Annotated in this window: 56 protein-coding genes and 1 tRNA gene (1 of these 57 cut by a window edge); 49 read left to right on the forward strand and 8 right to left on the reverse strand. The window is 36.5% G+C overall.

Translation table 11 applies throughout. The features are described from left to right. The 4 genes in view from cydD to ACI6MV_RS09155 are tightly spaced (at most 50 nt apart) and all read left to right on the forward strand, a layout consistent with a single transcriptional unit that may run on beyond the window. Positions 1–618: the final stretch of a thiol reductant ABC exporter subunit CydD gene (gene cydD, locus ACI6MV_RS09140; protein ID WP_407269980.1), read on the forward strand. It extends 1116 nt beyond the left edge of the window; only the last 618 of its 1734 coding nucleotides appear in the window; its start codon lies beyond the left edge, outside the window; its stop codon occupies positions 616–618. Further along, complete coding sequence (cydC, locus tag ACI6MV_RS09145) at positions 615–2330, forward strand: thiol reductant ABC exporter subunit CydC (protein WP_407269981.1); 1716 nt, start codon at positions 615–617, stop codon at positions 2328–2330. The genes cydD and cydC overlap by 4 nt, the downstream gene beginning before the upstream one ends. Then, entirely contained in the window at positions 2303–2482 is a 180-nt protein-coding gene (locus tag ACI6MV_RS09150) for a hypothetical protein (protein ID WP_407269982.1), read from the forward strand. Before cydC ends, ACI6MV_RS09150 begins: the two co-directional genes overlap by 28 nt. A gap of 50 nt (positions 2483–2532) precedes the next feature. Then, positions 2533–3528 carry an aldo/keto reductase gene (locus ACI6MV_RS09155; RefSeq protein WP_407269983.1) on the forward strand — a complete coding sequence of 332 codons (996 nt, stop codon included), beginning with the start codon at positions 2533–2535 and terminating at the stop codon, positions 3526–3528. Between the two features lie 254 nt (positions 3529–3782). On the opposite strand, the gene ACI6MV_RS09160 is transcribed toward ACI6MV_RS09155, so the two are convergent. Together ACI6MV_RS09160 and ACI6MV_RS09165 are read right to left on the reverse strand one after the other, a co-directional pair. Continuing rightward, positions 3783–4667, reverse strand: coding sequence for a manganese catalase (locus ACI6MV_RS09160; RefSeq protein ID WP_407269984.1), 885 nt, complete (start codon positions 4665–4667; stop codon positions 3783–3785). 86 nt (positions 4668–4753) lie between these two features. After that, the gene (locus ACI6MV_RS09165; protein ID WP_407269985.1) at positions 4754–5287 is read right to left on the reverse strand and encodes a DUF6944 family repetitive protein; all 534 of its coding nucleotides are present in this window, start codon (positions 5285–5287) and stop codon (positions 4754–4756) included. 550 nt (positions 5288–5837) lie between these two features. Between ACI6MV_RS09165 and ACI6MV_RS09170 the strand changes: the two genes are divergently transcribed. The 3 genes from ACI6MV_RS09170 to ACI6MV_RS09180 are packed head-to-tail and all read left to right on the forward strand — an operon-like array spanning position 5838 to position 7553. Further along, the gene (locus ACI6MV_RS09170; RefSeq protein WP_407269986.1) at positions 5838–5993 is read left to right on the forward strand and encodes a hypothetical protein; all 156 of its coding nucleotides are present in this window, start codon (positions 5838–5840) and stop codon (positions 5991–5993) included. Positions 5994–6010: 17 nt separating this feature from the next. Continuing rightward, positions 6011–6664, forward strand: coding sequence for a CPBP family intramembrane glutamic endopeptidase (locus ACI6MV_RS09175; RefSeq protein ID WP_407269987.1), 654 nt, complete (start codon positions 6011–6013; stop codon positions 6662–6664). 58 nt (positions 6665–6722) lie between these two features. After that, on the forward strand, positions 6723–7553 hold the full coding sequence (locus tag ACI6MV_RS09180) for a hypothetical protein (RefSeq protein ID WP_407269988.1): 831 nt from the start codon (positions 6723–6725) through the stop codon (positions 7551–7553). 47 nt (positions 7554–7600) lie between these two features. Here the strand turns inward: ACI6MV_RS09180 and hpaB are convergent, their stop codons facing one another. Further along, a complete protein-coding gene (gene hpaB / locus ACI6MV_RS09185) occupies positions 7601–9037 on the reverse strand; it encodes a 4-hydroxyphenylacetate 3-monooxygenase, oxygenase component (RefSeq protein WP_407269989.1) in 1437 nt (478 codons plus the stop codon). 445 nt (positions 9038–9482) lie between these two features. On the opposite strand from hpaB, the gene ACI6MV_RS09190 reads away from it, so the two are divergent. Then, on the forward strand, positions 9483–9614 hold the full coding sequence (locus tag ACI6MV_RS09190; protein WP_407269990.1) for an STAS domain-containing protein: 132 nt from the start codon (positions 9483–9485) through the stop codon (positions 9612–9614). A gap of 163 nt (positions 9615–9777) precedes the next feature. On the opposite strand, the gene dat is transcribed toward ACI6MV_RS09190, so the two are convergent. Further along, entirely contained in the window at positions 9778–10650 is an 873-nt protein-coding gene (gene dat / locus ACI6MV_RS09195) for a D-amino-acid transaminase (RefSeq protein ID WP_407269991.1), read from the reverse strand. Between the two features lie 579 nt (positions 10651–11229). Between dat and ACI6MV_RS09200 the strand changes: the two genes are divergently transcribed. The 9 genes from ACI6MV_RS09200 (at position 11230) to odhB (ending at position 23474) form a co-directional block, all read left to right on the forward strand. Next, positions 11230–11303: transfer RNA gene (locus ACI6MV_RS09200), tRNA-Gly, on the forward strand. A gap of 155 nt (positions 11304–11458) precedes the next feature. Next, positions 11459–13168 carry an ABC-ATPase domain-containing protein gene (locus ACI6MV_RS09205; protein ID WP_407269992.1) on the forward strand — a complete coding sequence of 570 codons (1710 nt, stop codon included), beginning with the start codon at positions 11459–11461 and terminating at the stop codon, positions 13166–13168. Between the two features lie 33 nt (positions 13169–13201). After that, the gene (queG, locus tag ACI6MV_RS09210) at positions 13202–14341 is read left to right on the forward strand and encodes a tRNA epoxyqueuosine(34) reductase QueG (RefSeq protein ID WP_407269993.1); all 1140 of its coding nucleotides are present in this window, start codon (positions 13202–13204) and stop codon (positions 14339–14341) included. Positions 14342–14499: 158 nt separating this feature from the next. Beyond that, the gene (locus ACI6MV_RS09215; RefSeq protein ID WP_407269994.1) at positions 14500–15024 is read left to right on the forward strand and encodes a methylated-DNA--[protein]-cysteine S-methyltransferase; all 525 of its coding nucleotides are present in this window, start codon (positions 14500–14502) and stop codon (positions 15022–15024) included. 208 nt (positions 15025–15232) lie between these two features. Continuing rightward, positions 15233–16093, forward strand: a complete 861-nt coding sequence (locus ACI6MV_RS09220; RefSeq protein ID WP_407269995.1) for an amidase domain-containing protein — start codon at positions 15233–15235, stop codon at positions 16091–16093. A gap of 88 nt (positions 16094–16181) precedes the next feature. Beyond that, positions 16182–16655 (forward strand): tRNA (cytidine(34)-2'-O)-methyltransferase, encoded by a 474-nt coding sequence (locus ACI6MV_RS09225; protein WP_407269996.1) that lies wholly within the window; start codon positions 16182–16184, stop codon positions 16653–16655. A gap of 558 nt (positions 16656–17213) precedes the next feature. After that, complete coding sequence (locus tag ACI6MV_RS09230; protein ID WP_407269997.1) at positions 17214–19109, forward strand: PrkA family serine protein kinase; 1896 nt, start codon at positions 17214–17216, stop codon at positions 19107–19109. Between the two features lie 251 nt (positions 19110–19360). Next, positions 19361–22225 carry a 2-oxoglutarate dehydrogenase E1 component gene (locus ACI6MV_RS09235; RefSeq protein ID WP_407270035.1) on the forward strand — a complete coding sequence of 955 codons (2865 nt, stop codon included), beginning with the start codon at positions 19361–19363 and terminating at the stop codon, positions 22223–22225. Then, on the forward strand, positions 22212–23474 hold the full coding sequence (gene odhB, locus ACI6MV_RS09240; RefSeq protein WP_407269998.1) for a 2-oxoglutarate dehydrogenase complex dihydrolipoyllysine-residue succinyltransferase: 1263 nt from the start codon (positions 22212–22214) through the stop codon (positions 23472–23474). The genes ACI6MV_RS09235 and odhB overlap by 14 nt, the downstream gene beginning before the upstream one ends. A gap of 25 nt (positions 23475–23499) precedes the next feature. Here odhB and ACI6MV_RS09245 read toward each other — a convergent pair whose 3' ends face one another. Beyond that, positions 23500–23706 (reverse strand): hypothetical protein, encoded by a 207-nt coding sequence (locus tag ACI6MV_RS09245; protein WP_407269999.1) that lies wholly within the window; start codon positions 23704–23706, stop codon positions 23500–23502. A gap of 226 nt (positions 23707–23932) precedes the next feature. Between ACI6MV_RS09245 and yhbH the strand changes: the two genes are divergently transcribed. Further along, complete coding sequence (gene yhbH, locus ACI6MV_RS09250) at positions 23933–25024, forward strand: sporulation protein YhbH (protein ID WP_407270000.1); 1092 nt, start codon at positions 23933–23935, stop codon at positions 25022–25024. On the opposite strand, the gene ACI6MV_RS09255 is transcribed toward yhbH, so the two are convergent. Next, complete coding sequence (locus ACI6MV_RS09255; protein ID WP_407270001.1) at positions 25009–26553, reverse strand: recombinase family protein; 1545 nt, start codon at positions 26551–26553, stop codon at positions 25009–25011. The genes yhbH and ACI6MV_RS09255 overlap by 16 nt on opposite strands. A 79-nt stretch (positions 26554–26632) precedes the next feature. Continuing rightward, positions 26633–27559, reverse strand: a complete 927-nt coding sequence (locus ACI6MV_RS09260) for a helix-turn-helix domain-containing protein (RefSeq protein ID WP_407270002.1) — start codon at positions 27557–27559, stop codon at positions 26633–26635. Between the two features lie 213 nt (positions 27560–27772). Between ACI6MV_RS09260 and ACI6MV_RS09265 the strand changes: the two genes are divergently transcribed. The 26 genes from ACI6MV_RS09265 (at position 27773) to ACI6MV_RS09390 (ending at position 39327) form a co-directional block, all read left to right on the forward strand. After that, positions 27773–28057, forward strand: a complete 285-nt coding sequence (locus ACI6MV_RS09265; RefSeq protein ID WP_407270003.1) for a hypothetical protein — start codon at positions 27773–27775, stop codon at positions 28055–28057. 103 nt (positions 28058–28160) lie between these two features. Then, the gene (locus ACI6MV_RS09270) at positions 28161–28337 is read left to right on the forward strand and encodes a hypothetical protein (RefSeq protein WP_407270004.1); all 177 of its coding nucleotides are present in this window, start codon (positions 28161–28163) and stop codon (positions 28335–28337) included. Positions 28338–28366: 29 nt separating this feature from the next. Further along, positions 28367–28549 (forward strand): hypothetical protein, encoded by a 183-nt coding sequence (locus ACI6MV_RS09275; RefSeq protein ID WP_407270005.1) that lies wholly within the window; start codon positions 28367–28369, stop codon positions 28547–28549. Continuing rightward, on the forward strand, positions 28527–28922 hold the full coding sequence (locus tag ACI6MV_RS09280; protein WP_407270006.1) for a hypothetical protein: 396 nt from the start codon (positions 28527–28529) through the stop codon (positions 28920–28922). Before ACI6MV_RS09275 ends, ACI6MV_RS09280 begins: the two co-directional genes overlap by 23 nt. Positions 28923–29178: 256 nt before the next feature. Continuing rightward, the gene (locus ACI6MV_RS09285; protein WP_407270007.1) at positions 29179–29592 is read left to right on the forward strand and encodes a DUF6809 family protein; all 414 of its coding nucleotides are present in this window, start codon (positions 29179–29181) and stop codon (positions 29590–29592) included. A 175-nt stretch (positions 29593–29767) separates the two neighbouring features. Continuing rightward, a complete protein-coding gene (locus tag ACI6MV_RS09290; protein ID WP_407270008.1) occupies positions 29768–30589 on the forward strand; it encodes a DNA replication protein DnaD in 822 nt (273 codons plus the stop codon). Next, positions 30590–30868 (forward strand): replicative helicase loader/inhibitor, encoded by a 279-nt coding sequence (locus ACI6MV_RS09295; protein ID WP_407270009.1) that lies wholly within the window; start codon positions 30590–30592, stop codon positions 30866–30868. It abuts the gene before it with no gap. Next, a complete protein-coding gene (gene dnaB / locus ACI6MV_RS09300; protein ID WP_407270010.1) occupies positions 30846–32135 on the forward strand; it encodes a replicative DNA helicase in 1290 nt (429 codons plus the stop codon). The genes ACI6MV_RS09295 and dnaB overlap by 23 nt, the downstream gene beginning before the upstream one ends. Then, positions 32113–32310 carry a hypothetical protein gene (locus ACI6MV_RS09305; protein ID WP_407270011.1) on the forward strand — a complete coding sequence of 66 codons (198 nt, stop codon included), beginning with the start codon at positions 32113–32115 and terminating at the stop codon, positions 32308–32310. The genes dnaB and ACI6MV_RS09305 overlap by 23 nt, the downstream gene beginning before the upstream one ends. A 40-nt stretch (positions 32311–32350) precedes the next feature. Then, a complete protein-coding gene (locus ACI6MV_RS09310) occupies positions 32351–32512 on the forward strand; it encodes a hypothetical protein (RefSeq protein ID WP_407270012.1) in 162 nt (53 codons plus the stop codon). Between the two features lie 62 nt (positions 32513–32574). Next, complete coding sequence (locus ACI6MV_RS09315) at positions 32575–33027, forward strand: class I SAM-dependent methyltransferase (protein WP_407270013.1); 453 nt, start codon at positions 32575–32577, stop codon at positions 33025–33027. Between the two features lie 54 nt (positions 33028–33081). After that, positions 33082–33282 carry a hypothetical protein gene (locus ACI6MV_RS09320; RefSeq protein WP_407270014.1) on the forward strand — a complete coding sequence of 67 codons (201 nt, stop codon included), beginning with the start codon at positions 33082–33084 and terminating at the stop codon, positions 33280–33282. Positions 33283–33339: 57 nt separating this feature from the next. Beyond that, entirely contained in the window at positions 33340–33735 is a 396-nt protein-coding gene (locus ACI6MV_RS09325) for a hypothetical protein (protein ID WP_407270015.1), read from the forward strand. A gap of 42 nt (positions 33736–33777) precedes the next feature. Beyond that, a complete protein-coding gene (locus ACI6MV_RS09330) occupies positions 33778–33984 on the forward strand; it encodes a hypothetical protein (protein ID WP_407270016.1) in 207 nt (68 codons plus the stop codon). A 32-nt stretch (positions 33985–34016) separates the two neighbouring features. Beyond that, entirely contained in the window at positions 34017–34433 is a 417-nt protein-coding gene (locus ACI6MV_RS09335) for a hypothetical protein (RefSeq protein WP_407270017.1), read from the forward strand. Between the two features lie 54 nt (positions 34434–34487). Beyond that, positions 34488–34691 carry a hypothetical protein gene (locus ACI6MV_RS09340; RefSeq protein ID WP_407270018.1) on the forward strand — a complete coding sequence of 68 codons (204 nt, stop codon included), beginning with the start codon at positions 34488–34490 and terminating at the stop codon, positions 34689–34691. Between the two features lie 58 nt (positions 34692–34749). Then, entirely contained in the window at positions 34750–34884 is a 135-nt protein-coding gene (locus tag ACI6MV_RS09345; protein WP_407270019.1) for a hypothetical protein, read from the forward strand. A gap of 202 nt (positions 34885–35086) precedes the next feature. Further along, positions 35087–35650, forward strand: coding sequence for a site-specific integrase (locus ACI6MV_RS09350; RefSeq protein ID WP_407270020.1), 564 nt, complete (start codon positions 35087–35089; stop codon positions 35648–35650). A 161-nt stretch (positions 35651–35811) separates the two neighbouring features. Beyond that, a complete protein-coding gene (locus ACI6MV_RS09355; protein WP_407270021.1) occupies positions 35812–36246 on the forward strand; it encodes a transcriptional regulator in 435 nt (144 codons plus the stop codon). Positions 36247–36292: 46 nt separating this feature from the next. Beyond that, positions 36293–36517, forward strand: coding sequence for a hypothetical protein (locus ACI6MV_RS09360; protein WP_407270022.1), 225 nt, complete (start codon positions 36293–36295; stop codon positions 36515–36517). An 11-nt stretch (positions 36518–36528) separates the two neighbouring features. After that, on the forward strand, positions 36529–36828 hold the full coding sequence (locus tag ACI6MV_RS09365) for a hypothetical protein (protein ID WP_407270023.1): 300 nt from the start codon (positions 36529–36531) through the stop codon (positions 36826–36828). Positions 36829–36876: 48 nt separating this feature from the next. Continuing rightward, positions 36877–37077, forward strand: a complete 201-nt coding sequence (locus tag ACI6MV_RS09370) for a hypothetical protein (RefSeq protein ID WP_407270024.1) — start codon at positions 36877–36879, stop codon at positions 37075–37077. Positions 37078–37378: 301 nt separating this feature from the next. Next, entirely contained in the window at positions 37379–38071 is a 693-nt protein-coding gene (locus ACI6MV_RS09375) for a hypothetical protein (RefSeq protein WP_407270025.1), read from the forward strand. Further along, entirely contained in the window at positions 38071–38934 is an 864-nt protein-coding gene (locus ACI6MV_RS09380; RefSeq protein ID WP_407270026.1) for a sigma-70 family RNA polymerase sigma factor, read from the forward strand. The genes ACI6MV_RS09375 and ACI6MV_RS09380 overlap by 1 nt, the downstream gene beginning before the upstream one ends. A 96-nt stretch (positions 38935–39030) precedes the next feature. After that, on the forward strand, positions 39031–39162 hold the full coding sequence (locus ACI6MV_RS09385) for a hypothetical protein (protein WP_407270027.1): 132 nt from the start codon (positions 39031–39033) through the stop codon (positions 39160–39162). Continuing rightward, positions 39163–39327: a hypothetical protein gene (locus tag ACI6MV_RS09390; protein ID WP_407270028.1), complete on the forward strand. Its 165-nt coding sequence runs from the start codon at positions 39163–39165 to the stop codon at positions 39325–39327. Positions 39328–39362: 35 nt separating this feature from the next. On the opposite strand, the gene ACI6MV_RS09395 is transcribed toward ACI6MV_RS09390, so the two are convergent. Beyond that, positions 39363–40016: a hypothetical protein gene (locus tag ACI6MV_RS09395; protein WP_407270029.1), complete on the reverse strand. Its 654-nt coding sequence runs from the start codon at positions 40014–40016 to the stop codon at positions 39363–39365. Between the two features lie 143 nt (positions 40017–40159). Here ACI6MV_RS09395 and ACI6MV_RS09400 point away from each other — a divergent pair, with 143 nt between their 5' ends. From ACI6MV_RS09400 to ACI6MV_RS09420, 5 genes are all read left to right on the forward strand, one after another. After that, a complete protein-coding gene (locus ACI6MV_RS09400; protein WP_407270030.1) occupies positions 40160–40759 on the forward strand; it encodes a BA5345 family protein in 600 nt (199 codons plus the stop codon). A gap of 368 nt (positions 40760–41127) precedes the next feature. Continuing rightward, positions 41128–41991, forward strand: a complete 864-nt coding sequence (locus ACI6MV_RS09405; protein WP_407270031.1) for a hypothetical protein — start codon at positions 41128–41130, stop codon at positions 41989–41991. A gap of 31 nt (positions 41992–42022) precedes the next feature. After that, positions 42023–42670: a hypothetical protein gene (locus ACI6MV_RS09410; RefSeq protein ID WP_407270032.1), complete on the forward strand. Its 648-nt coding sequence runs from the start codon at positions 42023–42025 to the stop codon at positions 42668–42670. A gap of 41 nt (positions 42671–42711) precedes the next feature. Further along, on the forward strand, positions 42712–43056 hold the full coding sequence (locus ACI6MV_RS09415) for an HNH endonuclease (protein ID WP_407270033.1): 345 nt from the start codon (positions 42712–42714) through the stop codon (positions 43054–43056). Between the two features lie 5 nt (positions 43057–43061). Further along, positions 43062–43268, forward strand: coding sequence for a hypothetical protein (locus ACI6MV_RS09420; protein ID WP_407270034.1), 207 nt, complete (start codon positions 43062–43064; stop codon positions 43266–43268). The last annotated feature ends 43 nt before the right edge of the window (positions 43269–43311 follow it).

A 43311-nucleotide genomic window follows, 5' to 3' on the forward strand; every position in this document is an offset into this window, starting at 1 on the left:
GGAAAATCAACAATCCTCCATTTGTTAGCAGGTTTATTAACACCAACACATGGAGCAATTCTTGTAAATGGCACACGATTACCGGAGTTGAGTGAGCACGTGTGGTTAAATCAACTTTGTTACATATCACAAGATCCGTTTATTTTCTCGGGTACGATACAGGAAAATATTGCAATTGGTACAGGAGAAGTTTTTGCGGAAACGGAATTACATACTGTTGCTGAGCAAGCCGGTCTTACAGCGCTTATTGAGCAATTAGACCAAGGCTATGACACGGTAATTGGTGAAGGTGGCAGAGGTTTGTCTGCTGGTGAAAAGCAGCGAATTGCTATTGCGAGGGCTTTTTTGAAAAAGCCACAAGTTGTGTTACTTGATGAACCTACAACAGGCCTTGATCTTCGCACCGAGCAAATTTTGCAAAACTCGATCGATATGCTCGCGAAGCAAGCAACAATCATAACTGTTGCCCACCGATTGCATACGATTAAACAAGCAGACGCCATCTTGTTTATGCAAGATGGCAGGATAGTTGCGACAGGTACACATGAAAACTTGATAGAATCAGTGAGTGCCTATCGGGAGATGGTAATGGTGCAGCGAGGAGGCAACCGAGCATGAGGCAGTTAACCGTTATTATGAAATTGATGTTACGAGAGAAAAAAGACGTTGTATATTCGATTTTATTTGGCTTTGTTGGTGGTATCGCAAGTGTTGGTTTGTTTGCGGCGAGTGGTTATTTAGTCGCTAAAGCAGCATTGGCAACGCCCATCTACATGCTGATTATTTTAACGTCAACGGTCAAGCTGCTTGGATTTGTTAAAGCTATTAGCCGTTATGCAGAGAGGCTGTATTCTCATAGGGCGACTTTTACGATGTTAAGTAATGTGCGTGTTGCTTTTTTTGAAAAATTGAATCCAGTCGTACCAGGTATTTTCCAAAAATATCGTAGTGGTGATTTGTTAGCTCGCATTGTTGGAGATGTTGAGAGTTTACAAAACTTTTTCCTGCGGGTGGTATATCCACCAATTGTTCTCATATTAGTTTTCCTAGCTACGATTCTTTTTACTGCGTATTATTCGATTTACATAGCGCTCTTGCTTTTGCTTGGTTTAGTGCTGACAACATTTGTGATCCCTGCTCTGTTTTCATTGCGACAGGCAAAGCTGAATAGTAAGGTTAGAGAAAAAAGAGGACATTTATCAACCGATATCACCGAATTTTTCTATGGATATCAGGATTTAAAAATCTATCAAAAACTAGAGCAGAAGAGTGAGCGGTTATTGCAAACATCTGATGATTATATTCACGAACAAGAACGTGAAAATCGTAATATCCTTTATAGTCAATCTTGGAATTCATTTGTATCTTTCTTTGTTGCATGGTTAGTGTTAGCAGTTTCCGCATTTTTAGTTACGAGCGGACAACTAGATGGTTTATATTTGGCGATGCTATTAATGATTGCTTTAACCGTGTTTGAATCAGCTGCTCCAATGGCAGTGTTTCCAACATATATGGAAGAAACCAAACTAGCAACAAAGCGATTGTTTTCGGTGGTAGGTGAAGAAGATATAACGACTGCGCCAGCGGAAAGCTTTGTACCACTGGAACCTGGAGCGCATCACATTCGAATACAGGATGTTTCATTTTCCTATCCGGGTGATGAAAGAAGAACGATTGATACGATAGCTGCACAGTTCCCACGAGGGTCGAAAACCGCGATCGTAGGACCGAGTGGCTCTGGTAAATCAACATTATTGCAGTTAATACTCAATATCTATAAGCCGATCCACGGGGAAATCTATATCGATGATTTGCCTCTTGAAGAGATTGAGCAGAAAAGCTTGTGGGAAGAAGCAAAGGTGGTTCTGCAAGGTAGCCATTTCTTTTACGGTACGATTCGAGATAATTTATTGCTTGCAGATAGCAAACTAGAAGACCAACAAATGGAAGCGATGCTAGCAAACGTGCAGCTCTCGCACTTTTCCTTAGATGATACTGTCTATGAAAATGCTGAGAACTTATCTGGCGGGGAAAAACAGCGATTGGCAATAGCAAGAGCCATGCTAAAGCAAGGCAGGTTATGGGTGCTAGATGAACCAACATCGTCCGTTGATGCGGTTACTGAAAGTATAATTTACAAGCGCCTGTTTCAACAAGCAAAAGCGGATACGTTAATTTTAGTTAGCCACCGCTTAGCCGGTTTAGAAAACATGGACCAGATTATTGCAATGGATCAAGGAAAAGTGATTGAGTCTGGTTCGTTTGATGAATTAATGCAGAAAAAGGGTTACTTTTACGAGATGTGGCAGTTGGAAAAGAGCTTACTTTAGTAGCGGATGTTGTTGGTGGCGGGTTAGGTAACCACAGGAGCAACTATTTGTTTCAAATTCGTTTCCACAGTTATGTTAAATTACTTGTTTATCGTCTCTTGTCCCCACAAATTGGAGTAGGTTACGGGCATTCCTTTTTACAAACAGACTAGACATGTATACACTTAATAATAAGGAAAATCAAAGAAGGGGAGTGGTTAATGTGGTAGAGGCACAAACGATGATACCGTTACGAAAGCTAGGTAATTCAACTACGGAGATATCCGCTTTAGGATTAGGCTGCTGGCAGTTTAGTAAAGACAAAGGTTTGGTTGGTAGTTTTTGGGCAGCTATGAAGCAGGAAGACATCAATGAAATTGTTCGTCTTAGTTTAGAAGGCGGTATTAACTGGTTTGATACGGCTGAAGTGTATGGAAAGGGCGAATCGGAAAAGGCCTTATCGGAAGCCTTAGATCTGATTGGTCCGGTAGCAGAAGCAGCTTTTATTGCGACAAAATGGTGGCCGTTTTTAAGGACCGCCAAGTCGATTACCAAAACAATTGATACACGCATCGACGCATTGAATGGTAAGCAAATCGAACTTTACCAGATACATCAACCGTTTTCATTTTCGAGTGTGAACGATGAGATGAAGGCAATGGTGGAACTACTCAAGAATAATAAAATTAAACATGCCGGTGTAAGCAATTTTAACGCCGAAAAAATGAGACAAGCGCACGAAGTACTTAAGGCTGAAGGATATGGATTGGCATCCAATCAAGTGAAATATAACTTGCTGGATCGAAGAATAGAGAATAATGGTGTATTAGCTGCAGCGAAAGAGCTCGGCATTACGATTATTGCTTACTCCCCGCTGGAACAAGGGATTTTGTCCGGCAAATTTCACAGCAATCCAGAGTTAATCAAAAACATAAAAGGTCCAAGAAAGAATGGAAAGTTTTTTAAACCAGCAGGTATTGAAAAAACACAACCGTTAATCGACGTGTTAGCAGCAAAATCAACCAAGTATGGGGTGAGTCAAACCCAGATTGCACTCAATTGGCTAATCCACTTTCACGGAGATACCGTAGTTGCAATTCCGGGTGCTACGAAGCTTCATCACGCACAAGAAAATATCGGTACCTTACAATTCCGTTTATCTCAAGATGACATGGATGAAATTGATGCGGTTTCTAAAAAGGTTGCAAGATTCCAGTAAAACAGTGACGGCCATCTCCTATTTATATGGAGATGGCCGTTTTCTTTAAAGCTGTCTAGCTCCGAGCGCCAGAAACTAGGCGACTTCACGAATCGCCCTACGATAAGTCATCATCGGTTAAAGTTTTATGGAAGGTCGACTAAAAGCGGACTTGCCGTCCAACGTCGACATACCCCCTATGCGGGGGCATGATTCCTTTATCTCAGTCGATTCGCTCCAGTCGCTACGTTTCTAAGCGGCGCTCTACGCTTTTCTTACTGTAGTGGGTTTTGCTGGTTGAAAGTTGGTTCCATTTTGCCCATAACTTGCATCTTTCTTAATGCTTCCGGGTTTGTCCCGTGAATATAAGCAGGACCAGGTTTTAAATCAGGCTTTTGTCCCATTGGCTTAGGCTGTTGATCGTATTCAAAATTAGCTTGTCCATCTAAAGTTGGCCCACTTGCCCAGCGACCAGTACTGCTATCTTCGCCTTCAGAAAAGTTCATAAACGAATAGGATACTTCTTGTTTTTCATACTCTTGGTTAAATGTACTCGGTACGATCGCACCTTGTGTTTGTTCTAGTTCTTCAATTGCTGCCATCCACTGGTTTTGGTGCATCGTGTCACGTGCTATTAAGAAAGAAAGCATGTCTCTTACACCAGGGTCTGTCGTCATTGCATATAGTCTGCAAACTTGAAGACGTCCTTGGGACTCTGCATTAAGATTAGCGCGGAAATCAGCTAACAGATTACCACTAGAGACGGTATAGCGCGCAGTCCACGGAAAACCGACACTATCGTTTGGTTGCGCACCTAATCCATTTACAATCGCATGCTGCGGGTTCATACCACCTAATACTGCTTCAACTGCAGGGTCTTTTGCACCTGCTTCTTGATCATGTGCTGGTGCTCCGTCTAAGAGTTGAGCAATCATTGTTGCAATCATTTCAACGTGGGCGATTTCCTCTGTTGCAATATCTAAAATCATATCGCGATATTTACCTTCTGCACGACAGTTCCACCCTTGGAACAAGTATTGCATCATAACAGACATTTCCCCGTACTGTCCACCTAATATTTCTTGTAGCTTTTTCGCATAAACAGGATCTGGATGGGACGGTTTCGCGTTATATTGAAGTTCTTTTACGTGATAAAACACAGGTAGTTTCCTCCTCTTAACATATCAATCTTTACTATTGTCATGTTTGCTGGAAGAATTATACGTACTAATTATCACCAGAATATTCAAGTATTGCTTGCGGCTAGAGCGGAAATAATTGCGCCAATCGCTTGAATCCAACTTCCTAATGTATTCAGTTGACTAGCTTCTCCACCTCTCCAAGACACTCCTCCAGCAACTGCTTGCAGTGTGTTACCGATGATTTGTAAGAGGTTGCCGTAGATGGAATATAGTTGAGCCTTTGAAGGCTTTTGACCGAGACTATCTACAAACGACAAGCCACCACCAAGTGCTTGAAGCAGATTACCTTTTATATTTAATTCTTGCTTTGTTTGTTCACTAAAATCCAGTAAAATCTCACTTATAATTGTAGAATTACCAATAGCCTCGATTTGGTTACCAATTTTGTTTAAATTAATTGTTTGTACACTATCAGCTAATAAACCGCTTCCCGTGGCTTGAAGCACATTCCCAATTAAAGATAAATCCTTTTGTAGCTCGGTAGAAATGGATTTAGCGGGTGTACTGGCGATAGCGGATACTGTTGTCCCGATGGCTTCTATCCACGATCCGAATATCGATTTAAGTTGAGCGTCCATTTAAAAACTCCTAACTAAATCGTGCTAATTTAGTGTACGCAGAGTTCGTTACATTTGATTGGGAATAATACTTGAATTGCAAGAATTAAAAAGGGGATGTTTATGAAATTCTTAGAAAACGAGAGCATCATGAAGATACTTTAATTTATATAGAGGGAAGAATTTTTAGTGCGCAAAACGGGAAAAGAGACAACCTTGGATCGCACCTAGCATGGAAATGGATGAATTAGATATAGAAGTTACAGAAGAGTAAACACAAAAACGGTGATTCTACTAAAGTAACAAGCTTAATGTGACTATGATGCAGTTACAGATCCAACAGAAGATTCATAAGAGGATGTCTTTAGTAACTTTGTGAGCATACGCTTAATTTGTAAAGAATACTTTACAAAAATTCAATAGGATATTTTATACATTTGTCGAATAGGAATAATAGTGGGTAAAGTTAATTTTATTAAAAGTAGAATATATTTTGATCGGCATCCCCTCTTAGGATGTCTTTTTTGATTAGTATTCTTTTTGAATGATTAAAGTTTAGGAAGTGAAATCTGTGTTATCAATCTTGCAATTGTTGTTTTTCATATTAATCGTAGTTTTTGGGATGGGTGTACTAGTTGTTGATCGAAAAGGACGGCGCAGACAATATTTTTTTATCGTTGTCGTTTGTATAATTGCAATGGTAATTACGGTTAAGCTTAATATTTAAATGTGGGGGGAGCATATGTGTTAAAGATATTTGTTTTAGGACTGGGCCCAACACTCATGATTTTTATCGGCTTGTCTATTGGTAATAGTGTTCCATTTACCTTCCTTCTATTTTACAGTTGGCTATTGGTGATCCCTTTAATTAAGAAAACTAAGGATGGTAATTGGAATGAACTGTTTCAAAAGAACACGATAGACATAAAAACTGTAGGTATCGGTTTAATTAGCGGGTTGGTAATGATGATCATGGTCTATGGCGCGTTCACATTACTTTTTGATACTGTCATTGATGTTTCTTCATTACAGACGCTGCTAGAGAAGTGGAACTTCACGGGAATGGAGGCAATAATCTTAGTCGTTATTCTTTTGTGTATAAATCCTATATTAGAAGAATTATACTGGCGTGAATATATGTATACACGTTTAAAAACAAGAATAGGACCAACAAGAGCGATTATTCTTACTGCTTTTCTTTATAGTCTATATCATCTCTTGACGCTTATACCTATGCTACATTGGCCATTTGATGTATTGGCGGTTGCACCTGTTTTTATGGCAGGTATTTTGTGGGGGTATTTTAGAGCTAAGTTACATTCAATAATTGCACCAGTTATTAGTCACCTTCTAGCTGATGTGGGTATTATGCTCACGTACCTTATTCATATTTTGTAATATTTTAAGCCATCCTGCTCATGCTATAGATAAGATACATAAACATGAGGTAGATATGATGGCTAAAGAGAAGCATTGGAATAGATATCCATTTATTTTTATATCCGTAATTCACACATCGTTACTCATATATACATTTATAAAGTGTAAAGATCGTAAGCGATTGTTTATATTGCTGTTAACGAATACAAGTATGGCTTATCATTTTGAATACTTTGTATTAAATTTATTTCAAAGTTATCAATATAAACCAAAGTTTTTTAATAACAAGATATTTGATAATATTGCTGGTTCGATCTTATCACAAGCACTTTTGATTCCATTTACAGCGGTTTATATCACTGCTTTTCAATTGAATTGGAAAATTAAAATATTGTTTAGCATCTATTTCGGACTGATTGAGATGTTTTTTAAGAAGATAAAAATATACAAACAATATTGGTGGAAAACAACATATACGGTAATACTTTTACCAATGTATTTTATGTTTAGTGATGCTTGGTATAAACGGTTAAACACGAACAACCAGTATGTTCAATTTATTTCTCTATATCATATGATTCTTGTTATGTATGTGAATAATTTGTTTGTATTTGCCTTAACTAGAAAAATTAGATTTGGTTTTGGGAAATTGCACACTTGGACGGAACATTTTAAACTTGCTCCTTTATATGCAATTTATAAAACACTATGTTTTACATGGCTTGTTAGGAGCAAATCGAAGCGATCAAGTGTGATTGCTCTTGGTGCATCGATTTTAGCAGACTATGGATTGACGAAATTCAAGATAATAAAGGCAAATAAGTATGTGCGACCGATTTTGTTTATGAATCCAATTATCCTAGGTTTTGCATATTGGTTTAAAAAAATGGTCGGTGAAAGAAAATGATCATAAGAAAACCTTCCTCGTGTACGCTGCAGAGGAAGGTTTTTTATTTACTTTAATAGTTGATCAATCCATTTGGTATAATTTGTTTTGTCATAGCTGTGGTACAATTCACTTGATAATCGAATTGGATCTCCAAAGAAGAACCGTTCATACTGTGTTTGCCGAGTTCCAAAAGCGCTCATTGTCAAATCCCAGGCGAGTCGAAACAGCTTGACTCGATCTTTTGCTTTTCTAGTAGCAGCTTGTAAATACAGTTCTAAATCAGATTGAAGTTCAGATTCAAAATCTTCCTCTGTTGGAATCGTGATGATTCCACTTGTAGCTAGTAGCTGTACAATTTCGGTCAACCGAGGATAAACCTTTGGAAAATAAGCACTGGCAACCTGTAATGGGGTAACATTTGGTCGCATTAATCCAAATTCATCTACTTGTGCATCTGTTTCTGAAGCTGTTAATAATGCCTTCATTGTTTCAAGTGCCATAATAATCTCTGCTAGCTTTTGTTGAACATGCTGGTATTCACTGCTATTGATCGTGTCGACAATCGATTGCGTTACTCCTAGGACAAATTCGGTTTTTATAATCTGCCTGGAAACGACTTGATGCAGAGTAAATGGTAAAAAGGCGCTATGGTTTTTAAATTTGTTAGCAACTTCTATATTGTCGTAATAAAATACTCTGTCCCAAGGAACAACGACGTTATCGAAGACAACAATCGTGTCCATCTCCTCGAAGCGGGAACTTAACGGATAATTAAACTTAGAGTCTCCCGCCATAAACGATTCTCTACATATAAATTTCAAACCTTTTGTATTGCTAGGAATAGAAAAGAAAAATGCGCTAGTTGAATCAGACACTCCACCCGGAGATAACACTAGAATTTCGTCGGTTATGCCACCCTGTGTTGCAAGTAAACGAGCTCCTTTAACAACGATTCCTTCATCCGTAGTATCGACTCTTCTCGCAGCAATAGGAGGTTGATCACTATCTTCAAAGTAAAACTGAGATCGATTGATTTGAGGGTTAATAAATGTATGGGTAAAGGAAAGGTCCTCTTCCCGTGCGTGCTCATAAAATTCAATAAGATTATCTGGAAAGCAATTTTTTTTACCACGTAAAAACTCCGCTGATGAAGCGAATGCCATTAATACGGTATTCATATAATCAGGACTTCTCCCCATCATGCCGGCACTTTTCTTAGCCCAGTGCTGTATCATATTTCTGCGTTTATGTAAGTCACTTATTGTTCTCGGCTGTAGAAACGATGTACCGATCTTATCCTTGGTCGTAGGTGATACATAAGTCATCACATCCGATAATGATTGCTCATGTTGTAAATCATATAATGCAGCTTGACTAGAAATTATCCCTTTAAAAGCAGCATGTTCGGAAATTTTACCTGTAATTTTCTTGCCATCTATCCAAATTTCTGACTGCATATTGTCAATTCGATTCACATAATCTATCCCGGATTTAGCTGTCATGCAACTCACCCCTTGATCAAATATAAGAACAACTTTATAAGATTCCCTACATTACCTGACTGTACTAATTAATATTCATTTAACATTGTATGATGAATATCAAGCGATAATTATCAAAAAATTTGTAAATTAGTCAATATCATAATACGGATAGCTGTATAAGGTAATTATGAAATCGACTCAAATGATGATAGAATAAATTCAAAATAATAGGGATGCAAAAAGCTGAAAATCGAATTAGAGTATACAGGCAGAACGGTCATTAGCGCGGTTTTGTACCGTTATTTGGAAATTATTTTCAGAAGAATTGGAACAAATGCAATTTCAAGCAATTACGATGCTTGATGTAAGTTATGTATTTACTCATATTTTTGGATACAGCGTTAAGGCAAAGTACAACCTTGCAGCTTAGTTATTTACTAATTGATTTTTCTGGATGCCGATTATGGATACGAGCGAAGCGCATTACATCTATCAACTCGACTCTGCATTAAAGTTAATTGGTGTAGACGTAATCGTTACCGGAATTCGTCCTGAAATCTCTCAAACCTTAGTATCACTTGGTTATTCGATTTAAGGAAATCCATACAAGAGCCAACCTCCAGTAGGTACGCGAACAAATTGGATTTACATATAAAAAAGAAGTCAATAGTACCCGTTCATAATTTATATAACTTGAAAAATAAGCAATACATAAAAAACCTAGTATTGGTCTGCGACCATACTAGGTTTTCGACTCATCAGATTTGTGCTGTAAACAAGGAGTCTTTTATGTTGATATCACTTTCAAATGCTTTTTGCAATTGTGTCGTTATTTTTCCAGGCTCACCAGTTTCTACAGTTTTTCTATCAATCTTTACGATTGGCATGACTTCAGCTGTGCTACTAGATAAAAAGATTTCATCCGCATTATGCAATTGTTCAACAGTAAAGGCTTCCTGAATAAAGGGTATTCCTAGCTGATTGGCCAAATCTTTTAATTTTAAACGAACACAACCGTGCAAGATATGGTTCGTTTCCGGATGTGTATAAATCGCACCGTCTTTAGCCATGTATACATTCGATGCACTGCATTCGGTAACTAGTCCATCACGATGTAGAATTGCCTCAAAACAACCAAGCTCTTTAGCTTCTTGCTTTGCGAGCACATTCGGCAGGAGATTAAGGCTTTTAATGTAACAATTTTGCCATCGCACATCAGGAAGAGTAATCACGGACACACCATTCTTTAGGTTTGCGATTGGGCGAGATAATTTTTGCACATAGGTATAAAGGTTTGCATTCACCTCTGGAAACACATGGTCCCTCGCTGCTGAACCCCTCGTTACTTGCAAGTATACCTTGGCATCTTCTGAAACATCATTTACCTTCAATAAATCTAATAAGTACTCCATTGTTTGCTGTTTATCAAAAGGTAAATGTATTTTGATAGCTTCAGCCGAGCGGAATAATCGTTCAACATGTTCAAATAATAAATGGAATTCCCCTTGATACACACGAACTACTTCGTAAATTCCATCGCCAAATTGCAGCCCACGTTCTTCAAAAGGATACGTCAATGAGTCACGATCCACCAACCCATGCTGTGTCCATACTTTTGAATAGATTGACAAGCTAATCCCCCTTTATGAACTCTAATTATAGCTAAGTGAAAACTATTATATCAAAATATTCTGTGATATCCTATGTTATTGAATGGAAATTCGCGACACCTGGTTAGGTTATTTGTCACAAATGATAAATGAAGGCTGTTTTCTGAAAGGTTGTTATTACGTAAAATAACTAGTATGCGTCGTAACTTGGAGAGTGGTTAACCCGCTCCGGAAATCCACTTCGCTTTCCGCGGGGTCTCACTTATTCCACTATTCCCGCAGGAGTCGAATTGGATTTCCCCTGCTGCTAACGGGATTACTCTTTACGTTGGGTGCCTGGTGCGGAAATCACGAGCACTACGTTACGACGGATATTATTTCAAATATGAAGTGAAAAAACAACAAAATTTATGAAAAGTGCTTAAATAAACAGCAAAAAAACAAATGAATTCGCTTACTTTGAGAACTTTGACGAAAAGTGTCATTTTGCTATTGCATACGCCTATTATGCTTGTTATACTATCTAACATACTTTAATTTAAAGTTTAATAATTTTCCAATGTAGTGGATACATATTGAATGAATACCACTAATAAAAATGCGGGTGTAGTTTAGTGGTAAAACCTCAGCCTTCCAAGCTGATGTCGAGGGTTCGATTCCCTTCACCCGCTCCATACTTATGTGAGCAACGCAGTGTTTCGTTTGGAATCAACGAAGCATTGCGTTTTATTTTGTCTAATTTATTGTTGCCTTAATGCTTGCTCATGATTGATATCGATTGTATCCTAGGGACTAAGTGGGAACATAAGTAAAAAGGTGGACCAAAAATATGAAACAATTGCAGGAACGTTTACGACAAATAGATGGCAAGAGTTATAAAGCGTATAAATCAATTCAAGGTAGATATTCATATCATCGCTTTGAAATGATGATTGACTATGTCCAAGGTGACCCGTTTGCGGCCCCTTCAAAAATTAGAGTTATTATACCGAGTCAGTATCGTAATATTAGAGAAGATTGGAAAAATAGTAAGCATCGTAAAGTTTATGTGGAAGATGTAATTGCTCGTCATGTAGCAAGGGCTATAGAAAAAAATACCATTCAAGCTAAAGGATCAGGTAAAAGTGGTTTGCTTACCATTGATGCACCTGGGCAGGAAATAATCGAGAGAACTGCTGTCACCATCAACCCAAATCACTTAACCATCTGTCTTTCAGTCGGGTTGCCAGCTAATGGTCGTAGAATTAATGGGAAAGAAGCGGAAAAGCTGTTAACAAAAGCATTACCGACTGTTTTGGAGCAATCGATTTTCTCCATAACGGATGCAGAAATTGAACGAGTTGTACAATTGGCAGATCAACAGCAAGCAATACGAGAGGCAATGAAAGCACATGGCTGGATTTCCTTTATCGCAGATGGGGCAATTTTACCTAGAAAGAGTGGCATCAGCAATCGTCCGCTGAATGATGCAATTCCGTTTAGAAGTCCGGAAGCAGATAGGGTCAGTATTTCGATTCCGCATCAAGATCAGCCAATTACCGGGATGGCGCTTAAAGAGGGAATTGTACTGATTGTTGGTGGTGGGTATCATGGAAAAAGTACCCTGTTGAATGCTATTGAGCGCGGAGTGTATCATCATATAGAAGGTGACGGCAGAGAATATGTACTAACTGATCCAGATGCAGTTAAGGTGCGAGCGGAAGATGGCAGACAGGTGACGACGGTAAACATATCCCCGTTTATCAACGATTTGCCACATAAACAAAATACAAAAAGATTCAGCACAGAGAATGCTAGTGGCAGTACTTCACAAGCAGCTAACGTAGTTGAGGCTCTCGAAGCTGGTGCATCTACGATTCTTATCGACGAAGATACGAGTGCTACAAATTTTATGATTCGTGACGAGCGTATGCAACAGCTAGTCGCTAAAGAAAAAGAACCAATTACTCCATTTATTCATAAAGTGAAGCAGATGAACGAGCAGTTAGGTGTATCTACTATACTAGTTATGGGTGGTTCTGGAGACTATTTTGATGTGGCTGACCAAATTATCATGATGGATCAGTATCAACCATTTAATGTAACTGAAAAAGCGAAACAAATCGCAAAACAATTCCCAAGTCACACAGAATCTTCTGAGCAAACATTGTTTGGCGATCTACCGCAGCGACAATTTTCACAAGATAGCTTACAAACACAACGTGGCAAAAAATCAAAGGTGCAAGCGAAAGGCAAGCATACGATACTAATGGGCAAAACGGATATTTCGTTGCAAGCAGTGGAACAATTAGTGGATAGCTCACAAACAAATGCGATTGCTGAAATGATTCGCTTCTTAGAACAGAAACAAGGATTAAAAACAAAACAATCTCTGCATGATCTATTAGATAAAATCGAGCGGCAGTTAGATGAATCTGGACTAAGTTCTTTTGCGCCATATCCTAATCAGCATCCAGGTGACCTGGCAAGACCACGTCGTTTTGAAATTGCAGCAACGTTGAATAGAATCCGTACCGCAAAGGTGATCGATTTGTCTTAAATAGAAAAAATTTAAAGGAAAGGAGGGATTGGAATGGCTTATGAGCAGTTGAAGCAAGAACTTATTACCTACAGTAAAAAGATCGGTATCGACAAAATCGGATTTACTTCTGTTGACGAGTTTTCCGAATTGAAATCCCGTTTAAAGCAGCAGCAGGAATTAGGCTATCAATCTGGATTTGAAAAAGGGAGCATTGACGAACGCACGGAACCTGTTCGGCTTATGCCGCAAGCCCAGTCGATCATTGCGATTGCACTTGCCTATCCATCAAAAATGAAAAAACCGCCAAAGAGCACGAAAGAAGAGCGCCGTGGTGTGTTTGCTCGTGTATCGTGGGGGCAAGATTATCACCATGTGTTAAGAGCAAAGCTAGAGCAGATCGGTGAATTTTTAGAAAAGAAGATGGACGGTTTTGAGTATAAATCGATGGTCGATACAGGAGAATTATCGGACCGTGCCGTCGCAGAACGGGCCGGAATTGGCTTTAGTGGGAAAAACTGTGCAATTATTACGCCAGAATTTGGCTCTTATGTGTATCTAGGTGAAATGATTACAAACATTCCTTTCACTCCAGACGAACCAATTGACGATGGTTGCGGCACCTGCACAAAGTGTATTGATGCATGCCCGACAGGTGCACTTGTCCAGGGTGGTCAATTGAATGCACAAAAGTGCCTTGCATTTTTAACACAAACAAAAGATTTCTTACCTGATGAATACCGAGGGAAGTTAGGAAATACATTGTATGGGTTCGATAACTGTCAAGTGGTCTGTCCGAAAAACAAAGGTAAAGATTATCATTTTCATCCGGAGATGGAGCCTGATCCTGAAATAGCCAAACCAAAACTTATCCCACTTTTGTCGATGAGTAATCGTGAATTCAAGGAAAAGTTTGGTAACGTTTCTGGTTCATGGCGAGGAAAGAAACCAATTCAAAGAAACGCAATCTTAGCATTAGCACATTATAAAGATGAAAAAGCAATCCCTGAGTTAATCCGATTAATGCAACAAGACCCAAGACCGGTTATTCGCGGAACGGCTGCCTGGGCGCTAGGTAAAATTGGAACGGCCACAGCATTTGAAGCTATTAAAACTGCTAAACAAAAGGAAAAAGATGAGGCAGTACTTGAAGAAATGGATAAGGGACTTGATTTTTCATTGATTAATAGCTAGATGTTGGGAGGGTCGTGACACTTTATTCAGTGTCACGACCCTGTTCTTATGTACTGTATTATTACTATTAGTTTAAAATAATATTAAGTTTTTAAAAATATCTTTCTACTATTTGTTTCCTCTTGTACAATGGAAAAAAAGGTTGAGAAGGTGTTAGGATGAACGATGATTCCTATTTGTATTACGATGAGTTAGAAACCCCGATTGGTGTAATCACAGTTATAGCTTCACAGAAGGGAATTTGTCGGGTTGATTTTGGTAGAATGAAAGATATTTCTACCTCATGTAATTTATGGGGCAAAAAGCATTTTCAATCTCCAGAATTTATTAACGATCAAATGCAAGTGGAGAGTGTAAAGCGACAACTAACGGAGTACTTTATTGGAGAAAGGCAGTTATTTGAAATAGACCTTGATTTATATGGTACACCTTTTCAGAAAAAGGTATGGGATGCACTGTATGCAGAAATCCCTTACGGCGAAACGAGATCTTATAAGGAAATTGCAAAAAGTATACACGCACCAAAAGCAATCCGTGCTGTCGGTGGTGCGGTAAACAAAAATCCTATCGCAATTATTATTCCATGTCATCGAGTGATAGGAAGTAATGGCTCATTAGTTGGATATAACGGAGGAATTGATAAAAAGGAACATTTATTACGTTTAGAAAATGCACCCATCTGATGGTAAAAAGCCATGCAGTGGGTGTTTTTTTGCTTTAGCGATAATGTAAAAGGATGTGTCTAACTTCAGTCAACTTCTCGATTCATAGTCCATTAATGTATATAATAAATAGAGTCCATCCACTAAGCGGCGCTTCATGTCGTGGATATCCGAATTGTTCTGCTTTTTTCCTTAGCCTCATAGAATACTGTAGGAAGGGGAGGAGAGCATGAGCCTATCCGAAAAATTAAAAAAACATTGGGAAAAACAATTAAATACACCGCGAAATAATCTGCCTAACTGGATACTTAAGAAAAAATTTTTTCATGAACATCGTGGCAACAAAGTGCCACGAATTACAGGGAGTGGTAAATTGTTTCATCACCTACAAATGGAGGGTGAAGAAGAACAAATTCAATATGACTTATCTGTAACTTTTTTTGTTAAGCAAGGGGACACGTTTTATCATGAAGAAGAACAACGCGTTCATCAAGCAATATTTCGAAAAGGGAAGCTAATAAAAGACGAAGAGGTAAATGTACAAGAGTATGAGAACTCTATGCCGACGATTGAACCGATTGATCGAAATGCACTAGTTGATACGCGGTTTAGCTATGATCGCCGTGTTGCCGTTCGTTATGCAGAGCGGTGGTGGAATGATTATAACCCAGCTTACCGGGACTTTGATGTAGATTGTACAAATTATGTGTCACAGTGTTTGCACGCAGGAGGCGCACCGATGCGAGGGGCGCCGAATCGTTCTAATGGTTGGTGGTATAACGATGCGAATTGGAGTTATAGTTGGGCAGTTGCGCATGCATTACGTTGGTATTTGAGTGGGTCAAATTCAGGGTTGCAAGGGAAAGAAGTAGAAAATCCAGAAGAATTATCACTTGGAGATGTAATTTGCTATGATTTTGAAGGTGATGGTCGTTGGAATCATAACACAATCGTGGTTGCCAAAGACCAAGAGGGTATGCCTTTAGTAAATGCACATACTACGAACAGCAGACACCGCTATTGGTCGTATGAGGATTCCTATGCGTGGAAGACTGACACCAAATATAAGTTTTTTAAAATTGGTGAATAATTGTCAATCAGTTCGTCCCAGGTGCCAGCTTTAAAAAATGTGCTATAATAATCAAGTTAAAAATTATAAGCACCTGAGGTGAACAAATATGACTATTCATTGCGTTTTATTTCAACCAGAAATTCCGGCAAATACCGGTAATATTGCTAGAACTTGCTTAGCAACGAATACAGGGTTGCACTTAATAAAACCATTAGGCTTCTCAACTGATGATAAAATGCTCCGTCGTGCGGGTTTGGATTATTGGCACGATGTTAACGTGCAGTACTATGATTCACTGGATGCATTACATGAGTCTTATCCAGATGGCGAGTTTTACTATATAGAAAACTTTGGAACGAAATACTATAGTGACTTCGATTTTAGTAGTCAGGACAAGGATTTGTTTTTTGTGTTTGGAAGAGAGACAAATGGCATACCAAAAGAACTCTTGATCGGCAAGGAAGATCATTGCCTAAGAGTTCATATGACTGATAAAGTACGTTCGTTAAACTTGTCAAATACTGCAGCAATCATTATTTATGATGTGTTAAAGCAACAAGGATTTCCAGGATTATCGTAATAAAAAAGACTGTTACTCAGGGCTTCTAGAGTGCCCAGGATAACAGTCTTTTTATCTTATTATTGGAAATTATAAAAATTCGCTTACAAGTGCGAGCGAGACTTACCACAGTCCCGTGCTTGTCTAACGCTTTTGATCTTTATTTTTTTGAAAGTTGTTTAGAATCATATCCTGCTGAAAAGATCGCAACTAGAAACGTTATGATTACCCCTATTATTAAAGTTAAACCCATGCTTAAATGCCCCCTTCACTTATTTAATCCTATCATGCAACATATAGCCATGTTTATGTAAGTACAGTGATAATCTAATTATATCGAAAAAATACCAGTCTGTGAACTAAACATAAAAGTTTCCTTATAAAAAATAGAAAACAATAATTTTATCCAGCATCTTTTTCAGCGTAAGGTGCTAATAACTGGCGCTATTATACTCAAATATTCAGTTTTAAAAGAATTCAACTGAACAACAATCCTTCTATCTAATCATTTTCCTACAAGTTGCTACATAGATTATATTAATACCTTTTGATAAACAATTTGTTTGGGAGGTCACCTTGATGGATATTTTAAGCAAGGTCCAGAGCTATCGTGAGGACCAAGAAAAACTGAAATGGGAAGGAACATTGGCTGATTACTTAGAGTTATTAAAGGAACGTCCATATCTGGCACAATCATCGCACTCAAGGGTGTACAACATGATTAAGCATCGGGGTGTGGAAGAGGAAGATGGAAAAAAGATTTATAAGTTTTTCGGTGAAGAACTATATGGTTTGGAAGAGCCATTAGAAAAGCTCGTCGAGGAATATTTCCATCCTGCTGCAAAAAGACTGGATGTAAGAAAGCGGATTTTATTATTAATGGGGCCAGTTAGTGGTGGAAAATCAACACTCGTTTCATTGTTAAAGCGAGGTCTTGAACAATTCACCTTAACGGATGAAGGTGCGGTCTTTGCGATAAAAGGGTGCCCGATGCAAGAGGATCCATTGCACCTTATCCCGCAATATTTACGAAAAGATTTTGAAGAGCAATATGGCATTCGTATTGAAGGTAACCTTTCTCCTTTAAACGTGATGCGAGTAGAAAAAGAGTTCGCTGGTCGAATAGAGGATGTACAAGTAGAAAGAATCTTTTTTTCAGAGGATAAACGGACAGGGATTGGAACATTTAGTCCGTCTGACCCAAAATCACAAGATATCGCTGATTTAACGGGTTCCATTGATTTTTCAACGATTGCGGAATACGGCTCAGAATCAGATCCACGTGCATATCGATTTGATGGGGAGCTTAATAAAGCAAACCGTGGGATAATGGAATTTCAGGAAATGTTAAAGTGTGATGAAAAGTTTTTGTGGCATTTGCTTTCTTTAACCCAGGAAGGGAATTTTAAAGCAGGACGCTTCGCCCTGATTTCTGCAGATGAGCTAATTGTAGCCCATACGAACGAGTCAGAGTATCGCTCCTTTATTTCCAATAAAAAGAATGAAGCATTGCATTCAAGAATGATTGTCATGCCTGTTCCGTATAACTTAAAAGTTAGTCAAGAAGAGCGTATATATGAAAAAATGATTCGTGAGAGCGATATAAAAGATGTTCACATCGCCCCGCATACACTTCGGGTAGCGGCAATGTTTACAATACTTACACGCTTAAAGGAATCGACTAAAGGTAACATCAGTTTATTAAAGAAAATGTATTTATATGATGGACAAAACGTTGATGGATACAGTGATAATGATTTGCAAGAATTATCCAGAGAATTCAATGATGAGGGCATGACTGGGATTGATCCGCGTTATGTTATTAATCGGATTTCTTCGACAATTATCAAGAAAGAAATGACCTCCATTAATGCATTGGACGTCTTACGATCCCTAAAAGATGGCTTAGATGATCACCCTTCCATTTCTAAAGATGATAAAGAACGCTACTTGAACTTTATATCGATTGCTCGTAAGGAATATGATGAGCTTGCTAAGAAGGAAGTACAAAAAGCATTTGTTTATTCTTATGAGGAATCAGCTAAAACGTTAATGAATAATTATTTAGATAACGTGGAGGCTTATTGTAATAAAACGAAACTAGAGGACCCATTAACAGGTGAAGAAATGCACCCGGATGAAAAGCTAATGCGTTCAATAGAAGAACAGATTGGTATTTCGGAAAATGCGAAAAAGGCATTCCGCGAAGAAATATTAATTCGGATTTCTGCCTACGCTCGTAAAGGAAAAAAGTTCGATTATCAATCCCACGAAAGATTGCGAGAAGCAATTCAAAAGAAATTGTTCTCTGATCTAAAAGATGTTGTGAAGATCACAACATCTACTAAAACACCAGATGAACAGCAACTCAAGAAAATTAACGAAGTTGTCGTTACCTTGATTGATGAATATGGATATACCTCGACATCGGCGAATGATTTGCTCCGCTATGTTGGAAGTCTATTAAATCGTTAAGAATAAGCTCGCGCTGCTGAGGTAGCGCGGCTTTTTTTGTGTGAAATAAGAAAGATTTACTCTTGGAAATAAATATAAAAATAGGAACTTGTCAGATTAGTTACTCAAATAATTAGATTAATCGAAGATAGCTTATTGTTTCACTTCATAAAATAGGGTATATTAGTTGATGTATATATGATGCAGTTCTATAATGTTAGCAGGATAGGTAATAGGAGAAAGTGAACTCTTTACGTTCTAATGGGGGTATAATCGTGACACAGCAAGAATCTAAGGAAAGATTCTGGGAAAATTTTCATGGTCCAAACATGGGTTATGTAGAAGAACAATATGATTTATATTTGGAAAGCCCAAATGATGTAGATGAAACATTAAGAAATATATTTGACACATATGGGGCACCAGAATGGTTACAAGAAAAAAACGGTACGACAAACAGTATTTCTAGCCAACCGTCACAAACAGAAATTAAAAAGTTAACCTCAGCAATGAAACTTGTTGAGGCTATTAGACGTTACGGTCATCTAGAAGCAAGTATTTATCCAGTAGGGTTAGAAAAAAATCGAAAAACACATCTGATCGATCCGGCCACATATGGTCTAACCGAACATGATTTGGAAGCGATTCCTTCTGAATGGATTTGGGAGGATGCACCGGACAATGTACAAACAGCTCTTGATGTTGTCAATGTACTACGTGAACAATATGTAGGAAATATTTCCTTTGAATATGATCATGTCAATAATGATGAAGAAAGAAAGTGGCTTCAACAAAAAATTGATTCCGGATTATATCAAGTATCCTTAACAGATGAAGACAGAAATCAATTATTACAGAAGCTTACAGAAGTAGAAGGCTTTGAGAATTTTCTAGCTAAAACATTTGTCGGTCAAAAGCGTTTCTCTATTGAGGGACTAGAAGTTATGGTACCGATGTTGGATAGAATCGTGCAAAGCTCCTTTTATGATGATACAGAACAAATATTAATGGGGATGGCACATCGGGGTCGTCTTAGTGTGTTAGCACATATTTTAGGTAAACCGTTTGATAAGATATTCTCTGAATTTCATGCTTCAGCGGATAAAGAATTAATACCATCACCAGGTTCAAGAAGTATTACCTATGGTTGGACCGGAGATGTGAAGTATCATTTTGGTGCCGAGCGACAAGCAGGAGAGGAAAAACCATCTCCAACACGAATTACGCTGGCACACAATCCGTCCCACCTGGAATTTGTTAATCCGGTTGTTGCAGGCTTTGCTCGTGCGGCGCAGGATTTCCGTTTTAAGCCAGGCTATTCAGAGCAAAACATCAATAAGGCTTTAAGTATTCTGATCCATGGTGATGCTGCATTTATTGGTGAGGGTGTTGTTGCTGAGACATTAAATATGAGTGCATTGCCTGGATATCAAACAGGTGGTTCGATTCATATTATTGCAAATAACTTAGTTGGTTTCACTACTAGTCAAGCGCAAGGTAGATCAACACGTTATGCGAGTGATTTGGCAAAGGGCTTCGAGATTCCGATTGTCCACGTTAATGCAGATGATCCGGAGGCTTGTCTTTCCGCAGTTATGCTTGCGTATGATTATCGTAGTAAATTCCATAAGGACGTTCTCATTGATTTAGTAGGCTATCGTCGCTATGGTCATAATGAAATGGATGAACCACGAGCTACGCAACCGCAACTTTATCATGATATCGATAATCACAAAACAGTTACAGCTATTTATGCTGATCGTTTAAGTGAGGAAGGAATCATCGATGCAACCGTATCTGAAAAAATGAAGCAAGATGTTGAAGATTATTTAAGAGAAATTTATAGCAGCATGAAAGAAAATAGTACGGGAGAAGCTGAAGCGAAGCCTGTCCCACAAGCACTGCGAAATGGCCTTAGTGATATCGAAACAGCGGTACCGTTAGATCAATTAAAGGCATTGAACCAAGGATTGCTAAAACGTCCTGAAGGCTTTAAAGCATTTAAAAAACTGGAAAAAATTCTTGAACGTCGAGGCAATGCATTAGATGAAGGACAAAAAGCAGACTGGGCAACAGGAGAAGCACTAGCGTTTGCATCTATTTTACAAGATGGTATCCCGATTCGTATTACTGGTCAGGATACAGAACGTGGTACATTTGCTCATCGTCATGTGGTACTTCATGATGTAGAGACAGGTGAAACATATTGCCCAATGCATGGATTAGAGCAAGCGAAAGCGGCGTTTGACATTCATAATAGCCCACTTTCAGAGACAGGTGTACTTGGCTTTGAATATGGATATAGTGTGCAAGCTCCCAAAACACTTGTAGTATGGGAAGCGCAATTTGGAGATTTTGCGAATGCGGGTCAAGTTATTATTGACCAGTTTATCTCTGCTGGTAGAGCTAAATGGGGAGAAAAATCCAATATGGTTATGCTTCTTCCACATGGTCAAGAAGGGCAAGGTCCAGAACACTCTAGTGCTAGATTAGAACGTTTCCTTACATTGGCAGCAGAGAACAACTTGATTGTAGCGAATGTAACAACAAGTGCGCAATATTTTCACTTATTACGTCGTCAAGCGGCTTTAGTTGATAGTGAATCAGCACGTCCATTAATTGTTATGACGCCAAAAAGCTTGCTTAGAAACCAACGAGTGGCTAGTGAACCGAATAAATTTAGTGAAGAAAGATTTGAACCTGTAATTCCGCAACCAGGCTTACCAAAAACAACGAAAAAGGCAAAAAGATTAGTAATTGGTAGTGGCAAGATAATGGTTGATATTGAGGAAACGTATAGTAAATCAGACAAAAATTTTGACGACATTCATATTGTACGTTTAGAGCAGATTTATCCTTTCCCTAAGAAGCAAATCGAAAAGATAATTAAGGGATGCCCTAATTTAGAAGAGGTTGTTTGGGTACAAGAAGAGCCTAAAAATATGGGTAGCTGGAGATTTGTCATGGAGCGATTTACAGAGCTTCTAAACGGGGAATTAGAACTAGTATATGTAGGTCGTTGTGATCGTTCCTCACCAGCAGTAGGGGAGCCAAACATACACAAAACAGAACAAAATCGTATTATTAGAGAAGCCTTAAAGCTGCCAAAAGGAGGAGATTCCAATGAAGGAAATTAAAGTCCCAGAGTTAGCAGAATCGATTACAGAAGGTACGATAGCACAGTGGCTTGTAAAAACAGGGGATAAAGTAGAAAAAGGCGATCCTGTATTGGAACTTGAAACAGATAAAGTAAATGTGGAAGTTAATGCAGATTATGCTGGTATCATTGCAGAAATTCTAAAAGAAGAAGGCGACGACGTAGAAGTTGGAGATGTCATTGCTAAAGTGGATGAAAACGGTGAAGCTTCAGGGGCAGCGGATAGCCCTGCTGAAGAAACATCTGAGCAGCCAAAAGAAGAATCAAAGCAAGAAGAGAAAAAAGAAGAAAAACCGGCAGCTAAGCAAGAAGAGAAAAAATCAGACAGTTCAAATATAGTTGCTTCACCTGCGGCAAGAAAACGTGCACGTGAATTAGGTATTAACTTAAGTGATATCTCATCCCGTGATCCATTAGGTCGCATCCGCCCAGAAGACGTTGAGTCTCATGCCAAAGGTGAGACAAAATCAAGTGCACCAAAACAAGAGAAAAAACAAGAACCAAAATCAGAAAAAACAACCTTTGATAAACCGGTAGAGCGTGTGAAAATGTCTCGCCGTCGTCAAACAATTGCTAATCGTCTTGTGGAAGCACAACATAACGCTGCGATGTTGACTACTTTCAATGAAGTCGATATGACAGCAATTATGAATTTGCGTAAAGAACGCAAGGATAAATTCGTGGATAAGCACGGTATTAAGTTAGGATTCATGTCTTTCTTTACAAAAGCTGTTGTAGGAGCTTTAAAGGAATTTCCATTAATTAATGCGGAAATTCAAGACAATGAGATCGTATTGAAGAAATTCTATGACATTGGTATTGCCGTATCTACCGATGATGGTCTCGTCGTACCTGTTGTACGTGATGCAGATCGCCTAGATTTTGCTGGAGTGGAAAAAGAGATAGCTGACCTAGGTAAGAAAGCAAAAGCGAAGGAATTACAGTTAGCGGACCTTCAAGGTGGTTCATTCACGATTACTAATGGTGGAATCTTTGGCTCTTTATTATCAACGCCAATATTAAATACACCACAAGTTGGTATTCTTGGCATGCACTCGATCCAAAAACGTCCGATTGTAATGCCAGACGATTCAATTGAAGTTCGTCCAATGATGTACATTGCAATGTCTTATGATCATCGCATTGTCGATGGAAAAGACGCTGTACAATTCCTAGTTCGAGTTAAACAAATGCTAGAAGATCCATATGATTTATTGTTAGAAGGATAATTTATACGAAGATGAAGCGTCCATTTTATATGGGCGCTTTTTTCGATTGTAGAGGGAATTGACCATAGTTCGGTGGAATTGCTACGAGGATTGCACCATACACACGTACAATTGCACCAGACCTAGGTGGGATTGCACCACATTCAAGACTAATTGCACCACAACAATCTGGAATTGCACCACACGGTAGGATTATTGCCCCAAAGGCTAGGTGGATTGTCCAAAGTGTCACACCTAAACGGGAATTGGGAATTGCACCATATTAACGGATAATTGCACTACAGTAATCCTTAATTGCACCACAACCAAGCATAATTGCACCACACCAACAAACAATTGCACCATATCAACTCGTAATTGCACCAAAAGGCATGTTTAATTATTAAATTTTCGAAATAATTAATCAAATAGCATGTTCCTGCATACAATAACATTATAAACTCAAGAGGAGGGTATAGATGGCTGACTCCAAAAATTTTGTGATTTCAGAGGAAGATTGGTCCCTCCACAGAAAAGGGTACGATGACCAAAAGCGCCACCAAGACAAAGTTCAGGACGTCCTCAAGAAGAAACTCCCCGATTTAGTCAGTGAAGAGAACATCATTATGTCCAGAGGGAAAGATGTAGTTCGCATACCTATTCGATCGCTCGACGAGTATAAAATACGTTATAGTCAAGACAAAAACAAACATGCCGGACAAGGGAATGGTAACAGCGGTGTAGGTGATGTCATTGCTAAAGATGGGACGCCAAAGCAAGGTGCTGGTAAAGGGCCAGGAGCAGGTGACCAACCCGGTCAGGATTATTATGAAGCAGAAGTTTCATTTGAGGAACTCGAAGAAAGATTTTTTGAACATTTAGAATTACCGAATTTACAGGAAAAAGAAAAAGACAATATTATTGTAACAGATGTAGAATTCCGAGATATTCGAAAACAAGGGTTAACAGGTAACATCGATAAGAAGCGCACGATGTTGGAGGCATTCAAACGAAATGCGATGGATGGAAAAGCACAATTTAATCCTATTTTTCCGGATGATCTACGTTTTAAGACATGGGATGATATTGAAAAGCCGGAGTCTAAAGCCGTCGTTTTAGCAATGATGGATACAAGTGGATCGATGGGGCTATGGGAGAAATACATGGCAAGAAGCTTTTTCTTCTGGATGACTCGATTTTTACGATCCAAATATGAAACGGTAGAAATCGAATTTATAGCGCATCATACAGAAGCAAAGGTGGTCGATGAAGAGTCGTTTTTCTCTAAAGGGGAAAGTGGAGGAACGATATGTTCTTCCGCATACCGAAAAGCACTTGAATTAATTGACGAAAAATATTCTCCGCAACAATACAATATATACCCTTTTCACTTTTCTGATGGTGATAACTTAACATCTGATAACAAGCGTTGTGTCTCCTTAATTAATGAACTGATTGATTGCTCTAGTATGTTTGGTTATGGTGAGGTAAACCAGTATAGATATGAACCCTATACACGCAATAAAACCGTTGATACCATTGAGGTTCAACGGTTTTATATTTTTGGGTAAAGTTGAATTTGGAACTGATCACGCTTAGTCCAGTCGGATTTCCTTAAATAAGTTGCTTTCTCTAGAATCGATTTCAGCAATCTATTTTTCTTTTCGATGTCAGATGTTTGTTTGTATGCCTCGATAACATGTTTTACTTTCGGTACATATTCATGAAGGTTTTTTTGCTGCATCTCCTCTTTATTGATCTCACTTTTTAGAATACGAACTTCATCTTGAATTAACTGAATTCTTTGGGTAATATTCTGTTGTCTTTCCACAAAGGTATCAATGTCATATACTTCACGTTCAAGTAGATCATGTAGGCGGCTTTTTTGATTGTTGAGTTCTTCTATTTCTTTATTCTTTTTCTCTAGTGCAGCTTCCTTAAAAGGTATATCAGATGTTTCGCTCTTTTGAATATCAACCTCGCGAAATTCAAACTTTTCAACGTATTCTTCAAGGCTATCCAATATTCTTGATTCTACAATCTTTAGCGATGCGCCTTTTTGAACACCTTTACACTTAGACTGAGCACATCTAAGCACACTATTTGGTCTATCTTTTCTTGGTTGATGCCACATAGTATAACCACATACTTCACACTGAAGAATACCAGCAAGTGGATTAGATAACGTTTTAGTAGTAACTGTTGATGGTCTATATCTTCCCGACTTAGCTTGGTTTGCCATATCCCATAATTCTTTAGATACTATGGGTTCGTGATTGTTTTTTATTCTTTTCCACTCAGATTCAGGTAATTTTACACGGACATATTTACCATTCCTTTTTTTTGATCTATATTTACCCCAAATCAAATCACCATAGTAAACTTCATTTTCTATCATGGAAGAAATTGTTGATGGGGACCAATTTTCATTTTCAGGAGGATTTACTCCAAGTTTGTCCAATTCATTTGCAACTGCTTGTCTACCCTTACCGTCTTTCATCATTTGAAACATTTTTCTAACTGCCCAAGCGGTTTCTGGATCAGGGTGAAGTTTTAAGTTTCCGTCTCTTAAATATCCAAATGCAGGTTTTTTAGATATTGATTTACCCTCGTCTATAGAAGCAATTCGCCCCCTCTGTAACCGTTTAGTGATTGATTTTAACTCCTGCCTAGCAAGTAAAGATTTAACGCCGAAAACTAGCTCCCAGGATTCGTCTTCTGGATCATAGTATTCAGTTGGTGTAATAATTTTCGTTCCTGAGTACCTAAATGCTCTGTCTAATAGTCCTTGGTCTAACATGTCACCACGACCTAGACGATCTAAATCAATTACTAAAACAGCTTCAATTATTCCGTTTTCGACACGCCTTATTAGCTCTTGTACTTTTGGTCTCTCCGAAATAAATTCACCCGATACTACTTCATCATGAATCTTTATGATGTTGTGATTCTCTTTCTTTGCTACAGCCATAAGCTGTCTGCGGTGTCTGGATAATGTATCATATTCGTCACCTTTTTCGGCAGCTTTCTTTTCCTCTTCTACATCTTTACGGCTTTTGCGAAGGTATACATCTAGATCTAAGGCTTTTGGTCTGTACATTTAATTCACCTCATAACTCTATATAATCAACCGTACTCATAGTACTGAAGAAAAAGCCTTTAGGGCTTTTAGATGCTGGTTACTCAATACCATACTTATTAGCAATCTCTTCTACCGAGTATAGAAGTTTTTCGATAGTCTCAATTATTTTTTTAACTTGATCAGTGAAAACTTCCTCCATTAAGGCACCGTGTAATATCCTACTCCTTAATGAAATACTCCACATTAAATCCTTGTAGAAATCCTCTTCTTCAATCGCATAATTTAGTTGCTCTTTTAAAGATATCATCAATTTAGACTCTAAAGATAATTTATGTAGATATGAATATCCAAAATCTCTAGCATTACCTTCATTGACAATTGCTTGAAGTAATACTTCATTCAGTCTTAATTCAAGAGCTGTAAAAGCAGTTAATATTGCTCCTCTAATTTGAACTTGATCGTTAGTATTATTCAATCGTGAGTTTATCGCTTTTTTAGCATCATATAAATAGGCATCGTGCAGTGTTGTTATTTCTGGTACTGATTTTTTATCGTGTTGATCATATAATTCTGTCAAATTATTTTTATCATCAGGTAATTCGATTCCGCTAAACCTGGTGTTAATTACAGAACTTCGGTAGGTACCTATGAAATTTCTATAAACATCAGTGTGTTCTATTTTTTTTACTTCATCTGGTGAATAACTAAAGAACATTGGGTATTCAGCTAATAGTCGTTTACCTGCAGGTATAATCTCTTCACCTAATTGCGAAAGGATTTTTTTAAAACCCGTTGGTGCTTTTTCTATATACCCGAACCAATTAAGTTTTTCTGAGTCTCCATTAACAACAGTTGCGATTATTTTATTAACATCTTCTGATGGTGGCGGCACATCACCTCTAACTAATTGGCTTATGTATGCTTGTGAAACTGATTTACCAAGTTCTTTACATCTTCTAGATAATTCTCTATGCGATAGACCGCTTTTACTTATGTATTGGTTCAAAAGTTCATAATAATTCATGTGGTTGAACGCCTCCCTATTCTAAACTTATAGTTCTCATTATAAACAATTATAAATTAAAATTCATTTATTTGATATATAAATAGTTATCACTTAAAGGATCTAACTTTTTGATTAATAGATATTTATCAAAAAAGTATTGACATGCGATTGATTAAGATTTATCATTCATATTAAGTAATAAATAATAATCACACAGGCAGGTGAAATGTAATGAACTATCATGAAATGCTGAAATTAGCAATAAAGGAAAGTGGATGGAGTATGAGAGAAATCGCAAGACGGTGTACTGAAGATGGTGTGAATTTATCTCAACCGTATCTTAGCAAACTATGTACAGGTGAAATTCCTCCTGCATCAGATAAAGTAAACAAAATACTAGGGAAAATACTATCTGTTGTTTCAGACATATCCAAAGACGATCTATTGGTTGCTGCATATGTAGAGAAAATTCCTGCTGATGTTTTAAAGAAACTTAAAAAGATAGAATCAGCTTAATTATTCTTTCCAACAAATGATTAGTTATTAGGTGGTGATTTAAGGAATGTCCGCAAAAATCCAAGCAAGTTCGCATACACATGTTTTAAAGGGGGATGCGGACATGGAGATCCCAAAAAAGGAACACAAAATAGGAAATACAACAGTTATTATCCATTCTCCCCTCGTTGCGATGACAGAAGAGGAGCGGGTACGGTGGTTCAATGACGAATGGGAAAAAGGGAATCCAGTTTTGAAAGAAATAGCAGTTGCCGTCAGTAATTGCTATTCAGAGGATTAATTGCTTTTTATCTAAAGGAGGGGTGAAGGTTGAAGACTAGTGTAGATCGTATTCCTTACTACTTACGAAAGCTCGCTCAATATACTGCTATTCATCCATCTAAAAGACGAAATCCGTACAGACATGATCGTCTTATGTTTTATAAGGCGGGAATGGATAAGCAAATTGGAGAGGAGCATCCGAAAATTTATGAAAGAACGCAAAGTATGTAATTTGAAAGGTATCTTTACTAATCATGCAAAGAACAGTTGGGAATCGGACTGGATTATGGATGAGGAGAAACTCAGAGACATTGTAAAAAATGAAGAGCTGATTTCAAAAATAAAAGAAGAGTTCGAGTGCAATTTGAATAACGATTCTACATTCAATGCCCAAATTGTTAAGGTATATGGAATTAATATCTCGGGAGAACCATTTGAACATTATGTGATTAGCATTGGCCATTTTATTTACTCTCACCATTATACTTATTTTCCAAATATGGATAGCTGGCATCAAACTATATTAAATCAAAAATTTTTTGAAGATGTTGTTAAATCGTTCCAAAGTAAACTAACGCCAAGTTGGAGGAAAGCCAATAAATAACGCGCCATAGTGCGCTCTTCTTTTTAAACTTAATGCGAAATTTGATGAACGATTATATGCATAATTGCTGTCCAATTGAATATTCAGCAAGGAAATAGCAGCTGATCGACATCGTGGGTTAATCTATCAAGCTATGACATTAAGAAATTTTGAAGTTCAAAAGGGATTGTTTGAAGAGTTCTTTGAAGTATCCGGCATAACAACATACACATGCCAGACGGTTTTAAATTATCCAATTTAACAGGAGGAGATACAGATGAAACAGATGGTAAATTCGTTGAAAATAGCAAGCATAGCAAAGAAAAAGTTACCGGCAAACATCAGCTTAGATAATACTCTTGATTTTGCAACAGCATGCTACGAAAGAGGAATGGAAGAAGTAATTAAGGACATCGCTTTTTTAGAGTTGGATAAATTTGATCCAATAAAAATAAGAAATTCTACAATGAGGTTAAATCAAGTATGCCAACAGAGATTTGATGAACTAGAAAGCTTGCTAACTAGCGAACAAAAAGAACAGTTAAGAGCATACGAAGAAGCATACGCTAATTTTCTTGGTGCTGAATCCGGAGACCATTTTATTCATGGATTTATTAGTGGTTATCGCTATTTAAAAAACCAAGTAATCTTTAGAAGTGATTATGGAAATGAATATGATGATGATAAATAAGAAAACACTGACATAGAAAGCCGACCAAAGCTAATGTCAGTGCCGAATATTTACCTATAAGGATTTTATCATTCAATGATCATATGGACAAGTTATTTTAATATAGGGCATTAACCTTTGAAGTGCCCCTTAAACACAGACTAGAAAACCAACAAGTAAAGAGTAGGTGCTTAACATGCCAGATCCAAAAATTCCGGGAGGTTTCATCCTTCTTTCTAGAAAATTAATTGAAAGTGAGATATGGGATAAACCTCCATTATACATCAAGGTATGGGTGTATTTATTGGCTAAAGCGCAGCACAAACCTTATAAGAATCTTAAAAGAGGACAAGCTTTCGTTACCATTCAAGAACTAATAGAAGTGTGTAGTTATAAGGTTGGATTTCGCATAGAGAAGCCCTCAAAGAAGCAAATATACGGAATTTTGCAGTGGCTACGAAATCCCGATGAAAGGGTCAATGAAGGGTACGACGAAGGTGACATGATAGTAACAACGAAGGTAACACATGGAATGTTGGTTGAGGTCTGTAACTACGCCTTTTATCAGGACCCTAAAAACTATGAAGGTTACAACGAAAGTGCGACGAACGACACAACGAAGGAACAACGAAGGTCGAGGCAAGGGAACAATAATAACAAGAATGATAAGAATGATAAGAAAAAAGATAGTCGCAAACAAGTTTACGACGACTCATCGATTTATATAATTCTAGCAAACTACTTTCTTGAACAGATTAGGAAAAATAACTCTGAACACAAAGAACCTAATATTCAATCATGGGCTAACGATATACGATTAATGTTTGAAATAGATAACCGCACAGAAGAGCAAATCAAATACTTAATGAAGTGGGTGCAAGAGGACGATTTTGAAAGAGCAAATGTTCTTTCCACTAGTAAATTAAGAAGACGTTTTGACCAATTAGCTATGAAGGTGAAGAGTCAGAAACCTAAACCAAAAGCAAAAATAAAAAATATAGACTGGGAGGGTTTGTAAATGAAAAGGGGAGAGGTAAAAGATGTTTTTAAACTGATCAGTTATGCATATCCACGATTCGAAGTAACATCAGAAAAACTTGATACATGGTTTATGCTATTGAAAGATCAAAACCCTGCTGTTGTTATGAGGAATGCAGAGCGCTATGTTATGAATCAACAATTCCCACCTGCAATAGCGGATTTAAGAGAAACGAAATCTGAAGCTAATAACAATGATTTTTTAAAAAGACTTGATGAATGGGAGCGTGACGCTGTTGGACGTAAACCTGGAAGCTGAACAATCTGTACTCGGATGTATGTTGGTTGAAACAGAACTTGTAAAAGAATGCAGACTCGAACCTCATCACTTTTACCATCCAGATCATCGACATATATTCGAAACAATCAAGCTTATAGATGCTAAAAATGAGCCGATGGATATTGTTGCAGTTATCACCTACATGAATCCAGATAAACTAAAGAAGATGGGAGGTAAAGCACTCTTATCAAAACTAATTAAAAGTGTAGCGAGTACTAAGCCTTTTAAATCATATGAAAAATATGTTTTAAATGCTTACAAGATAAGAAGAGCCAAACAACTTAAAGAAGATGATCTGAATGATGTTGAGTCTATTACCGAGTTGATTAGAGCATTATCGGAATTGGAGCAAGATGACGTTGATGATGAATACAACCATCAAGAAACAATAGTTGAACTTCATCAGGATCTTGAGACTGAAAAAAGAGATATTACTGGAGTTGATACTGGGTTTAGGGATTTAAATAAATTCTTAGGAGGATATCAGCCCGGAGATTTAATAATATGTGCAGCTCGTCCATCAGTTGGTAAAACAGCTAAGGCCTTGAATCACGCAATAAAGGCTTGTGAGAATGATTCGGTAGTTCCTATATTCTCACTCGAAATGCCAAAAAAACAGTTACTAACGCGCATGATGGCCGCAATAGGAAATATTAACTCTGCAAAACTAAGAAATCCATTAAGGAGGTTCGATGAAAACGACTGGAAAAAGCTATCGATTGCCGAGGGAATGCTATCTGATATGAATCTACATATCTATGATAAATCTGGTCAAACAATATCCTTCATCCGTTCGAAGGTTAGGAGAATTAGGAAACAATATCCAGATAAGCAAATGCTGGTAATCATTGACTACTTACAATTAATTCGCTCTGAAGGAAGATCTGAAAGGAGAGATTTAGAAATTGGAGAAATCACCCGCTCCTTAAAGGAAATGGCTCGGGATTTAAACGTTGCTGTTATGCTCCTATCCCAACTATCAAGGGGAGTGGAATCAAGACAAGATAAGCGTCCAATGATGTCAGACATACGTGATAGTGGAAGTGTAGAACAAGATGCCGACGTGATTGAGTTTTTATACCGAGATGATTACTATGACAAAAGCTCTGACAAGCCAAACGTTATTGAGATTATAATAGCAAAGCAGCGAAACGGACCGGTCGGAACAGTCGAGTTGGCATTTATAAAAGAATACAACAAATTCCTTGACCTGGATTATCGCTATGACAATCAGAGAACTATATAACGATGCGGTAATATACGATGAACCACATTTAATCCTACTGCTAGATTTTCTTTTGTTCGAAAAGCGAACAATCAACTTAGATGATGAAAAATGTGTGTTAGACCTATACTTTAAGAAAAATAATCGAAACCGATTAAATAAACTAGTACTGGAATATAAGCGTGAAAAGGTGTAACAACAATGACCGAAAATGCGAAGTAAGAAAGGGTGAAAGTATGATTACAACAATATTAATTATTCTAGCAATTGTTTATTTGATAATCGGACTAATTTTTGCAGTAAGATTCCTGTTAACAGGTTGGTTGGATGGCATGAAAACTTTTTTCTTTATTGTGTTTTGTTGGTTGTATCTAGCTCTAACCAGTAGAAGAAGATAACAAATTTTAATGCCTAGTCCGAAGAAAAATAGACCGAATATCCGTCGTAGTGAGGTGAATAATTGAAACGTATTTTAGATGCATGTTGTGGCAGCAGAATGTTTTGGTTTGATAAGCAAAACGAAGATACGATTTACCTGGATAACCGTCAATTAACAGATACATTATGTGATGGCAGAACATTGGAAGTTAATCCTGATATTGTAGCAGATTTTAGAAACATGCCATTTGAAGATGAATCATTCTACCTAGTGGTATTTGATCCGCCTCATTTGGTTAAGGCGGGCGAAGATTCATGGTTGGCCAAGAAGTATGGAAAGCTAGATGATTTATGGCAAGTTGATATTAACCAAGGTTTTAATGAATGTATGAGAGTTTTGAAAACAAATGGAACGTTAATTTTTAAATGGAATGAGGACCAAGTACCGTTACGTGAAGTATTAGAAGCAATTGACCATAAGCCGTTGTTTGGCAATAAAAGAAGCAAAACACATTGGTTAGTTTTCATGAAATAGTAATGTACTTCGATGAAAAGGAGAATGAAAATGACATTAAAATGTATCGCATATATGACCACTAGAAAGAAAGGCAAGACGGATGGAATATATGAAGTAACTATTAATGGTAATCACAAATACTTGCCATTAAACGAATTAAAGGAAAAAGCAGGAGTTAGACAATCAAGCCAAACTAAAAAGATTGAAACTTGGTTAAATACACAAGATGGTATTCATTGGGCAATATCGGTTAAGCCAGCTAAAATATTTTAGTTCGCACTTCGATGAATATTAGGCATAAATAGCAGAAAGGGAGATGGAATGAAATTTATGGAAAATGAAGAATCTATTTTAAAAGAAGTTACCGAGTTTGGACGGGATATAGCTATGATGAAAGCACAAATAACAGCTGCAGTCGAAGCAAATAAATTCCTCGATGAACCAATCGATAGTGATTGGTTTAGAAACGTCAATTATGCTTTGAGCATGAAAAAGTATGATTTGAGTGTGTTGAACAAGAAAGTAGATGAACTAAATAAAATATCAGCCCACGAAATGAAATTAAGGTATCAAAAAAAACAACAAACAATATTTGAGAGTTGCTTTGTTGATATAGCTAAAGAAACATTGGATTCAGATTTATTTAAAGAGATTATATCAGCTGCAAAAAAACTTCAATTTGCAAGGAAAAACAAGGTTAATATTCCAAAAATAGAAAAGGAGTAATGAAGAATATGGATTTAGCTAATAAAAAAATAGATTATCGCTATGACAATCAGAGAACTATATAACGATGCGGTAATATACGATGAACCTCATTTAATACTACTGCTATATTTTCTTTTATTCGAAAAGCGATCAATCAACTTAGATGATGATAAAACTGTGTTAGACCTATATTTCAAGAAAAACAATCGAAACCGATTAACTAAACTAGTACTGGAATATAAGAGTGAAAAGGTGGAACAACAATGACCGAAAATACGTCGTAGGAAAGGATGATAAAAATGGTGAATGAAGGTAAGTGGTTAATTAATATAGTCGAGGATGGAATCTGGGACAGTTCGGAAGAATTTGACACAAAAGAGGAAGCTATCGCTTATGGGAAACTAGAATTTGAAGGGATTTATGAAGAGGAGAACGGAGAAGAGTTCAATTCAGAACTCTATAAAAAGGAATTCTTTGTAGGTAAAATAGAACGTTTTGTGCCAAGCGTTTGTGTCGATTCAGTCGTTGAAAGAATAGCTGAAAATGCTTATGACGAAGTAGGGGATGTTGCAGAAAGTTACTTGGAAAGAATTAGCAAAGAAGAGTATAACTCTTTAGAAGAAAGACTAAACCAAGCACTAAATGAGTGGTTAGACAAAACTAAAAATCACCCAACTTTCTACACGATTGTTAACACTGAAAAGGTAGAAATTTAGTACACACTTCGATGAAACCAGACCGAAAATATGACGTAAGAAAGGGTGAGACAAATGGATTATCCAATTGCTAAAAATCTAGAAGAATTAAGTGAAGCAAAGCAAAAAGAATTTGAAAAACTAGCAGAAGATTACAGTATGGCGTTACAACATATGAACCTTTTTATTGAAGTTAATGAACTTGATTACGATGAAATTTGGGATAAAGCAAACCAGCAGTACGATATTGATATGTCTTATGCACCAAATGAAGATTAGTACGCACTTCGACTAAAAATCTTATTAATACTATTCTAATTTTGTGGAGGTGAACATTTTGAAACAGGGAGAGAGCAGTACAAAGAAGAAAGGGAATCTGAAGATTGGAAAGGAGACCTATGGCACTATTCCAAGAGAAGAAGCGTTTCGTAAAGCATTTGAACTCTTAATTGAGCAAAAACAAAAAGTATGAATTCTAACTAAAATCACTAAGTTAGAGGAGGAGACTATGAAACTATTTAATCTTATTGTAATGACCCAAAATAACTCTCTGAGAGAATTAATCCAACAACAAGGAAAGATGAAGGCAATAAGAAAATTTCGTGAACTATATGGATGGGATCTGACTAGATGCAAACAATTTACTGAAAAATTTAAAGTGAAGTGGTGATTGCATGAATGTCGTTCAACCTATAAGAGATAAGCAGGTACTGGAAGAAATTGAGCATTATTTGAAACAAAAAAATAAAAGGGATTACATTATGTTTATCTTAGGAATTTATACAGGTTTAAGGATATCCGATATTTTAAACCTTAAAGCAAAAGATTTAAGGGATAAGACTTATCTGACACTTAAGGAGCAAAAAACAAAGAAACGTAAAACAAACACTAGGAAGACAATTAAGATTAACCCTTTCTTAAAACGTGAATTGAAAGAGTACTTAAGTGAATTAGATGATGAGGTATACGTTATAAAGAGCCGTGTTGGATTTAATAAGCCTATTTCCAGAGAAAGAGCATATAAAATTCTTCAAGAAGTAGCTAACAAATTCAGATTAGAGCATGTTGGTACACATACCCTAAGGAAAACATTTGGTTATCACATTTATAAAGCAACCAAGGATCCAGCATTGCTCCAAAAGCTGTTTAATCATTCATCAGAAGAGATAACATTACGATACATCGGGATCAACCAAGATACGATGGATGATGCTATTTCAAAACTCAAATACCATTAACAGTATTTCCCTTTTGCTATCAAGTTAACTCAAAAAGTTCATGTTAACTTCATTTTTAAAAAGTTGATTTGAGTTAGTGTTTACAAGCGTTAAAGGCAGATAGTTGAAGTTCACAGTATATGTATTATATGTAGTTCAATAACAATATAAGGGGGCATAAGATGGCCACCGAGGTTAATCTAAAAAAAGCCACATTCAAGCATATTGAAAGCGAGCTGTATTCGTACAAGGACACATTGAAAGAGATAGATCGTATAAGAGCAGAGATTATGTCTGGCACCAGAAATGAAATTGATGAAAACGTAGGGGGGAATTCTAAAACTAGTCCGATACCAGGTAGACCTACAGAAAGAATCGCAACAAGGCTGCTTACACATAAAACGTTAAGGAATTTAGAAGAAATCGCTTCAGCCATTGAAGTAACGTTTAATAAAATGAGCAAAGACCATCAGTCGGTAATTAGAGTCAAGTACTGGGGGAAACAAAAGGTTACTTGGGATGATGTTGCTGTTCAAACAAACATGCATCGAAACACAGCTATGAAACTTAGAAAAGATTTTGTAGTGGAAATTGCAGACAAAATCGGATGGAGATGAAAGAAAATGTGTGAAGGTTATGGAAACAGAAGAATGAATAATTGAGGTGTTCACTATTTTTATTCTAATTGAAATAGACAAAGATTGGACTTGGGGAATTGATTGGGGTAAGAAATCCAAAGGTGTAAGACTAGGTATTGTAGCAATTCACATTTGCAACAATAAATTCACTCACTTCTTAGAAATAATGTCTAATCATTATCATCATGAGAAATTAAAAGAAAATAATAATACGAAATCAGATGATTATTACACTGAAAATCCGAAGTAAGGAGTGAAGAAATGCAAAGAGAATATTTTTGTTGTGGATGTGGTTTGTTTCATTGGTTAGATATGTATGTTAAAAATGAAAATTGTAGAGTTGACAGAGCTGAAAGCCAAGGGTGCCCTAATCCAAAGTGTAAACGTCAAGCGCCTTTCCAATCAGATATTCAAGTGTTTGCAGTTGACACAATGAGTTATGCCTATTTTGCAGAAAATCACAAAGATTTTATTGATAAAATGAAATGGAGTTCACAGAAATATGCCCCTCCAAAAGCTATTTCTATTTACAAAAAACAAGAAATTCCAATTAAAGATTAATGTCGCATTATGATGATGGTTCTGAAGACCAAAGGAGGGGAATGAAATATGGAATATAATTATACTTTTGAAAAAGTTAGAGGAGAAAAACTTTTTCAAGTCCGATTAAACGGTGAATATATTACCTATGCGGAAGATACAAATCCCAAACGTATTGATGAGTGGTTAAAAAAACAAGGGTTTAACTCTAGAGAAGACTTCTTCAATAATAGGAAATCACAAATCGTAAATTATATCAATTCTTATTGATATGTTATCTGAAGATCCCCATGTTTACCGACGAGGGGATTTTTTTGCTGAAAACTAGTAAAAGTGCAAATTGTGTGCAAATGGACCACAAATCTGTCGTATTATGATAAGGTAAGAAACTAGTGAAAATCCTTCCTACGACTTACAGATGTGCGAGTAAACCCATTGTGATGTGTGATATTTAAAATACACATGAACGGTCCGATAAGGCAGTCATTGCAATGGTTTCGCAAAATATTAATAGTTGATTTGTATAAACATTTTCATTAGAAGGTGTTTTTTTTATGGGGGTGCTTCAGTTATGGATAGATTGTGCGAAATCGCAAAGAAAAATAATATTAGCCGCCAAACATATAGATACAGAATAAAGATAGGATGGAATCCGGACCAAGCTGCCACTACTCCTGTTATGTCTAAAAAAGAAGTTAGACAATATGCTTTAGAGAGACGTAAAATTTTAAACGCCAAAGAACATAAAAAAATTAATAATGATCCAGACAACCTATTTAGATTAACCCCTCAACATATAGCGGGTGCTGAAAAAAGAGGTATATGTAAAGCAACGGTGCAAAACAGAGTTTATAGCTCTGGGTGGACTGTTAAAGATGCTATTACAATACCAACACAAAAAACTAAGAAAAGTGAAAACCCAAATAAATATGAAGAGTATAAAATAAAAGCTGTTAATAATGGAGTGTCAAAATCTGCATTCACGAACAGGATAGGAAAATTAGGATGGACATTTGAAAAGGCAGCTTCAACACCTATGATATCTAAGAATGTCAGACGAAGGACTGATAAGGAATGGATTAATAAGGCAATAAAAAATAACATTAAATACGATACATATATTAAGAGGATAAAAAGGGGTTGGACACCTGAAGAAGCAGCAACCACCCCTCCTTTAGCAAATGGAAAATATCTGAATGATGAAAAAGAAGAAAAATCAAGAATAGCATTTGATAATTTCCGTTATAAGAAGGTGAAAAAGTAATGCTGTCTGAAAAGGAGAAAGAAGAACTGATTGAGAAGCATCAGGGAATTGTGCATGATATTGCAAAAAGATATGGTTATTATGATGAGAAAGAAGAACTTATAGGTTGGGGTAATATAGGCCTAGTAAGAGCAATTAATTATTATGAAAAAAACCCAAACAAACCTTTTGTTTCGATAGCTTTTTCTATGGTGAAAACTGACATCATGAATCAATATAAGCGTAATAGGTCTAGGTTAGAAGGTTCAGAAATAAGTCTACAACAAGAAGCATCTGTAGGTGGTAAGACGATTGAAGATTATTTAGGAATAGTAGAAGATGTTTATTATACAGAGGAAGATATTATTGAAATGATTGAAAAATCACTAAAAAAAGAAAAAGATGAAATGATGAAAAATATAACTATTGAATACTATATGGGCGGAAAAGATCTAGGCGAATTATCTGATCGCTATAGTATTACTAAATCAAAAGTTAAAAAATTACATCGTAGAGGGAAAGCTATAATAATACAGCATTTGATTAACAATGATTACTTAATAAATTATGCTTTTGCGAGTCCAAGTAAAGAGACGATAAATAGATTGAAGATTGTTAATCATAGAAAGGTTCATTCTTCTGAATTCGGAAAAATAAAGTTCCTTTTTAAATACTTTAGTCAGTATTCAATATCAATTAGAGATGTTGCAATTTTAATGAATACTAGTACTTATATGATTACTAAGCTCGTTAATTATAAAACCGCAGACTATCTTGATGCACCGTATGACGAAACTATAGAAAAAAAGGCGATGCAATATTTTAAAGATAAGTATCCTGAACGGATGCCAAGTGATATAAAAGTTTATAAGATTAGTAAATGATGCAGCTGAAACTAGGTGCTTTTTTTTATTTTCCATAAGTTTTCCAGCATTTAAACCGTAACGAATGTATGGTTATAAATTCATTTCGTAAAACTCTTGATAAGAAAAGTAGCCAAAAACAAAAAAATCACAACGGCAAGGTTAAAAGAACTTATGGGTGTTAATCGTGTCACTATTAAACGAGGTAAAGGTGGAACTATAAAAAGGATAAATAAAGGAGGTATGTAAATGTATGCCATTATAATCACGGAAAATTATCAGCCCGTTAATATGATACGATTAAAAACGGAGAGTGAGGCAGAATTTCAATATCAAAAATTCAAAAAGCAAGGATGTAATGTAGTGAAAATAAAAATTTATAAAGCTCATGAATTAAGTGTTATTAGGATTTAATGGCCCCCATAAGGGGAGAAGGAGATTGTAATGGTTTAATAGTTATACTTTACTGTAAACTTGGGATCATTTTGATAAAAGAAACTTACCACTTCTCGCCCGTTAGCAACATTTGCCGGTGTTGGTTCTTCGAGTATCTGCGTTGTTCCAGGAACTTCACCTTTAGTTGCATCACGATCACACTTTGCACCTGCTGGTAAGACAACAACGAATCTAACTTGACCTCCAGTGGGCATATTGAACCCTTTATGAGGTAGAGTCGTTTGAATAAGGAAAGATCCATCTTCTTCCGGAAGTAGTGCGTAATCATAACTTAAATGATAGAAATTTGAACCTTCAGCTATTGATTCAAGTTTAACTTGATTTAGATACTTACTTCCTAGACCAATCATAGCATCAGCAAGAGCTTCTTCCTTTGTACCTTTTTCAATAACATCTGCAAAGTTAGAAACCTGCTTTGTTACTTCTGAAGCAACAATCGGCTCGAATGTAAAACCACCAAGTTCTAGAATTTCCATTATATGCGCTGGAACTTCATCATTACCTGGCACGTAAAATACTTCATCTTCTGCGATAGCTGCACTAGTTCTGAAAAAGGTTTCAACGTGTACTAAATCGTGATGCTTATTATGAGCAAAAGTTGGAGTAACCGTCATTATTGTTTCATGAGTTTGTACATTAATAGGCAATTACAAATCGCTCCCTTAATAGTTTACAATCTCCTTCTAAGTGTTAATTCGACTAATAATTCAAAAATCCTTGTTATTATTTGTAAAATTAAAAGGGATTAAGTAATTAATGTTGAAATAAAGTGACAGAAGGAGGTTTTCAAATGAATTTTGAAAGTAAATATTTAATAAGATACGGAATACCTGGATGGATATTTTTGATTTGGATTGCACTTCACCTTTTTATTGCAGGTAAAATAACTATTAGTGACGACATTGAACCAATAAAAGTTATATCAAGTTTAGTTCTAGTTATATCATTAGGGGTTGTTATTGGATATGTTTTTTATCAGAGCTACTTTACATTAGTTTGGGTTCTGAAAACAAATAATAATTTCATAAATAGAACACTAAAATCTGTTGAGAAAAAGAAAATAAAACTACCTGAAGATTTTAACGAAAGAAACTTTTTAATTGAGTTTTTGTGGCATTCTCATATACTCAAATTGGAAGAATATAAACTTTCATATCTTTCTCAACAATATGAATACTTGTCAAACAGAAAGCATGAACTTGGATCCCTTTTGGTAACCTTAACATTTTGTTGCTTGGTAACAGGAATTTCTTTATTCTTTGGGTTTAATATATATTTGATTGCAATGTTATTAGCGAGCGGAATTACCTTATTTACAACATATAGATCCTTTGCATATTATTCTGAGAATCTTGATTATTTTACAGCAAAAGTAATAGATGAGGTTTAAAGTAATTAGTAAGTCTACTTAGTGGTTGTTGCCTACAGTTGAATAAAATGAAACTGATCAATTATAAATGTAAGCGTAGTTTACAAAGAGAAAGTTCTATAAATGTTTTTCTAATTTATGATAAACAAACAGGTGACGTAGCTTTACTGCAAAAGATACTCGATCATTCAGAGATTCTAGGATATAAGCCTATCTATTCAGGAAAGCTTATTCTTTATCTTTAATCGCCTACGATTACCCATATTTAATTAAAGTGTACCTCATATTAAGGGATTGTGTGTGCTAGAATTAAGAGTATCAAGGAATTTGGGCATGGGGTGATTTCAACAGTATATATAAGATATGGGTAATTGATAAGGAGGATAAATATGAGTAACTTACCAGATGCAGAGGATCTTTTCATGAATGTTTCTATTTACGAAAGTTTTAATTTCAACATAGATGATTTAGATGCAATAGATAAGATTATTTACGAACATGAATTAATCGACTGTTATTGTATCGATTGTAAAAAGGAAAGTACTTTCCACTTTGTAACGCCGAGGTATTCCTATCCAATTAATGCATTAGGGAAGGATAAAACAGGGTCTATTCACGAATCGCAAGAAGAGACAGATAAAAGAGTTTTTAAGAGTTTAACTACTGAAGGACCTTATTACATAAATATCACATATAAGTGTTCAAGGAATAAAAATCATGAACTTGTTTTCATAATTATGATAAACGGGACTAGACTTATTAAAATTGGTCAATATCCTTCAATTGCAGATTTTGAGGGTTCATCACTTAAAAAGTATCAAAAAATACTTGGAAATGATAAATATAGAGAACTGAGTAGAGGAATAGGTCTTGCTTCTCACGGTGTTGGTATTGGTTCATTTGTATATTTAAGAAGAATATTTGAATATTTAATAGAACTAGCACACCAAGAAGCAACAGAACATGAAGTGAAATTCGAAGATGACGTTTATAATTCAAAACGAATGGATGAGAGAATTCTTATGTTAAAGAATTTTTTACCTGAATTCCTTGTGGAGAATAGGAATATATATGGAATTTTAAGTAAAGGTGTTCATGAACTTACAGAGAAATCTTGTTTAGAAATATTTCCTCATGTGAAATTTGGGATTGAGTTAATTTTAGACGAACAACTTTTCAAGATTGAGAAGAAAAGTAAAGTGGAAAAAGCGAAACAAAAAATAAGAAGTATAGCTCAACAATTAAAAGAATAAAGGCAGAGCATATCCACATATAGATGTTAGTATGTTAGTAAGTGATAATAGAAATAACACTTCTTATCAGGGTTTTATTGTATATAATAGAATTAGTATTGTTGAAGGAGTGGTGCAATTGAAGAAGCTATTTTTTGTTTTGTTAGCCATTACTATACTTAGTGGCTGCAGTTCTACAGATGGAACTGATCAAGTAGAAAGTGAAGAGGTTGCTTCACAGGAAACACAAGAACTTAATTTGTCTGATAAAGCGATTCAAGAACGAGATGAGTTTATTGAAGCTTACAATGAAATAGTTGATAACTCTGAGGACAACAGCGATTATATTGAGATAGATAATATTGAAGCTCCCGAACTTGATAGTGAAGGTGATACTTTTAGTCAGGACTTACTAAATAAAGAGGGGAAGAATATAAGCGTTGTTTATAGTGGGGACGGTGCTATCAACGGTTTTCGAGTTTTAGAAAAGCAAGAAGAGAATGTTCCGATTAATCTTGCTTTTGTATCTTTCATGGCACTTAATTTAGCTGAGGACGCATATACAGAAAAACTTACACAAATAATCGTATCTACGGATAATTTAAATAATGAATCCTTTAATGACAGTGGTTATGAAGTTGATATGGTTTATGCAGAAAGTGAAAACATATTAACAACAGTTATAGTTAAAGAAAATTAAGACATCTCATTACGAGGTGTCTTTTTCTATGAGGTGAAACAATGCCTGAATACAAGACCAAAGAACAGAAGCGCAAATTCTATGATAGTGGTTCTTGGAAACAAATGCGTAAACGAATTAAGCAGCGTGATAATTATGAATGCCAGGAATGTAAACGCCGAGGAAGATTAACCATTGATACTAACGAGTACAGTGAATCTGCTAAACGCAAGAAGATCATGTTAGTTGTCGACCACATTAAAGAGGTTGAAGATTATCCAGAGCTTGCGTTGGATGAAGGTAACCTACAAACGCTTTGCGTCAACTGCCATAACTTTAAGCATGGAAGGTATGTTGATTATTCTTTGTGGAGAAAGAAACCTAAGTGGGATGATGAATGGTGGTGAGAAGAATGATAACAGTAACAATGCCAATCGATGAGTATGAACGAATGAAGAAAGATCTAGAGAGGTTAAAAGAGGAAAGCATTTATCACTATGCTAAGCGAGATTACAGTGATGTAAGAGGAAATGAATATAATATTTCGTTAGATGTTCGTTCAATGCAAAGTGCTCTAGCACAAAAAGAGAGAAAAGCTGTTAGTTTCCGAATAATATAGACCCCCCGCCTAAATGTTTTTGGATTTTTAATCTTCGGGGGCA

This window comes from Radiobacillus sp. PE A8.2 (assembly GCF_045635475.1).
GTDB lineage: Bacteria > Bacillota > Bacilli > Bacillales > Amphibacillaceae > JBJGXI01.

Bases quoted from the DNA above. Each gene is read 5' to 3' on its own strand.
- cydC (WP_407269981.1), top strand. From the start codon at position 615: ATGAGGCAGTTAACCGTTATTATGAAATTGATGTTACGAGAGAAAAAA.
- ACI6MV_RS09165 (WP_407269985.1), bottom strand. From the start codon at position 5,287: ATGGACGCTCAACTTAAATCGATATTCGGATCGTGGATAGAAGCCATC.
- ACI6MV_RS09180 (WP_407269988.1), top strand. From the start codon at position 6,723: ATGGCTAAAGAGAAGCATTGGAATAGATATCCATTTATTTTTATATCC.
- hpaB (WP_407269989.1), bottom strand. From the start codon at position 9,037: ATGACAGCTAAATCCGGGATAGATTATGTGAATCGAATTGACAATATG.
- ACI6MV_RS09190 (WP_407269990.1), top strand. From the start codon at position 9,483: ATGGATACGAGCGAAGCGCATTACATCTATCAACTCGACTCTGCATTA.
- ACI6MV_RS09205 (WP_407269992.1), top strand. From the start codon at position 11,459: ATGAAACAATTGCAGGAACGTTTACGACAAATAGATGGCAAGAGTTAT.
- queG (WP_407269993.1), top strand. From the start codon at position 13,202: ATGGCTTATGAGCAGTTGAAGCAAGAACTTATTACCTACAGTAAAAAG.
- ACI6MV_RS09215 (WP_407269994.1), top strand. From the start codon at position 14,500: ATGAACGATGATTCCTATTTGTATTACGATGAGTTAGAAACCCCGATT.
- ACI6MV_RS09220 (WP_407269995.1), top strand. From the start codon at position 15,233: ATGAGCCTATCCGAAAAATTAAAAAAACATTGGGAAAAACAATTAAAT.
- ACI6MV_RS09225 (WP_407269996.1), top strand. From the start codon at position 16,182: ATGACTATTCATTGCGTTTTATTTCAACCAGAAATTCCGGCAAATACC.
- ACI6MV_RS09230 (WP_407269997.1), top strand. From the start codon at position 17,214: ATGGATATTTTAAGCAAGGTCCAGAGCTATCGTGAGGACCAAGAAAAA.
- odhB (WP_407269998.1), top strand. From the start codon at position 22,212: ATGAAGGAAATTAAAGTCCCAGAGTTAGCAGAATCGATTACAGAAGGT.
- yhbH (WP_407270000.1), top strand. From the start codon at position 23,933: ATGGCTGACTCCAAAAATTTTGTGATTTCAGAGGAAGATTGGTCCCTC.
- ACI6MV_RS09255 (WP_407270001.1), bottom strand. From the start codon at position 26,553: ATGTACAGACCAAAAGCCTTAGATCTAGATGTATACCTTCGCAAAAGC.
- ACI6MV_RS09260 (WP_407270002.1), bottom strand. From the start codon at position 27,559: ATGAATTATTATGAACTTTTGAACCAATACATAAGTAAAAGCGGTCTA.
- ACI6MV_RS09265 (WP_407270003.1), top strand. From the start codon at position 27,773: ATGAACTATCATGAAATGCTGAAATTAGCAATAAAGGAAAGTGGATGG.
- ACI6MV_RS09270 (WP_407270004.1), top strand. From the start codon at position 28,161: ATGGAGATCCCAAAAAAGGAACACAAAATAGGAAATACAACAGTTATT.
- ACI6MV_RS09280 (WP_407270006.1), top strand. From the start codon at position 28,527: ATGAAAGAACGCAAAGTATGTAATTTGAAAGGTATCTTTACTAATCAT.
- ACI6MV_RS09285 (WP_407270007.1), top strand. From the start codon at position 29,179: ATGAAACAGATGGTAAATTCGTTGAAAATAGCAAGCATAGCAAAGAAA.
- ACI6MV_RS09290 (WP_407270008.1), top strand. From the start codon at position 29,768: ATGCCAGATCCAAAAATTCCGGGAGGTTTCATCCTTCTTTCTAGAAAA.
- ACI6MV_RS09295 (WP_407270009.1), top strand. From the start codon at position 30,590: ATGAAAAGGGGAGAGGTAAAAGATGTTTTTAAACTGATCAGTTATGCA.
- ACI6MV_RS09305 (WP_407270011.1), top strand. From the start codon at position 32,113: ATGACAATCAGAGAACTATATAACGATGCGGTAATATACGATGAACCA.
- ACI6MV_RS09310 (WP_407270012.1), top strand. From the start codon at position 32,351: ATGATTACAACAATATTAATTATTCTAGCAATTGTTTATTTGATAATC.
- ACI6MV_RS09320 (WP_407270014.1), top strand. From the start codon at position 33,082: ATGACCACTAGAAAGAAAGGCAAGACGGATGGAATATATGAAGTAACT.
- ACI6MV_RS09325 (WP_407270015.1), top strand. From the start codon at position 33,340: ATGGAAAATGAAGAATCTATTTTAAAAGAAGTTACCGAGTTTGGACGG.
- ACI6MV_RS09330 (WP_407270016.1), top strand. From the start codon at position 33,778: ATGACAATCAGAGAACTATATAACGATGCGGTAATATACGATGAACCT.
- ACI6MV_RS09335 (WP_407270017.1), top strand. From the start codon at position 34,017: ATGGTGAATGAAGGTAAGTGGTTAATTAATATAGTCGAGGATGGAATC.
- ACI6MV_RS09340 (WP_407270018.1), top strand. From the start codon at position 34,488: ATGGATTATCCAATTGCTAAAAATCTAGAAGAATTAAGTGAAGCAAAG.
- ACI6MV_RS09350 (WP_407270020.1), top strand. From the start codon at position 35,087: ATGAATGTCGTTCAACCTATAAGAGATAAGCAGGTACTGGAAGAAATT.
- ACI6MV_RS09355 (WP_407270021.1), top strand. From the start codon at position 35,812: ATGGCCACCGAGGTTAATCTAAAAAAAGCCACATTCAAGCATATTGAA.
- ACI6MV_RS09365 (WP_407270023.1), top strand. From the start codon at position 36,529: ATGCAAAGAGAATATTTTTGTTGTGGATGTGGTTTGTTTCATTGGTTA.
- ACI6MV_RS09370 (WP_407270024.1), top strand. From the start codon at position 36,877: ATGGAATATAATTATACTTTTGAAAAAGTTAGAGGAGAAAAACTTTTT.
- ACI6MV_RS09375 (WP_407270025.1), top strand. From the start codon at position 37,379: ATGGATAGATTGTGCGAAATCGCAAAGAAAAATAATATTAGCCGCCAA.
- ACI6MV_RS09380 (WP_407270026.1), top strand. From the start codon at position 38,071: ATGCTGTCTGAAAAGGAGAAAGAAGAACTGATTGAGAAGCATCAGGGA.
- ACI6MV_RS09390 (WP_407270028.1), top strand. From the start codon at position 39,163: ATGTATGCCATTATAATCACGGAAAATTATCAGCCCGTTAATATGATA.
- ACI6MV_RS09400 (WP_407270030.1), top strand. From the start codon at position 40,160: ATGAATTTTGAAAGTAAATATTTAATAAGATACGGAATACCTGGATGG.
- ACI6MV_RS09405 (WP_407270031.1), top strand. From the start codon at position 41,128: ATGAGTAACTTACCAGATGCAGAGGATCTTTTCATGAATGTTTCTATT.
- ACI6MV_RS09410 (WP_407270032.1), top strand. From the start codon at position 42,023: ATGTTAGTAAGTGATAATAGAAATAACACTTCTTATCAGGGTTTTATT.
- ACI6MV_RS09415 (WP_407270033.1), top strand. From the start codon at position 42,712: ATGCCTGAATACAAGACCAAAGAACAGAAGCGCAAATTCTATGATAGT.
- ACI6MV_RS09420 (WP_407270034.1), top strand. From the start codon at position 43,062: ATGATAACAGTAACAATGCCAATCGATGAGTATGAACGAATGAAGAAA.